General features: G+C 60.0%; 49 protein-coding genes and 3 pseudogenes (1 of these 52 cut by a window edge). 11 read left to right on the plus strand and 41 right to left on the minus strand.

Going from position 1 to position 57,671, the window contains the following annotated elements; translation table 11 throughout:
• A protein-coding gene (locus Q0X23_RS15135; RefSeq protein WP_297861041.1) for an ABC transporter ATP-binding protein crosses the window boundary here: on the minus strand, positions 1-899 show its 5' portion. Its footprint begins 16 nt before the window's first position; the window shows 899 of its 915 coding nt (coding positions 1-899); its start codon is at positions 897-899; its stop codon lies beyond the left edge, outside the window.
• A gap of 353 nt (positions 900-1,252) precedes the next feature.
• Here Q0X23_RS15135 and mqnB point away from each other — a divergent pair, with 353 nt between their 5' ends.
• Complete coding sequence (gene mqnB, locus Q0X23_RS15140; protein ID WP_297861042.1) at positions 1,253-1,909, plus strand: futalosine hydrolase; 657 nt, start codon at positions 1,253-1,255, stop codon at positions 1,907-1,909.
• The gene (locus Q0X23_RS15145) at positions 1,906-2,517 is read left to right on the plus strand and encodes a cyclase family protein (RefSeq protein ID WP_297861043.1); all 612 of its coding nucleotides are present in this window, start codon (positions 1,906-1,908) and stop codon (positions 2,515-2,517) included. The genes mqnB and Q0X23_RS15145 overlap by 4 nt, the downstream gene beginning before the upstream one ends.
• Here Q0X23_RS15145 and Q0X23_RS15150 read toward each other — a convergent pair.
• The 19 genes from Q0X23_RS15150 to Q0X23_RS15240 form a co-directional block, all read right to left on the minus strand.
• Entirely contained in the window at positions 2,514-4,340 is a 1,827-nt protein-coding gene (locus Q0X23_RS15150; protein WP_297861044.1) for a prolyl oligopeptidase family serine peptidase, read from the minus strand. The genes Q0X23_RS15145 and Q0X23_RS15150 overlap by 4 nt on opposite strands.
• 15 nt (positions 4,341-4,355) lie before the next feature.
• Entirely contained in the window at positions 4,356-5,198 is an 843-nt protein-coding gene (locus Q0X23_RS15155) for a DUF817 domain-containing protein (RefSeq protein WP_297861045.1), read from the minus strand.
• A gap of 113 nt (positions 5,199-5,311) precedes the next feature.
• Positions 5,312-5,908 (minus strand): NAD(P)-dependent oxidoreductase, encoded by a 597-nt coding sequence (locus tag Q0X23_RS15160; protein ID WP_297861046.1) that lies wholly within the window; start codon positions 5,906-5,908, stop codon positions 5,312-5,314.
• A 56-nt stretch (positions 5,909-5,964) separates the two neighbouring features.
• On the minus strand, positions 5,965-8,220 hold the full coding sequence (locus Q0X23_RS15165; protein ID WP_297861047.1) for a proton-conducting transporter membrane subunit: 2,256 nt from the start codon (positions 8,218-8,220) through the stop codon (positions 5,965-5,967).
• A gap of 85 nt (positions 8,221-8,305) precedes the next feature.
• Positions 8,306-9,727 (minus strand): NuoM family protein, encoded by a 1,422-nt coding sequence (locus Q0X23_RS15170; protein WP_297861048.1) that lies wholly within the window; start codon positions 9,725-9,727, stop codon positions 8,306-8,308.
• Positions 9,724-11,556 carry an NADH-quinone oxidoreductase subunit L gene (gene nuoL / locus Q0X23_RS15175; RefSeq protein ID WP_297861049.1) on the minus strand — a complete coding sequence of 611 codons (1,833 nt, stop codon included), beginning with the start codon at positions 11,554-11,556 and terminating at the stop codon, positions 9,724-9,726. The genes Q0X23_RS15170 and nuoL overlap by 4 nt, the downstream gene beginning before the upstream one ends.
• A gap of 3 nt (positions 11,557-11,559) precedes the next feature.
• The gene (nuoK, locus tag Q0X23_RS15180) at positions 11,560-11,850 is read right to left on the minus strand and encodes an NADH-quinone oxidoreductase subunit NuoK (RefSeq protein WP_297861050.1); all 291 of its coding nucleotides are present in this window, start codon (positions 11,848-11,850) and stop codon (positions 11,560-11,562) included.
• Positions 11,847-12,446, minus strand: coding sequence for an NADH-quinone oxidoreductase subunit J (locus Q0X23_RS15185; protein ID WP_119339543.1), 600 nt, complete (start codon positions 12,444-12,446; stop codon positions 11,847-11,849). Before Q0X23_RS15185 ends, nuoK begins: the two co-directional genes overlap by 4 nt.
• Positions 12,447-12,610: 164 nt before the next feature.
• On the minus strand, positions 12,611-13,150 hold the full coding sequence (nuoI, locus tag Q0X23_RS15190; RefSeq protein ID WP_297861051.1) for an NADH-quinone oxidoreductase subunit NuoI: 540 nt from the start codon (positions 13,148-13,150) through the stop codon (positions 12,611-12,613).
• A 16-nt stretch (positions 13,151-13,166) separates the two neighbouring features.
• Positions 13,167-14,279 carry an NADH-quinone oxidoreductase subunit NuoH gene (nuoH, locus tag Q0X23_RS15195; protein WP_297861246.1) on the minus strand — a complete coding sequence of 371 codons (1,113 nt, stop codon included), beginning with the start codon at positions 14,277-14,279 and terminating at the stop codon, positions 13,167-13,169.
• 161 nt (positions 14,280-14,440) lie between these two features.
• Entirely contained in the window at positions 14,441-16,807 is a 2,367-nt protein-coding gene (locus Q0X23_RS15200; RefSeq protein WP_297861247.1) for a molybdopterin-dependent oxidoreductase, read from the minus strand.
• Positions 16,808-16,815: 8 nt separating this feature from the next.
• The gene (gene nuoF / locus Q0X23_RS15205) at positions 16,816-18,132 is read right to left on the minus strand and encodes an NADH-quinone oxidoreductase subunit NuoF (RefSeq protein ID WP_297861052.1); all 1,317 of its coding nucleotides are present in this window, start codon (positions 18,130-18,132) and stop codon (positions 16,816-16,818) included.
• Positions 18,129-18,692 carry an NADH-quinone oxidoreductase subunit NuoE gene (gene nuoE, locus Q0X23_RS15210; protein WP_297861053.1) on the minus strand — a complete coding sequence of 188 codons (564 nt, stop codon included), beginning with the start codon at positions 18,690-18,692 and terminating at the stop codon, positions 18,129-18,131. Before nuoE ends, nuoF begins: the two co-directional genes overlap by 4 nt.
• Before the next feature lie 66 nt (positions 18,693-18,758).
• The gene (gene nuoD / locus Q0X23_RS15215) at positions 18,759-20,006 is read right to left on the minus strand and encodes an NADH dehydrogenase (quinone) subunit D (protein ID WP_374707465.1); all 1,248 of its coding nucleotides are present in this window, start codon (positions 20,004-20,006) and stop codon (positions 18,759-18,761) included.
• A complete protein-coding gene (locus tag Q0X23_RS15220; RefSeq protein WP_297861054.1) occupies positions 20,006-20,629 on the minus strand; it encodes an NADH-quinone oxidoreductase subunit C in 624 nt (207 codons plus the stop codon). The genes nuoD and Q0X23_RS15220 overlap by 1 nt, the downstream gene beginning before the upstream one ends.
• A 17-nt stretch (positions 20,630-20,646) precedes the next feature.
• Positions 20,647-21,186, minus strand: a complete 540-nt coding sequence (locus Q0X23_RS15225; RefSeq protein WP_119339548.1) for an NADH-quinone oxidoreductase subunit B family protein — start codon at positions 21,184-21,186, stop codon at positions 20,647-20,649.
• A 73-nt stretch (positions 21,187-21,259) separates the two neighbouring features.
• Positions 21,260-21,619 carry an NADH-quinone oxidoreductase subunit A gene (locus Q0X23_RS15230; RefSeq protein WP_119339549.1) on the minus strand — a complete coding sequence of 120 codons (360 nt, stop codon included), beginning with the start codon at positions 21,617-21,619 and terminating at the stop codon, positions 21,260-21,262.
• 883 nt (positions 21,620-22,502) lie between these two features.
• A complete protein-coding gene (locus Q0X23_RS15235; protein ID WP_297861055.1) occupies positions 22,503-23,642 on the minus strand; it encodes a phenylacetate--CoA ligase family protein in 1,140 nt (379 codons plus the stop codon).
• A 263-nt stretch (positions 23,643-23,905) separates the two neighbouring features.
• On the minus strand, positions 23,906-24,235 hold the full coding sequence (locus Q0X23_RS15240; RefSeq protein WP_297861056.1) for a zf-TFIIB domain-containing protein: 330 nt from the start codon (positions 24,233-24,235) through the stop codon (positions 23,906-23,908).
• Positions 24,236-24,605: 370 nt separating this feature from the next.
• Here Q0X23_RS15240 and Q0X23_RS15245 point away from each other — a divergent pair, with 370 nt between their 5' ends.
• The gene (locus Q0X23_RS15245; RefSeq protein WP_297861057.1) at positions 24,606-24,977 is read left to right on the plus strand and encodes a hypothetical protein; all 372 of its coding nucleotides are present in this window, start codon (positions 24,606-24,608) and stop codon (positions 24,975-24,977) included.
• Between the two features lie 7 nt (positions 24,978-24,984).
• On the opposite strand, the gene Q0X23_RS15250 is transcribed toward Q0X23_RS15245, so the two are convergent.
• The 15 genes and pseudogenes from Q0X23_RS15250 to Q0X23_RS15315 form a co-directional block, all read right to left on the minus strand.
• Positions 24,985-25,692, minus strand: coding sequence for a PucR family transcriptional regulator (locus tag Q0X23_RS15250; protein WP_297861058.1), 708 nt, complete (start codon positions 25,690-25,692; stop codon positions 24,985-24,987).
• Positions 25,689-26,927, minus strand: coding sequence for a Zn-dependent hydrolase (locus tag Q0X23_RS15255; RefSeq protein WP_297861059.1), 1,239 nt, complete (start codon positions 26,925-26,927; stop codon positions 25,689-25,691). The genes Q0X23_RS15250 and Q0X23_RS15255 overlap by 4 nt, the downstream gene beginning before the upstream one ends.
• Positions 26,928-27,138: 211 nt before the next feature.
• On the minus strand, positions 27,139-28,224 hold the full coding sequence (locus tag Q0X23_RS15260; RefSeq protein ID WP_297861060.1) for an ABC transporter substrate-binding protein: 1,086 nt from the start codon (positions 28,222-28,224) through the stop codon (positions 27,139-27,141).
• A 294-nt stretch (positions 28,225-28,518) separates the two neighbouring features.
• Positions 28,519-29,490, minus strand: a complete 972-nt coding sequence (locus tag Q0X23_RS15265) for an ABC transporter permease (RefSeq protein WP_297861061.1) — start codon at positions 29,488-29,490, stop codon at positions 28,519-28,521.
• On the minus strand, positions 29,490-30,416 hold the full coding sequence (locus Q0X23_RS15270; RefSeq protein ID WP_297861062.1) for an ABC transporter permease: 927 nt from the start codon (positions 30,414-30,416) through the stop codon (positions 29,490-29,492). Before Q0X23_RS15270 ends, Q0X23_RS15265 begins: the two co-directional genes overlap by 1 nt.
• Before the next feature lie 6 nt (positions 30,417-30,422).
• Positions 30,423-31,406, minus strand: coding sequence for an ABC transporter substrate-binding protein (locus Q0X23_RS15275; RefSeq protein ID WP_297861063.1), 984 nt, complete (start codon positions 31,404-31,406; stop codon positions 30,423-30,425).
• A gap of 29 nt (positions 31,407-31,435) precedes the next feature.
• Positions 31,436-32,239, minus strand: a complete 804-nt coding sequence (locus tag Q0X23_RS15280) for an ABC transporter permease (RefSeq protein WP_297861064.1) — start codon at positions 32,237-32,239, stop codon at positions 31,436-31,438.
• A gap of 3 nt (positions 32,240-32,242) precedes the next feature.
• Positions 32,243-33,520: a cytosine deaminase gene (locus Q0X23_RS15285; protein WP_297861065.1), complete on the minus strand. Its 1,278-nt coding sequence runs from the start codon at positions 33,518-33,520 to the stop codon at positions 32,243-32,245.
• Positions 33,521-33,529: 9 nt separating this feature from the next.
• Positions 33,530-34,357: an ABC transporter ATP-binding protein gene (locus Q0X23_RS15290; RefSeq protein ID WP_297861066.1), complete on the minus strand. Its 828-nt coding sequence runs from the start codon at positions 34,355-34,357 to the stop codon at positions 33,530-33,532.
• 8 nt (positions 34,358-34,365) lie between these two features.
• Positions 34,366-35,010, minus strand: a complete 645-nt coding sequence (locus Q0X23_RS15295) for a LysE family translocator (RefSeq protein ID WP_297861067.1) — start codon at positions 35,008-35,010, stop codon at positions 34,366-34,368.
• 56 nt (positions 35,011-35,066) lie between these two features.
• On the minus strand, positions 35,067-35,219 hold the full coding sequence (locus Q0X23_RS15300) for a hypothetical protein (protein ID WP_297861068.1): 153 nt from the start codon (positions 35,217-35,219) through the stop codon (positions 35,067-35,069).
• Complete coding sequence (hydA, locus tag Q0X23_RS15305) at positions 35,219-36,598, minus strand: dihydropyrimidinase (RefSeq protein WP_297861069.1); 1,380 nt, start codon at positions 36,596-36,598, stop codon at positions 35,219-35,221. Before hydA ends, Q0X23_RS15300 begins: the two co-directional genes overlap by 1 nt.
• Position 36,599: 1 nt before the next feature.
• Positions 36,600-36,971 (minus strand): annotated as a pseudogene (locus Q0X23_RS16190) (low molecular weight phosphatase family protein); the annotation flags it as partial.
• A gap of 117 nt (positions 36,972-37,088) precedes the next feature.
• Positions 37,089-38,474, minus strand: coding sequence for an NAD-dependent dihydropyrimidine dehydrogenase subunit PreA (preA, locus tag Q0X23_RS15310; RefSeq protein ID WP_297861070.1), 1,386 nt, complete (start codon positions 38,472-38,474; stop codon positions 37,089-37,091).
• A gap of 64 nt (positions 38,475-38,538) precedes the next feature.
• Positions 38,539-39,870, minus strand: coding sequence for an NAD(P)-dependent oxidoreductase (locus tag Q0X23_RS15315; protein ID WP_297861071.1), 1,332 nt, complete (start codon positions 39,868-39,870; stop codon positions 38,539-38,541).
• A gap of 316 nt (positions 39,871-40,186) precedes the next feature.
• On the opposite strand from Q0X23_RS15315, the gene Q0X23_RS15320 reads away from it, so the two are divergent.
• From Q0X23_RS15320 to lon, 3 genes are all read left to right on the plus strand, one after another.
• Complete coding sequence (locus Q0X23_RS15320; protein ID WP_297861072.1) at positions 40,187-40,309, plus strand: hypothetical protein; 123 nt, start codon at positions 40,187-40,189, stop codon at positions 40,307-40,309.
• 208 nt (positions 40,310-40,517) lie between these two features.
• On the plus strand, positions 40,518-40,733 hold the full coding sequence (locus tag Q0X23_RS15325) for a hypothetical protein (protein ID WP_297861073.1): 216 nt from the start codon (positions 40,518-40,520) through the stop codon (positions 40,731-40,733).
• A 199-nt stretch (positions 40,734-40,932) separates the two neighbouring features.
• Positions 40,933-43,317, plus strand: a complete 2,385-nt coding sequence (gene lon, locus Q0X23_RS15330; protein ID WP_297861074.1) for an endopeptidase La — start codon at positions 40,933-40,935, stop codon at positions 43,315-43,317.
• Positions 43,318-43,751: 434 nt separating this feature from the next.
• Here lon and Q0X23_RS15335 read toward each other — a convergent pair whose 3' ends face one another.
• The 3 genes and pseudogenes from Q0X23_RS15335 to Q0X23_RS15345 form a co-directional block, all read right to left on the minus strand.
• Complete coding sequence (locus Q0X23_RS15335) at positions 43,752-44,018, minus strand: hypothetical protein (protein WP_297861075.1); 267 nt, start codon at positions 44,016-44,018, stop codon at positions 43,752-43,754.
• A gap of 70 nt (positions 44,019-44,088) precedes the next feature.
• Positions 44,089-47,058, minus strand: a complete 2,970-nt coding sequence (locus tag Q0X23_RS15340; protein WP_297861076.1) for an adenosylcobalamin-dependent ribonucleoside-diphosphate reductase — start codon at positions 47,056-47,058, stop codon at positions 44,089-44,091.
• 399 nt (positions 47,059-47,457) lie between these two features.
• Positions 47,458-48,919, minus strand: a pseudogene (locus tag Q0X23_RS15345) (alpha-amylase family glycosyl hydrolase).
• A 144-nt stretch (positions 48,920-49,063) separates the two neighbouring features.
• Between Q0X23_RS15345 and gmk the strand changes: the two are divergent.
• The 4 genes and pseudogenes from gmk (at position 49,064) to Q0X23_RS15365 (ending at position 51,485) form a co-directional block, all read left to right on the plus strand.
• Positions 49,064-49,738, plus strand: a complete 675-nt coding sequence (gene gmk / locus Q0X23_RS15350) for a guanylate kinase (RefSeq protein WP_297861077.1) — start codon at positions 49,064-49,066, stop codon at positions 49,736-49,738.
• 53 nt (positions 49,739-49,791) lie between these two features.
• Positions 49,792-50,100: a DNA-directed RNA polymerase subunit omega gene (gene rpoZ / locus Q0X23_RS15355; RefSeq protein WP_297861078.1), complete on the plus strand. Its 309-nt coding sequence runs from the start codon at positions 49,792-49,794 to the stop codon at positions 50,098-50,100.
• Positions 50,101-50,299: 199 nt separating this feature from the next.
• Positions 50,300-50,759 (plus strand): annotated as a pseudogene (gene argR / locus Q0X23_RS15360) (arginine repressor).
• Between the two features lie 105 nt (positions 50,760-50,864).
• Positions 50,865-51,485, plus strand: coding sequence for a MarC family protein (locus Q0X23_RS15365; protein ID WP_119339568.1), 621 nt, complete (start codon positions 50,865-50,867; stop codon positions 51,483-51,485).
• Here Q0X23_RS15365 and Q0X23_RS15370 read toward each other — a convergent pair.
• Together Q0X23_RS15370 and Q0X23_RS15375 are read right to left on the minus strand one after the other, a co-directional pair.
• The gene (locus tag Q0X23_RS15370) at positions 51,471-52,817 is read right to left on the minus strand and encodes a diguanylate cyclase (protein WP_297861079.1); all 1,347 of its coding nucleotides are present in this window, start codon (positions 52,815-52,817) and stop codon (positions 51,471-51,473) included. The genes Q0X23_RS15365 and Q0X23_RS15370 overlap by 15 nt on opposite strands.
• A 70-nt stretch (positions 52,818-52,887) precedes the next feature.
• Positions 52,888-54,459, minus strand: coding sequence for a DNA repair protein RecN (locus Q0X23_RS15375; RefSeq protein WP_297861080.1), 1,572 nt, complete (start codon positions 54,457-54,459; stop codon positions 52,888-52,890).
• Between the two features lie 422 nt (positions 54,460-54,881).
• On the opposite strand from Q0X23_RS15375, the gene Q0X23_RS15380 reads away from it, so the two are divergent.
• The gene (locus Q0X23_RS15380) at positions 54,882-56,852 is read left to right on the plus strand and encodes an elongation factor G (RefSeq protein ID WP_297861081.1); all 1,971 of its coding nucleotides are present in this window, start codon (positions 54,882-54,884) and stop codon (positions 56,850-56,852) included.
• Between the two features lie 55 nt (positions 56,853-56,907).
• Here Q0X23_RS15380 and Q0X23_RS15385 read toward each other — a convergent pair whose 3' ends face one another.
• Complete coding sequence (locus Q0X23_RS15385) at positions 56,908-57,606, minus strand: TetR/AcrR family transcriptional regulator (protein WP_297861249.1); 699 nt, start codon at positions 57,604-57,606, stop codon at positions 56,908-56,910.
• Positions 57,607-57,671 lie beyond the last annotated feature (65 nt).

A 57,671-nucleotide genomic window follows, 5' to 3' on the forward strand; every position in this document is an offset into this window, starting at 1 on the left:
TCCTTGATGGTTAGGTATTTGAATATCTGGCCCAGATCCTCGTCAATTTTCTCAATGCTCTTGATAGGGGCAGGGCGTAGCCGATTCATCAGGTCGTATATCTCGTTGGAACTATTTAGTGCCACTTCGAGAACAGTATTTGTTGAATCTAAGGTGAAAACATAGGGAAGCTCGAGCCCCAATAATGGCTCTGAAAAGACAATTCGATATCTTTGTTGGTCAAACATACTCAGCAATTCCAATTTTGGCTTGTCAACTGCAATCCGGCCATCCACAAGAATCGCTACACGGCTACTCAAACGCTCAGCAACTTCCATTTGATGCGTGGTGAGCAAAATCCCTTTTCCACTTGCGGCCATAAGCTGTATTTGCTCTTCTAAGGTCTCAGCCGCGTCGATATCCAGACCGAGCGTCGGTTCATCTAGTAAAACAAAAGTCGGGTCATGGGCTATTGCTAGTGCGAAGGCCATTTTGGAAAGCATGCCTTTGGACAAAGTTTGGGTCGGAGCATTTCGCTTTTCCCAGAGCCCAAGCAGATCGAGCAGATACTTTGCTCGCTCAATTGCAGTTGAACGCGACATGCCCCGAACAATGCAGGTGTACTGCAGGTTTTCAAATGGCGAGAGGCGAGGATAGAGCCCCCGGTTTGTATCAATCAATGCCCCAAGTTGGGCCATGTACTCAGGCTTGCCCAGAGTGAAACCATTGATACTAACCTTACCTTTATCCGGTAAAACCAACCCACAAATTATGCGAATGGTAGTGGTCTTTCCGCTGCCATTACGCCCAAGCAAAGATAGTATCTCTCCCGGCTGCACCTCCAATGAAACATCCTGCAAAACATTCACAAAATTTGTCCGAGAGTAGTAGGTTTTTTGTATTGAATCAACTTTGATCATGGGATTGCCTATTCAGTAGTTAACGTATGGAGGCGCAGGTATTATTACCCACGCCTCGATAGCTCCATTTAGCACCAGCCCAACCTGCAAAAGACATAATCCAACAAAGCGATTAGGTATTCCCTAACCATCATATCACCTCCAGAAATTACATGACCCAACCAGCCAAATCCTAGCAAGCATTCGATACGGCGCAGATAATTTCCACGATTACCCTGATAATCAGCTCCCGCACAACCTTACCTCCTTTCTAAGGCGCCTCAATCAGAAAGTTAGCATAGAAGAAAAAAATCAATCACACTAATTTATACTTAGTATAGATTTTAGGTTCAACTTTACTGTTTAATCGTGCCATGCAATTACTCCTGAGCCCCACCCGGTTCGAAGCCGCCTTTCTGAAAGGCCGGAAGTCTAGCTTCCACGGACGCGCCGGGCTGCGCGGGGAGGGCTGGGTCTGGCTGGAATCCGGCATCGGAAAAGTTAATACCGCCGCCACCCTGGCCGCCTTTGCCCAACGAAGTAAGTTAGAGCGGGTGCTGCTGTTTGGCATTGCCGGCATGTACCCCGATGCAGGTTTGCAGATTGGGGACGCGGCCCTCGCCGAGAAGGAAATCCAGGCCGACCTGGGCCTCAAGGACGGGGGCATGAAAGGCATGGGCTTCCCTACGCTGGTACTGGCCTCGGGCCCGTATCACAACCGCTTTCCACTGGATCGGGCTTTGACGGCTGAACTGAGCCAAACCCTCAACCTGCCCACCAAAACCTTCCTGACCCGCGACCTGGTCTCGGAAAACCCCAGCGAGGCCCGGCAGCTATCGCGCAGGTGGGAGGCCGACCTCGAGAACATGGAAGGGGCCGCCTTTGCCCAGACCTGCTTGTGGATGGGCCTGAAGTGCGCCGAGCTGCGGGCGGTGTCCAACCTGGCTGGGGTGCGTGACAAGGCCCAGTGGCGCATCAAGCAGGCGGTGGAGAGCCTCGAGCACCACATCCTGCGTATCATTGAGCCATGATTGGCCTGATTGACATTACCCGTCGCATCTATCCGGGCGTTCCGGTCTGGCCCGGCGACACAGCATATCGCTACGAACTGACCGCCCAGATAGCCCAGGGGGATAGCGTAAACGTGGGTAAAATTGCCACCACCACCCACCTGGGCACCCACCTGGATGCCCCCTGGCATTACGTGGAAGCGGGCGGGCGGCTGGAAAGCGTGCCGCTCTCGGCGCTGGTTGGCCCCTGCCGGGTGGTGGATGCGCGGGGGCAACAAGCGCTTTCGGTGGCCTTTTTGCAAACGGTCGAGCTGGCCGAACGTACCCTCTTTTATACCGGGCAGCCCAACGACTGGCCCGCCTTTCCTCAGCAGTTCACCCACGTAGAACCCGAGGCGGCAACCTACCTGGCCTCGAGGGGCGTCCGGCTCTACGGCACCGACTGCCCCAGCGTAGACCCCCTCACCTCCAAAGACCTCCCCGCCCACAAAGCCTTTGCCGGGGCGGGGGTGTTCATCCTGGAAGGGCTGGCACTGGACGGTGTGGCTGTGGGAGCCTACGAGTTGATTGCCCTACCGCTAAGGCTCGAGGGCACCGATGCCGCACCGGTGCGGGCCATTTTGCGCTAGAGGCGACGCTCGAGGAAGTCTGCCAGCAGCTTGAAGGTGCGGATCTTGCCCTGGATATCGCCCCCAGGGCCATGCCCTTCGTCGGCAAACTCGTGGTACTCGAAGTCCTGACCCTCCAGTTTGCCAAGCTGCAAGAGCTTATCGCGGAAGATGCGCGCTTGAGAAATGGGGCAGCGGGGGTCGTTGACGCCGTGCACAATGAGGATGGGGGCTTTGAGCTGATGGGCGAACTCGATGGCGCTGCGGTCGCGCCACAGAGCATAATCCTGCACGGGGTCGCCCATCTGGGAGCGGAAATAATACCGGAAGTGTTCCATGTCCTCTTCGTAGAGCTTGTGCAGGTCGGTAATCCCCACCCAGGGCACCCCCACCTTGAAGACCTCCGGCTTCTTGGTGACGGCCATATAAGTCATAAAGCCCCCAAACGAGCCGCCAAAAATGCCAATACGATTGGGGTCCACAAAAGGCAAGGCTCCTAAGTAGCGAGCACCGGCTACCACATCTTCCAGGTCACCCCCACCCCAGTCCTTGAGGTTGAGGTCACGCCATTCCACCCCATAGCCGGTCGAGCCGCGAATGTTGGGCTGCAGAACCACATACCCCTGGTCTACCAGAAACTGCGCGAAGGGGTCGAAGGCCCGAAAGAACTGTGCGGTAGGGCCGCCGTGCACAATGATCACCGCCGGCAGCCGCGTACCGGGAGGAATTGTCCTGGGCTGATAGCGCAGGGCGGGCACCTTGCGCCCGTCGTAGCTCTCGTACCAGATATGCTGGTCTTCAACAAAAACCGTGGGGTTAATGGAGCCATACTCAGCTTCCAGCAGCACCTCGTAGGTATCCTGCTCGAGGTCGTACAAAATTAGCTCGGGGCGCCGGGTAGCCGAGGTGAGCAACACCAGCAGCTTGCAATCCCCCAGCACGAAATCGCTACCCGCCGCCACCGCTTCCGGCAGTTTGAGTTCCCTCGTCTGGCCCGATTCCACGTGGTAGAGCACCGGCAGAATGGCTGCGTGGCGGTTGCGGATGACCGCCAGCCAATCGCCATTTTTGGAAAAGCCAGCGGCGTACTCCTCGGTATCGCTTCGCTCCGGACTGAGCCAGCGAACCTCGCCGCCGTCCAGGTTCAAAATCCCCACCCGGCTGTTGCCTAAAGCATCGGAAGTGAAGGCCAGCCGCTTACCATCGGGGTGCCAGTCGGCCACGGCGTCTTTGGAGCCGTCCTGAATGGAGAGGATTTTGCGGATTTGAGAGCCGTCTGCGCACACGAGGTAGCTATCCTGGTTCTTCAGATTGGGCGACTCGTTGGAAACCACAGCCAGCCACTCTCCATCAGGACTCCAACCCACCGCATAGGCCGGGGCCTTGAAGTGGGTCAGTTGTTTCCATTTGTGGGTCTCGTGTTTGAGATCCAGGGTGAACACGTTCATCTGTCCGGCCCGATTCGACATCACCGCCATGCGGGTATTGTCGGGGTGTACTTGCCCGGCGTATTCCTGCGTAGTGGGGCTATCATTCATCTGAACTACCTGGCCTGTGTCCAGCGCTATCTTGAACAGGTTATTCTGCTCGTCGCCGTCCTTATCCTTGGCGAAGATAATCTCGGCATCGTCCCGCGTCCAGACAAAACCGGCCCGCAGCTGGCGCGGGGCCTGGCCGTCGGTAAGTTTTTTGACCTTACGGCTCAATAAATCCAGGGTGTAGAGCTCATAGCGCCCGGTTTTATCCCAATAGAAGGCAATTTTCTGACCGTCCCAACTGGGCGTGACTGCCGCAAAGCTGGGCAGTTGGGCAAGTTCCTCGAGGGGAATGCGGTTCTCTTTCACTGGGTCAAGTTTAGCTCAAAATTGCTCGAGGCCTGTGCGCTGGGCCTTGATGCGCTTGAGCTGGGCCACCAGTACAAAACTTACAATGAACAAAAGGGCCCAGGACGTTAGCTTGGAGACGGAAACCATCTGCCAGCCATCGGCCTGGCTGGGGTACTGCCAGGCCCCCAGGTAGGTCCCGATGTTCTCAGCAATCCAGATGAACGTAGCAACCAGCAAAAACGCCAGCTTGAGGGGCAGCCAGAACGCTTGCACGGGAGCCAGGGCGGGGTCGGGGCGCTTGAAGGGCTGGGTAGAGAGGCTGAAGTAAATGCGGGTACGCCAGTAAGCCACAAAAAGCCCCGCAATGATCAGCCATCGAATATCGTAAAAAACGGCGTTGGTATAGAAATTACCGTAGATGAGCAGCACAAACAACCAGTTAACCCAGCTAGGCGGGAAGTTCTCTATTCGCAGGTGCAGGCGTCGCCAGGCCTGGGTGATGTAGCTGGCCACCGCCGCATACATGAAGCCCGCAAAGAGGGGCACCCCCAGAAGCTTGGTGTAGGCCTCACCCGGATAAACCCAGGAACCCAGGTTGACCTTGTAGATTTCCATGGCCATAGCAATCGCATGGAAGAGGGTGATGGTTTTGAGTTCGTCCACAGTCTCGACCTTGAGGCCCCAGACCATCCAGATCTGGATCACAATGCAGCACAGCAGCAAAAAATCGTAACGGGGCAGGCCCGGAATCTCCACGAACCGGGTAAGCAGCAACAAAAGCAAGATCAGGCCAGGAAAAAAGCTACTGGCGGCCTCTTGATAAACAAAGTTGAGCAGTAAATTCCAGGCTTTTGGGAACGAAAATGTGGGCTGCACTGGCTCCAGGGTAGCAGATCAGCCCGATTCGATTGGGTCGAAACCCCAAAACGTGGCTACCAAGGGGCACGGTCGGTGGTCCATCACACAAAAGCATTCAGAGCTAGCAGCGCTCAGGAGCTGATGACCAGGGCCTTGCCAATGTAGCTTGAATCCTCCAGTGCTTTCAGGATGAAGTCAGCCACATCGGCCCTCGAGATTCGCCCCCGCCCGCTACTCCCAATCTTGTAAGCGCCGGTTTTAGCATCGTTGGTCAGGCCGGTGGGGCGGACAATGGTCCAGTCCAGGCCGCTTTCCATCAGGATCTTCTCCTGGCGCTCGTGCTCTTCCAGGGCCGCCTTGAGAAAGAGCCAGGCCGCATGGGCGATCAGGCCTTTGCGGCTGTCGCCTACCCCAAACGAACTCACCGCGACTACCCGCCTGACCCCATACTGCTGCATGGCCCGCACGATGTGGGCCGTTCCCTGGCTGCGGGTTTGGTCGCCGGCCTGGTTGCCCGCACCCAGGGCAATCACCACAGCATCCTGACCTTCAACTGCCCTGGACACGGCCTCTGGGTCGAAGATATCGCCCCGCATAGCGCTGAGATGGGCATAATTGGGGAACGAGGGGTTTCTCGCAAAAGCAGTCACGCTAAGCCCTTGTTCCTGGGCTTGTTGCGCCACCTGAAGCCCCACTCCCTTGGATGCACCAAAGACTACGATTTTCATGCCCACAAAATAACTGTAGGGGCGTATTGCGATACGCCCCTATGCCACCAAGTTGCTTACTGCACCTTTAGGGTGATGGTGGCGAGCGGTGGTTCGGACTCGAGCCTGCCGGTCTCGCGCACCTCGTAGGTAATTTCGCCGGGGCCTGGGTCGGAGAAGTAGCTCCAGCCGCAGGCCGCACTGAGCGGAATATCTTTGCGCCCTATGATTCGATCCCCACGCCGCACCAGCACGGTGTAGCTGCTGGCCGAGCCCACCCCGCCAAAGCGGAAGGGCCTCGAGACCGTACCCCCTGCTTGCAGGTTCGAGAGCGCAAAGCTCTGGCTACAGGTGGCCCCGGCCAGGGCCTCGGGCACCACCAGCGAGATTCGAGCCCCCGAGGCAGCGCCTTCGGGCCGCACCTCATACACCCGCGTTCCGCCCGGAGGCGGCGGAACATTCAGGCTCCACTGCCCGCTGGCATTGGCCGTGACCCGCCCCAGGCTGGCCCCATCTTCAAAGATTTCGACCACCTGGCCCGGCTGGGCCGTACCCTGCAGGGTAAAACCGGTAGCGGCCACTGTAGCGCCCGCCAGCGGCGAGGTAAACGCTGGCTCGACGGGTAGCGCGACGTTCACATTGGTGCTGGCTCCTGTTGTCTGTCCAGCCCGGCGCACCTCGTAGGTATGGGCGCCGGCAGCCAGGGCCGAAGGGAGGGCCGAGGTAGCCACCGGGAAGCTCCACCGCCCATCGGGGCCTACCGTTACCACCCCCAGGGGGTTGCCGTTATCCAAGAGCTCGAGGGTCTCCCCTGGCTTGCCGATGCCCTGCAAGGCATAGCTTCCAGCAATCAGGGTCGCACCGCTGGAGGGTGCAGTAATGCTCACGGCAGCCGCTGCCGGCGACAGGCCCGCGCTGAAGGCCCGCAAACCCAGTCCCGGAAGAACCGAGAGCAGACCCAACAGACCGATGGCCCCCAGCATAAGGCCCAGGGCAGGCGCCCACATGCGTGCCGCCGGTGCCATCAAGCCCTGGGTCAGGCCCATAGGCGCTGCCGCTACCGGAATCCCCGGCGCTTCCGAGCTACCAAACTGCGTCAGGGCGGCCTCGGCCTCACGATCCTCGGCTTCCTGCACGGGGGTGGGCTTGCTGAAAACCAGGAAGAAGGTCTTGAGGTAATAGTACGCCCCAATGGCCGAGGTCACCAGAGCCAGCACCACCAGCCCGTAGAAGCCCGCCCGAGCCGCTTCCTGGAAGACCAGGTACTTGGCCCAGAACCCGGCCAGCGGCGGCAACCCCAGCAGCGAAAGGATGCCCAGACCCATGGCCCCGCCCAGCAGGGGCTTGCGATACCACAGGCCGCGCAGGCGCTCAAGCGGCACGTCCTGGTTGGAAAGCATCGCAAGCACCGCAAAGATAAGGCCTGTGGCCAGCCCATAGGTCAGCAGGTAAAAAGGAACCGTAGCCTGTCCGGTAGGGCCGAAGAGCCCCAGGCCGATGTAGCCCGCATTGGCGATGGAGGAGTAGGCAAAAAGCCGCTTGGCCTCGGTTTGGGAGAGCGCCCCCAGGTTCCCAAAAATGGTGGTGAGGGCTATCAGGGCCGCCATACCCACCCCCCAGGCTTCCAGGCCTGCGGGGGTGAAGATCCGCAGCATGGCCGCAAAAGCTGCCGCCTTCACCGCCGTGGCCATGAACAGCGTGACCACCGTGGGGCTGCCCTGATAGACGTCGGGCGACCACCACTGGAAGGGCACCATGGCAGTCTTGAAGGCAAAAGCCGCCATAATCAGGAACAAGCCCGCAATGTAGAGGGGCCCGGAACCACTCGCCCCCGCCATAAAGCTGCCTGTCGCGCCAAAGTAGAGGGCGATGCCGTATAGAAAAATGGCCGCCCCCAGGGCCCCCAGCAAAAAGTACTTGAGGCCCGCCTCAAAGCCTTTCTCGTCGCGCTGCCAGGTCGCCAGCACATACAGGGGCAGCGAGAAGACCTCGAGGGCAATCACCAGCACCACCAGGTTGGGGCTGCTGGCCATGATGTGCATGCCTGTAACAGCGTAAAGCACCAGAAGCGGAAACTCGAACTTCTTACCGGGCCCCAGCAATAGCGTCCACAAGCCCCCCAGGATTGCTACCAGGGTCAGACCACGGGCCAGGGTATCGAAGCGGTAGAGGCCCCCGAAGGCCTCCTGGGTTCCTCCCCAGCCCACAACGCAAAACAAACCCGCCAGCACCAGTCCTGCCAGGGTCACGATGCGGTTGGCCTCCCGAGAGATTACAAAGGCCAAGAGCGACAGTACCGTGGCGAAGCCCGCCAGCACATACAGGGTTAGCATCGCGCACCTCCGGTAGGGGTCAGGGCCGCGGAAATGAGCGCAAAAGCCCTATTCACTCCATACTCCACGCCAGAAAGCACGGCGCTCATGAGGCACCTCCAAAAAGCGCAGCCAGGGCCTTGCCCAGAGGCTCGAGGTACACCGTGAAGAGCTTGGGATAAAGGCCCATCAAGAGCAACACCCCCACCGTCACGGCGGCAAAACCCCATTCGCGGGTGTCCAGGTCGGGCACCGCCTGAACCTGGGCGTTCTCCTGGAAGAGCTTTTGGAACGCAGTGAGCGCATAGGCCGCCGCGGCAATCACCGCCAGGAAGGCCACAAAGGTCAGCCAGGGCGAAACCTTGTAGGCCCCCAGCAGGATCATCAGTTCGCCCGGAAAGCCCGACAGCCCCGGCAGCCCAATCATGGCCATGAGCAAAAACATACCCAGCACGTAAAGGGCCGGGGCGTGTTTAGCCAGGCCGCGCACCGGATTGATGTCCAGACTACCGGTGCGCTTGTAGACCAGGCCCACAAACAAGAACATGGCCGAACCGTAGACCATCGAAGCCCCCAACAGGTACAAGGCGCCTACCGTACCTTCACTGTTGCCACTAAAGAGGCCCAAAGCGGCCACGCCCATGTGCGAAACCCCGGCATAGGCCAGTAGCGTTTTCCAGTCCGGGGCGCTAAAGGCCACCCAGGCCGAGTAGATGGCCCCAAAAGCCGCCAGGAACAAAAGCAAGCCCTGCCACTCGCGGAAGCCATCGGGCATGAGGGGAATGGCCCATTTGAAGAAGGCGAACACACCCACCTTGTACAGCGTGCCCATGGCATCAGCCAGGCCCGAGGGGTGGTTTTGCTGGTGAAAACTCGGCAGCCAGGCATGCAGGGGGAAAAGCGGGGTCTTGACCGCCAGTGCCACCAGGAAGCCCAGGAAGGCCAGCGCGGCGGTCTGCCCGGTCAGCGGGTTGGCCGCCAGGTCGGTATAGAGGAAGCTATCCGCCCCGCCCAGAAAACGCACCGCAAAGATAGCGGCCAGCATCGGCAACGAGCCCACCAGGGTAAAGAGGGCAAAGGTATAGATGGCCCGCAGGCGATCCGGCCCCCCATAGAACCACAGCATCAGCAAGGAAGGGATCAGGGTAGCTTCAAAGAAGAAGTAAAAGAAGATCAGGTCTTGCGCGGCGAAAATGCCCAGCAAGCCGGTCTGCATCATCAGGGTATACGCCAGAAAGCGCACCGGTACGTCGGCAATCCAGACCCCCAGCAAGACCACCAGGCTCACCGCTATCCACAAAAAGAGCCCCGCGCCATCCAGCCCCAGCGCATAGTAGACCCCTGCCTCGGGTAGAAATGGCGTCTGACTGGCATAGGCCACGCCCTGTCCGCTGTAGCCCGCAAATAGCACCAGCGAGATGACCAGGCTGATGGCTGCGGAGGCAATGGCAAAACTACGGCCCAGACCGGGCACAATAAGCAACAGCATACCCGTCAGGAGGGGCAACCACAGTCCCACATGAATCATCGCAACACCCCCCAGCCCACCAGCAGCACCAGCGCCAGGAGCAGCCCGGCCAGGTAAAAGCGCAAAGCGCCGGTCTCGAGCCTCGCCAGCAGAGCCCCAAGGCCGCCCATCAGGCTACCCAGGCCCGCAAAGCCAAAGAGCAGGCCCCTGTCGCCGCTAAACAGCAGTTCGGCCAGCCCCTTGGCCGGGTTCACCAACAGGGCGTTATAGGCGGCATCGGCATAGAAACCCTGCAAGGCCGCTGCCTGGAAGCGCTCGTACCAGGCGGGCATCTTTTGCTGGAAAAACCGGAAGCCCCACCACAGCGCGGCTATTGCCACCACCGCCGAGATGATAATGAGCACCCACTCCGTAACCACCGGCAGTTTCTCGTGGGGAAAGTCGCCGATGGCCCTAGTCAGGAAAGGCTCAATGAAGTTTTTGTAGTCGATCACGTAGGGCAGCCCGATAAAGCCCACCCCCAGGGCCCCCCCCATCAGGATGTGGTTGGGCCAGAGCATCACCGCCGGGCTCTCGTGGGGGTGCGCCTTGCCCCGGTAATCGCCCCAAAAGACCAGCACATACCAGCGAATCGAGTAAAGCGCAGCCAGCACCGAGGCCAGCAGCATCAGGGCCCAGAGCCAGGGGCCATACTCGAAGGAGTACGCCAGGATGGCGTCTTTTGACCAGAAACCGGCCAGCGGCACCAGACCACCGGAGGCAAAGGCAGCCACCAGGCCATGCAGGTGCGTGGCCGGCAGGTACTTGCGCATCCCGCCCATCTGCCGCACGTCCTGCTCCCCCCCCAGGGCATGAATCACCGAGCCGGAGGTCATGAACATCAGGGCCTTAAAGAAGGCATGGGTCACGATGTGGAAGATGGCCACCCAGTAAGCCCCTACCCCCACCGCCACAAACATGAAGCCGAGCTGGGAAAGGGTCGTGTAGGCCACAATGCGCTTGATATCCCACTGGCCCAACGAGCACAAGGCGCCATAGAAAGCGGTCAGCAGACCAATCGCCACAATCAGGCCCGCCAGGAAGCCGTCGCCGTGCAGCATGAAAGCGTGCCGTACCATCAGATAGACCCCCGCCGTCACCATGGTGGCGGCGTGAATCAGGGCCGAGACCGGCGTGGGGCCCGCCATGGCATCGGGCAACCAGACCATCAGGGGCACCTGGGCGCTCTTGCCGATGGCCCCGATGAGCAGGAAGAACCCGGCTAGGGTGAGGGTGGTGAAGCTATAGCCCCCGGCCTCCACCTTCTCGACAAGTTCGGAGATGGAAAGGGTGCCGAACATGCTCCACAAGAGGCCCATGGCCAGCAAAAAGCCCAGGTCGCCAATGCGGTTGACGATAAAGGCCTTACGGGCCGAGTCGGCGTTGACCCGCTCCTGGTACCAAAAACCAATCAGCAGGTAAGAGGCCAGCCCCACCCCCTCCCAGCCGATAAACACCACCGGCAGGCTATCGCCCAGCACCAGCACCAGCATGGCCGCGATAAACAGGTTGAAGTAGCTAAAGAAGCGGCTATATCCCGGGTCGCCGTGCATATAGCCTATAGCCCAGACGTGGATCAGAAAGCCGACCCCGGCCACCACCATCAGCATCACGCCCGAGAGGTTGTCCAGGTTCAGGCTAAAGGGAATACCCGGCAGCCACTCGGCCAGCGTCCATTTGGCACCACCTTGTAGCAACAAGAACAGACCCAGTAAAAAACTGCCCAGAACCAGCAGCGAGGCCAGCCAACCCGCAGCAGGCTCACCGAATCGCTTACCAAACAGCCCAAGCAGCACAAACCCCAGCAAAGGCAGTGCAATAATCAGGGGCAGAAGAAAGGTCTCTTGCACGTTTTACCCCCTCAGTTGCCGCAGCTCGTCCACGTTGGTGGTCTCGCGGCGACGGAAGATGGCCACAATAAGGCCCAACCCCACCGCAACCTCCGCAGCAGCGATGGCAATGATGAATAGCACCACCACCTGCGCATCCAGACTGCCCGAGAGCCTGGAAAAACTGATCAGCGAGAGCGCAGCCGCGTTTAACATCAGTTCGATAGAAAGAAACATCAGGATAGCGGTGCGCCGGGTCAGCGCGCCATAAGCCCCAATCGAAAACAACAAAGCGGAAGCTATGAGCCAGATCATCGCTTCACCACCGCCTTACCGTCTTTTTGCTCAGTCATTGGGGGGGTGGGCTTTTGATCCTGACGTGGGTGGGCCGGGTGGCTGGTGGCCGAAATAATTCGCTCCGGCTCAATCAGCACCACCGCCGCTACCGTGGCCACCAGCAACAAAAAGCCCACCACCAGAAGGGCATACAGCCATTTCTCAGGGTCGTAGAGCAGGGGCCCCAGGGCCTGGGGCAGGCCACCTCCCAGGGCCGGCGCATTGGCGGGCGGCTGGAAGCGGGTCAGGGCATAGACCAGGACAGCGGCCAGACCCGCCGCACCCAGCCCGGCCACCCACGGAAGCCTTGGCAGCAGATCCTGGCCCACATTGGCGCTGGCCGCCGAGAGCAGCATGATGACAAACAAAAAAAGCACCACGATGGCCCCGGCATAGACGATAATCTGGATCATAGCCACAAAACGGGCCTCCAGCGCCACATAGACGCCCGCCACCACCAGGAAATTGGCAATTAGCGCCAGGGCGGCGTGAACGGCATTCTGTAGCCGCACCACCGCCAGGCCGGTACCGACCAGCAGCAGCAGCGCAAGAATTTCCCAAAATCCGACACTCATTGTTTCCTCCAGGGAGCTTGGGGGTTTGGGCTCGAGCCTACACGGTCTCGCATAATCCGGGAGATTCTACTCAGAACAAAGCGAATTGGGGAACACCCATCTCTTCTAACCCGCAAGCCCGGCATTCCGGCACCTACTTTTCCACAAGCCCCACTTTCCGGCACCTACTTTGAATCGGGTGGCTTCACGCCCTCGAGCTCAGGCCGCACGTAGGGTACGCGGTAGCCCTTCTTGACCGGCTTGCCGGTGTAGGCCGCCTCTCGGCGCTGGGGCTTGGTCCCCTCCACCTCGACCAACATGTCCTCCTTGCCGTAGACAAAGTCGGAGTAGCGGTAATCGGCCATTTCGAAGTCGTAGCCCATGACCACCGCACCGGTCGGACAGGCCTCCTCACACAGGCCGCAGAAGATACAGCGCAGCATGTTGATCTCGTAGACCTTGGCATACCGCTCCCCCGCACTCACCGGGTTGTGGGGGTCGTTTTCGGCCGCCTCGACATAAATGGCATAAGCCGGACAGGCCGCCGCACACAGCGAGCAGCCGATACATTTCTCCAGGCCGTTGGGATGCCGGGTCAGGACATGCCGCCCGTGGAAACGGGGCTTCAGGGGCACCGGGGCATCCGGGTAGGGTATGGTGACGGGTTTGGAAAACAGCGCCTTTAGCGTGATGCCCATGCTTTGTGCGAGTGCAGCAATGCTCACAGCTTTACTCCTTTCGTTAGTCGCCTGCACCCATACGCGGCAGGCCTCTGGGTCTGGGTTGGGCTGTCAGAATCACGTAGGCCGAAAAAACCAACAGGCTGAGCAAGGAGAGCCAGCCCAGCACGGCCATGGGCCACTTGAAGGCCACCACCAGCGCGGCCAGCAAAAACCAGGCCAGCGCCAGCGGGAACAAACGCCCCCAACTAAAGACCATCAGCTGGTCGTAGCGCAGGCGGAATAGGGTACCCCGCACCCAGATAAAGAAGAACAAAAACAGCGCAATTTTGATAAACATCCACAGGTAGGGCAGGGCAAAAAGGCCGCCGATAAGCGGGATCTGCTCCATAAAGCCGGGCATCCGCCAACCCCCTAAGAAGATGGTCGGAATCAGGGCCGCTGCCGTGATGAGGTGGATGTATTCGGCCATCTGGAACAAGGCCCATTTGATCGAGCTGTACTCGGTGTTGTAGCCCCCCACCAGTTCTTGTTCGGCCTCAGGCAGGTCGAAGGGGGTTCGGGCCGCCTCTGCCATGCTGGTCAGCAGGAAGATAGCAAAAGCCGGTAGCATGTACAGAATCAGCCAGCCGTTCTGGTGCTGCCATTCGACAATCTCGCGAAGATTTAGGGAACCCACCAGCAAGACAGGGGCCAGCAGGCTAATGCCCAGGGCCAGCTCGTACGAGATGAGGGAAGCTGAGGAGCGCAGGGAGCCCAGCAAGGAATACTTTGAGTTGGAAGCCCAGCCTGCCAAAAAGATACCGTAGATGGCAATCTCCGAGACCGCAAACACGTAAAGCAAACCTACGTCCAGGTTGATCACCCAGGGGTCGTAGCCAAAGAAGGCGTCCTTGGGGCCAAAGGGAATCAGGCCAAAGGTGAGCACCGCAAAGGTGACGGAGATCATGGGGGCCAGCACAAAGACCACCTTGTCGGCCCTCGAGACCACCAGGTCTTCTTTGAAAATGGACTTGATGGCGTCGGCCAGGGGTTGCAGCAAGCCGTCCGGCCCCACGCGGTTGGGCCCCTGGCGAATCTGAATGCGGGCCAGCAGGCGCCGCTCGATCAGGGTCATGTAGGCAAAGGCCGTCAGCAAGCCGAAAATAACCAGAAAGGCCTTAATGCCCACCATCCAAAGAGGGTCGGTGAGGTCGGGGTTGGCGTTCGGTGTGGCCTCTGCGCCAAGGGCGAATCCCGCAAGCAGCGGACCATAAGCGGCGAGTTTTTGCAAGGAGGAATGCAGATTCCATTGCACCCTGTGCCCTGCCCCCTGCCCCCTGCTGCGAAGCGACTTCATGCTTCACCTCCCACCAGAATTTTGGCTTCCACCCGGCGGCCTGCCCAGGCACCCAGGGCCGGCACGTACATTACGCCATCGGGCAGCCCGGCCACGGTCCTGACCTCGAGGCGCTCGACCCCTTCGGGCAGGGCCAGCTCCACCAGATAGCCCTCGGCCAGGCCCTGGGAGCGGGCCGTGGCGGGGCTCATCTCTAACTTGATCTCTACCACCCTGGCTACTGCCCCCACGCGCTGTTCCCGGCGCCACATGGTGGGGCGCAGGTACAGGGCACCGGTGGTGGCATCGGCCTCGGTCGCGGTCCAACCTATGCTCTTGGGCAGCCAGCGCTCCAGCGCAGCCGGCAGTTTGTATTTTTCGACCAGAAGCCGGGTGGCCTGACGCACCAGCCGCACCGGGGTCTTGACCCCCAGGGCCTCGGCCAGCAGGCTTAAAGCCGCCACTGCACCGTCGGCCTCGCCGTTGTTGATGCCGGCGGGCTCGAGAGGCAGTACCCGGCCCTCGAGGTTCAGGGTGTGTCCCCGCTTTTCGTAGGCGGTCTGGTTGGGCAGCACCACGTCGGCGTACTTCTCGGCCAGGGGGTGCCGGTGGGTCAGGTGCAGGATGCGGAAGGCAGGCGCCTTGAGCTGGGCCTCGGTGGGCAGGTAGGCGTAGTAGACCGCCCTGGGCCCCGGCTCGATCCAGCCCGCACCCCCTTTGCCCGGAAACAGCCCCAGCGCTTCCAGCCCCCGGGCGTTAGCAGCCGGCGTCATGCACATCACCCGGGCGCCGCTGCGCTCGGCGAGCTGCCTGGCTTTTATGGCTGCCTCGGGCTGGTTGAGCACCCCCGCGCCCAGCACCAACACCACCCGCTGGCTGGCCGCCAGGCGCGCCTTGACCCAGGCCAGCGGTTCCCCTAAACCAGCCGGGGCTTCGGCTTCGCCCAGCAGGGCCGCCAGCAAGGCCGCCTCGGCCCCCGGCGCATGCACGGCGCTGGCCCCGGCCCACCGGGCGGTGGGGGTGGGATAGGCGCTAAAGAGGGCCAGTTTGTGGTTCAGGCGGGGCATCCGCTCCTTGATGTTGAGGTCGGCAAAGGGTGTGCCGTGGCTAAGTTTGGCGGCAGGCTTGAGGCCCCGGATGTACTCGGAGAGCCGCAGGTGCAGGGTGGGGGCCTCTTCGGTGGGCTCACCCAGCACCAGCACAAACTCGGCGTCCAGTAGCTCCTCGAAGCTCGCGGGTGCAAACACCGTGACAGGATAGGCGGTGCGGCCCTGGAAGTCGCGGTGCGCCGTGCCTAATGCTGCGGTGAGCTCGAGGGCCGCCAGGCCTTCCTCGAGGGTGCTGTTCCCCGCCAGGTAAACACCCACATCGGACTTGGCAACACCGTCCAGGCCTTGCCGGATGGCCTTCAGGGCCTCATCCCAGGTGGCCTCTACCAGCTTCCCGTCTTTGCGTACCAGGGGCGTGTGCACCCGGTTCTCGTTGACCCATTGGTGTCCGAAGCGGGCCGCATCCGAGATCCAGACCTCGTTCACCTCGCGGCGCTCGGCGGCCCGAATGCGCTCGAGGAGACCGCTGCGGGCATCCACCACGATGGCCGCTCCGCAGGCATCGTCCATCGAGGTGGTCTCGGTGGAGTCATACTCCCAGTTGCGGGCTCTAAAACGCGCGGTCTGGTCGAGCAAAGCCCCTACCGGGCAGATGTCCACGATATTGCCGGTAAAGTTGGAAGGCAGCCCCTCGTCCTCGCTGTTGATGAAGGTATGTACCCCCCGCTCGATGAAGTCGAGTACTTCATCGCCCGGAATCTCCTCGAAGTAGCGCACGCAGCGCTTGCAGTGGATGCAGCGCTCGCGGTCGAGCACAATGAAGGGCGAAAGGGTATGGTGCTTATCCACATGTCGCCGGGTCATCTCGAACCGGGTGTATAGAGGCAGTTCCATGGGGTCGGGCTGGTAGAACTTTTCCACCAGGCCGTACTCGTAGCTGCGGTCTTGTAGCTCGCAGGCCCCACCCTTGTCGCAGGTGGGGCAGTCGAGCGGGTGGTTGAAGAGCGTGAGTTCGACCATCCCCGACTGAGCGTGTTTCACCTCGTCGGAAAGGGTATCTATCACCATGCCATCGCTCACCGCGGTGATGCAGGCCGCAGCGAGCTTGGGCATCCAGAAAATCTTGGGCTGACCATTTTCCAGAATGAACTGTCCGTCCGGCCCCTTGCGCGGGCTACCGGTCTTGACCAGACACATCCGGCAGGCCCCAATGGGCGAAAGGTGCTTTTCAGCACAGAAGAGGGGCACATCGTAGCCCGCATGGAAGATGGCGTCCATGACCGAGGTGCCGCCGGGCACCTCGACGGTTCTATCGTTGACGGTTACTCTCACCATGCGATCCATCACCCCCAGCGGCTTCCAAAGCGTTCGACGGGCTTGCTGTTTTCAACCGCATCCACAAACTGGTGGCGGAAGTGTTTGAGGCTGCCCCGCACCGGCCAGCAGGCCGCATCGGCCAGCGCACAGAAACTGCGGCCCTCAATCTGATCAAGCAGGCTTTCCAGTAGCTCAACATCGCCCTTCTGACCCTGTCCCGTTCCAATCTTCTCGAAGAGGCCAACCATCCAGCCCGAGACCCCCTCGCGGCAGGGGGTACACTTACCGCAGGATTCGTGCCCGTAAAAGCGGGTCACGTTCCACATGGCATCCACCATACTCATGCTAGCCGGAATGCCGATCACCCCCCCGGTACCCAGGAGCGAGCCCTTGGCGCTGATGGACTCGTAGTCCATGGGGGTATCCAGGATTTCGTCGGTCCAGGGTAACGGCGGACAGGACGAACCCCCCGGGATGATGGCCTGGATGGGCTCGGTGGGGCCGCCAGCCCAGTCGAAAAGCAACTCGCGGAAGGTGGTGCCCAGGGGTAGCTCATACACGCCGGGGCGCTTGAAAGGGCCGCTCACCTGAAAGAGTTTGTGGCCTTTGGATTTTTCGGTGCCCATGCTGGCAAACCAGTCGGCCCCGCGCAGGGTAATGTGCACCACCGAGCAAAGCGACTCCACGTTGTTGATGGTGGTAGGCATTCCCCACAGGCCCGCCTGGGCCGGGAAAGGCGGTTTCATGCGGGGGTTGGCCCGCAGGCCCTCGAGGGAGTTCATCAGGGCGGTCTCCTCGCCGCAGATGTAGGCCCCGGCCCCCCGGTGCACATAGAGGTCAAAGCTGAAGCCGGTGCCCATAATGTTCTGGCCCAGATAGCCTGCCGCATAGGCTTCCTGAATGGCCGACATCAGCCGGTCATAGGCCCTGCGGTACTCACCCCTGATGTAGATATAGCCCTTGCTGGCCTGGATGCCCACGCCCGCAATGAGCATGCCCTCGATGAGCTGGTGGGGGTCGTCCTCCATCAGGTAGCGGTCTTTGAAGGAACCCGGCTCAGACTCATCGGCGTTGCAGACGATGTAATGCTGCTTGCCGGTGTTTTTGGGCATGAAGCTCCACTTGAGCCCGGTGGGGAAACCCGCGCCCCCGCGCCCGCGTAGCCCGGACTTCTTGACCTCCTCGATCACCCAGTCCTGGCCTTGCTGGATGGCCTTGCGAATGGCCTGGTAGCCACCGTGGGCTAGGTAGTAGTCCAGGGTCCAGGAGCCGGGCTGGCCCACATGCATATATAAGGTCTTCTCGAAGCGGGGGTCTTTCCCGCTCACGATGGGCCCGCTCATACGCCCACCTCCTCTCCGCGCACGTGTACCTCGTGCCCCACCTTACCCGGCAGCACGATTTCCTCCAGGCGCTTGCCTTCCCGTAAACCCCGCAAAAGTGCATGCAGACGAGCTTTGGTCACGCATTCGACATAGGGTTCGTCGTTGACCTGCACCACCGGTGCGGTATGACAAGAGCCCAGGCATTCCACCTTCTGGATGCTAAAAAGGCCGTCGGGGGTTACATCGCCCCGCAAGATACCAAGCTCCTGCACCAGCTCATCCCACAGTTCGTCGGCCCCGCCAATGGCGCAGCTCAGGGTGGCGCATACCTGAAGGTGGTACTTGCCGGTAGGCAAGGCCTGGTAGTAGCTGTAAAAGCTCATCACGCCCGCTACCTCGGTCGCGGTGGTACCCAGGATCTGGGCTATTTCCTCTTGGCGTTCAGGCGAAATCCAGCCTTCGTCCTGCTGAACCCGCCGAAGCATGGGCATCAGTGCGGCCCGTCGTCCCTGGGGCGTGTCGGGGTATTGCGCGAACACACCCCGAAGCCAGTCTTGTTTATCGTCGAAAAATCCCATATGCCTCCGCAAACATTCGAGTGCCTGGTTTGGGCGGCAAGACCCTCGTCACCAGACCTCCCATAATCATCGATCTACGTCACCCATCACCGGATCTAAAGAAGCGATCACCGCCACCATATCGGCCATCTGCACGCCCTTGCAGGCGTAGGGCAGACTTTGCAGGTTGACAAAGCTGGGCGAACGCACCTTGACCCGGTAAGGCATCGAACCTCCGTCTGAGACGATGTAATAGCCCAGCTCGCCCCGCGCACTCTCGGTCGGCACATAGACCTCGCCCAAAGCCGGATGGAAGCCCTCGGTCACCAGCTTGAAGTGATAGATGACAGCCTCCATCGAGGTTTCCAGCAGATGGCGGGGCGGCAAGGAAATTTGCGGGTTGGGGTCACGGATGGGGCCGGGGCCCATGGCCTCGAGCCGCTCCACAGCCTGCCGGATGATCTTGACTGACTCGCGCATCTCGAGGATGCGAATCACCATGCGGTCGAAGATATCGCCGCCGGTCAGTACCGGTACGTCAAAGTTGTAGGTTTCGTAGCCCGCGTAGGGATAGGCTTTGCGCACATCGTAGTTCACCCCAGAAGCCCTTAGGCTTCCCCCGGTGAGGGAAAGGTTGATGGCCGCCTCGGTCGGAATGACCGAGACCCCCCGGGCCCGCTCGTAGAAGATGGGGCTTTCCCTGAACAGCGCTTCATACTCGTCGATACGGGCTGGCATCTGGGCAATAAACTTCTTGACCTCCCCCAAAAACTCCGGCGGCAGGTCTTCCTTGAGGCCCCCTATGCGGATGTAGTTGTGGTGGAAACGCTGACCCGAAACCCACTCGAAAAGGTCGAGCACCGCCTCCCGCTCACGAAAAGCATAGAAAAAGGGCGTCAGTGCGCCAAAGTCCAGCAGGCCGGTACCCAGGAAAACCAGGTGCGAGGCAATACGAGAGAGTTCGTTGAGGAGAATGCGAATGGCCTGGGCTCGAGGAGGCACCTCCGCTCCTACCAGCTTTTCCACGCTCAGGGCATAGGCCAGGTCGTGGCTAAAGCTGTGCAGGTAGTCCATGCGGGGGGTGTAGGTGATGCACTGGGTGTAGGTGCGGTTCTCCATGTTCTTTTCGAAGCCGGTATGGAGATAGCCGATGTGCGGGGTCAGGCGTAGAATCTGCTCCCCCGAAAGGTCCACCACCACCCTGAGCACTCCGTGGGTAGAGGGGTGCTGGGGCCCCACGTTCAGGGTCATGACCTCGGACTTGAGTTCGGGTGCGTCGGCAATATCGTAGGCTTCCACCGAGGGGCTGTGCAGCTTTTGCGGGTCGCGCACCATCAGTTGCCTCCTTTAACCACTTTTTGAACCTCGGCCGCAACCTCCTGGACGCCCTTGCGGGTGCCTCCGCGCCAGCCAGTCATACCCCCCTTATCGCCCGACAGGCCGGCCCTAAAGGCGTCGGGGTCGATGAAACGTCCCTCCTTGAACAAGGTTGGGGTCTCGCCCAGGGGGAAGTCCTTGCGCAGGGGGTGGCCTTCTAAGTCTTCGGGGGTCAGAATCTTGCGCAAATCCGGGTGGCCCTCGAAGCGAATACCGAGCAAATCGTACACTTCGCGCTCGAGGTAGTCGGCGCCCATCCACAGGTCGGTCAGGCTGGGCAAGCTGGGGTTGGCCTCGGGCACATACACCCGAATAAACACCCGGCTGCCGTCGCCCCCCTGATAGCCGGGCAACGACACCAGTTCATACACCACGCAAAAACGCTCGGGCTTGGGGCTCGGGTATGTCAGGTAATCAATACCCACCACATTGGCCAGGTAGTTCCAGCCCTGGCTCTTAAGAGCCGCCAGCAGCGCTTTGAACTCACCCCGGGGCACCACCACCCAGGTGTTGCCATGGGCTTCCTCGATATCCCAGCCGTTGGCTCGAGCCTGGTCTAGTAGCTGTGTCAGCTTGTGCATATCCACCTCTGTGGGGTCTAGCGCTTCCAGGCCTCTATCTTGGGCAGTTTGCGGCCTTCGTCGTCGCGGGCCTTTCCCTGAATTTTTTTCTGCAGCTGCATCACCGCGTAGATCAGGGCCTCGGGCCGGGGCGGACAACCCGGCACATAGACATCCACCGGCACCACGCTGTCCACGTTTTGCACAATGGCGTAGTTGTTGAACATGCCTCCCGAAGAGGCACAGGCCCCCATCGAAATCACCCACTTGGGGTCGGGCATCTGGTCGTAGACCCGGCGCATCACCGGGGCCATCTTCTTGGAGAGCCGCCCGGCCACTATCATCACATCGGCCTGGCGAGGTGAGGCCCTGAACACCTCCGAGCCAAAGCGCGAGAGGTCGTTGCGGGCATCGGTCGAGGCCATCATTTCGATGGCGCAGCAAGCCAGCCCGAAGGTTGCGGGCCAAAGGCTGTTCGAGCGCCCCCAGGCGATAAGCTTCTCGAGGGTGGTAAACAGGATGCCCTCGTTCTCGAGCTCCTGCACATCCTTGGTAAACAGATCCGTTAGGGTTGCCATTCTCAAGACCTCCGTTGCAGGTCACAGGTCGTAGGTCTCGAGTTTTTTTGACCTGAGACTTGCGAAAGCGTAGCTAGTGCCACTTCATCACACCCTTGTACCACTCGTAAAGAAAGCCCACGAACAACAGCACCGTAAAAACCAGCAGGCCCCAGAAGCCCACCACCCCTACGGTGCCTGCGCTCACCGCATAGGGCCACAAAAAGGCTACCTCCACGTCAAAGATGATGAACAGCATGGCCACCGCGTAAAAGTGCACCGGGAAGCGCTTGACCTCCCCAGCCGGGTCGTTGCCCGACTCATAGGGCATTAGCTTGAAACGCCCTCCTTTTTTGGGGCCCAGAATGGCTCCTACCACAGTTGCCAGAATGGCAATGCCAACCGCAACAGCCAGGTACACCAGTAAAGCCTGATATTCACTTATGGGTGACATGCGCCTCCTCTTGAGCAGTTTGGCTTGTGCCGGTCTTCACGAGATTATCCAGACCTTTGCAGCCTACCGCACTTCCTATCGCCAACATCTTACACTTCTACCTTCACGACGCAAATATCGCTACAGATTAATCCTATTTTGGAATGCCTACCAACACTGTAGATGATCCTACCGAGAATGTACAGTAGAGAAAGTTCGAGCAAGATGGCTCTAATAGCCATAAATCAGTCTAGACCCGCTGAAGCGCTTTTCATTGAACTCGAGCCATCCTGGGCTAATACCGGAATGACACTTTACAAAACCAAAAACCCCAGAGTTTGTCTTTTGAATCCTGGAACACCCCCCTCTTCGGTCGGGTTGCTTTGTCACGGTTCACTAAGAATCTGGTACAAAAATCCTTGGTCCTGGATCAAGGTTGGCGCTTGAACCCTCGCAAACCTCAGTCAGAGCGCTTCAAACGCTAGGTGTTATACCAGATTCGGTTAGTTCGGCGCCGGATGGCGGCGAACTAACAAGGCCGAAGTTATCCGCGTAGCGGAGGGCGTAAGCCCCTTGGAAGTTATCCGCGTAGCGGAGGGCGTAAGCCCCTTGGAAGTTATCCGCGTAGCGGAGGGCGTAAGCCCCTTGGAAGGCAGACGCTTTCTTCGCCGACCGTTCGGAAGGGGTGTGCTCTAGGATTCAAAAAGATAGCCTCTGGGGGTCTTTGGTTTGGATGATTATCTTTTTGAATCCGGTATTATGCCCACACCTAGCCTCCCCCGCTGGGAGGAAGGCGTGGTTTTATTTTACGCATCAGCTCCGGTGCTTAACAGCAAAAAGTTTCAAAAATTTGCCAGGTGAACCGAAGACCTTCCGGCTTTGCCGACCAAAAGTTGAAAATGGTTCAATAACGCTTATCCACCAGAGGCGGCCCCTCGAGGGCAGGGTCTGCCTGGATATCGTCGAGTCGAATGCCCGTAGCCTGCTGGAGTGCCGGGGCAAGCTGCGGTGGAACAGCCTCGGCCTTGATGCGCAGAGTTATTTTATCGGTTCCGCCCTCCTTAGTTTCGACCACCAACTGGGCCCCGCCCCGAGGGTCAATGCCAAAGGCCATGAGTAGGGGGGCCATCTCGGTGGGGTAGAGCTTGACCCCCTTCACCTTGACCATCAGGTCGGTGCGACCAATCACCCCCCGGGGCAAGCACAGCCGGCCACCTTTTCGAGATACCACAGCCAGGTCGCCGGTACGGAAGCGAACCATGGGCATTAGGGTACGCGAGAGCGAGGTAACCACCATCTCGCCTTTTTCGCCCTCGGGGGTAGGTTCGAGCGTTTCGGGGTCCAGCACCTCAATAATAGCCATTTCGGGAATTTCCCACAGACCGTCCTTTTCCAGGCCCTCCCCCGCTACCACCCCCAGCTCGGAGGTGCCGTAGGCATCCACAGCAATTCCCCCTATGGCCTGCTCGAGCCTTTCGCGGTAACCCGGAACCGAGGTGAACGGCTCACCTCCCGCCATCAGCAGCTCGAAGCGGCCCCCAGCCTGGGCAATCTTCATGGCAAAGCTGGGGTTGCAGACCAGGATCTCGAAACCATACTGCTGCTGAAGTTGGACAATGCGCTCGGCCTCACCAGGGCCATGGGGCAGCACCATTGCGCCGGCCCGTTGCAGGGCCTCGTGGAATAGCCAGCCGCCCGCAAAAATGTGATAACCGAAGGCCACCAGAACCTTTTTGCCAGTCACGCCCAGGCGACGCATCTGGGCCGCCAGGGCCTCTGCCTGGTATTCCACATCTTCGGCGGACAGGTACTCAGGCATCCAGCCAATGGCTGGACTGGGGGTCAGGTGCATTAGGGCCGCACCCTGAGGAGGCTTTGGGTGGGCCTGGATATACGCCAACCATTCTTGACGGGTGGTAAGGGGCAGTCGGGATATGGCTTCGGGGGTCAGGCTCGAAGCATCCACTTCGTCCAGCTTTTGTGCATAAACTGGGTGTTTTTTGGCAGCCGCAATCACTTCACGAAGGCGTTGGACTCGATCCATACTATCGCTCCTTGTTTCAACTCTTCCGTGCAGATTATACGGGCTGCTACCCAACCAGAGGCTAGTCCGCTGTGCGTGTTAAACGCGATCAAAAGCATGGGTTGGTGCGTCAGTAGCTTATTTTGTGGTGCGTTTTGAAGCACGTTGATTACGCAAAATTGCGATGTGCAGCCCATTGCGAGGCACTGAAATGCACACTGAATTCTTGGTTGCCAGACCTTTGGGGAGCACTGTGCCAACGTACACCGAGTCTGTTTTGGGGTTTAATCGAACAGGTCGAAGAGTCTACCCAACTTGCTTTTCTTCTTTCCGTGGCGCTTATGGTACTCATCGTCGTCGGTATCGTAGGGGTTGCGCTGATGAGGTTGAGGGGTGTATCCACGGGTTTGCGGTGGGGCAGACAGCTGCCGGCGGTAGCTTTCCAACTCGGCCTCGTACTCCTGTTCGTACTGGCGTACCTGGCCCAGCAGTTTTTCCATCTCGCCCCCGTCCAACCAGACCCCACGGCAGCTGGGGCAAACATCAATGTGAACGCCGTTACGCTGGATTTCGTTCATTCCGGTTTCGCAGTTAGGACAGATCAGAAGGGGCATAACTTCCTCCAAACTTAGCGTGCCAGAAAGTCAAGCTTGTGAACAGGACCAAAACCCTATTCAATATGCGGGTTTTGCCCTACATTGGAGATAAAAACACCGTTTCCAACTCACAAACCTCATATTTACTGGCCACAGGCTTGCTCCAAATCGCCTATTATACCGGATTCAAAAAGATAATCATCGAAACCAAAGACCCCCAGAGGCTATCTTTTTGAATCCTAGAGCACTCCCTTCGGTCGGGTTAGTTCGCCGCCATCCGGCGCCGAACTAACCGAATCTGGTATTGGGTCGTTTGGCGTTACTTAAGTCTGTAGAGGCGGGTTGAATATCACTAGGCCCGTTCAAAAATCGCTTTATGCTCCAGGTAATGAGCACCTTGATTGTCCCCTTGTTACTCACTTTTGCGCTGAGTGTGGCTGCCTTCCTTGCTCACCGCAGCATGAACCAGATGCACCGCCGCTTGCTCGAGACCGAGCTAAACGGCCGCGATTACAACGAGTTGAGCGACCACGACCGCTTTTTCCTTAACGAAGTCGTCAACCTCAAGTTTCAGCAGTCTGGCGGCAGCAAGCTGGCTTCTTTTGTGTTGCTTTATGCCTATCCCACACTCTATATTGGCGAAAAGGTGCTGGGCCGTAACCACTGGAGCGCGGTGGAGGTTTTCAGTGGCTCGTCGATGTTCTATTTCCTGACCCTGGTGCTGGCTGGGTTGCTCATGCAGACCATAGGGCTGGGCTAACCGCCCTTCAGCGCTTAAGCAGCTCCAGCGCAATCCACAAGCCCAAGCGCCGTTCGGGGCTTTCGATATCGCCCAGCATGCCCCGGAGTTGTTCAAGCCGGTAGTAGATGCTCTGCCGCCGCACCCCAAGCTTGCGGGCCGTCTCAGCGATGTTGAACTGTGAGGCCAGCAGGGCCTCGAGGGTTGCCAAAAGGGTGCTCTTAGGGCGGCTGGGCAGGCGCAGAAGGGCCCCGAGGTGTCGTTCCATAAAACGTTTATCCCGTCCGGTTTCAATCAAAGCTTCCAGCAAAGATTTGAACAGCGGCTCTTCCTCGAAGGCTCCGGGATGCAGAATTCGCTCGTGAGCAGCGCGGGTCAGGTCGGCAAAGCGCACCTCGTGGCGAAAAACCAGGATGGGGAATTGCAGCATGCGGGCGGTCTGGAGCATCTCGGGGGGCAACTCCTGTAGCCACTGCACCAGCTCGAGGCAGAGCCCCCCCACCCCTGACTCGGCCAGGGTGCGCACGTAAGCTACACGGGCCTCGGGCGTGGTGCGGGCCAGCTCGAGGCCTGTCGAAAGTAAAAGCTCACCCCCCGAAAGCAACCGGGCTACATCGAGTACCTCGGCCACATGTACCCAGGTGATGTAGCCGTCAAGCCTTTCCTGCCCCGAAAGGAGCTCAGCCCCGGCAAAGGCGGGCAGCTCCAGGATCTGACGAAGTGTGGGCAGGCTCACTGCTCCAGTATCCAGCGCATGGTCTTGTCGGCCAGATGGTCGAGGGCCTGCACAGACTGCTCGATATGCTCCTCCCGGGTGTCCTCGATTTTGTTGTGACTGATGCCATGAAGACTCTGCACGAACATCATCACCGTGGGAATGCCTGCGCGGGCTACCTCGGCAGCGTCGTGGAGCGGCCCTGAGGGCATACGGTGTGAGACGCCGGCCACCTCGCGGATGGCCTCATCGCAAAACTCGATGAGCTGCGGGTGGAAGGGGATGGGCTCTATACTCCAGATGTGGCTCCACTCCACGGTGCAGTTTTCTTCTTGGGCAAAGCGCTCGCTGGCCTCGCGGGCCTCGCGGTACATCTGGGCCAGCACGCCCGCGTCGAGGTCGCGCTGGTCGAGGGTGCACTCACAGCGCCCAACCACCGCCGTCACGATACCCGGATAGGTCTTGACGCTGCCCATGGTGCAAACCGCGTCGGGGTGCTTCATGGCGATGGGGCGGATTTCCAGGGCCAGCTTGGCGGCTGCCGCCAGGGCATCCTTGCGACGGTTCATCGGGGTAGAGCCGGAATGGGCCTCCTGGCCGTAAAAGGTAATGGCGTGCCGCTCCACCCCCTTGGTGCCCAGCACCACACCCAGCGGCAAGCCCTTATCCAGGAGCACAGGGCCTTGCTCGATGTGGAGCTCTAAGTAGGCCGCTGCGTTCTTTTGCTCTTGCTGGGCCTCGGGAAAACGGTCAATCTCGACCCCGCAGCGCCTAAGGGCATCTTCCAGTCGGATGCCATCTTTGTCGGTGCGGCCCCGGTCGGCCTCGATGGTGTGGTTTCCCGCGAAGGCCGAGGAACCCAGCAGGCTGCGCCCAAAGCGGGCCCCCTCTTCGTCGGCCCAGTCCACCAACCGCACCGTGACCGGGGGTTTGCCGCCATACTCTCTGGCAATCCGGCGCAGGACCTCGAGGCCCGCCAGCACGTTCAAACACCCATCCAGCCAGCCCCCACCCGGCACCGAGTCCAGGTGGCCCCCAATCAAAAGTGCCTTTTCGCTCTGGCCCTGGAGTGTAATCCAGTTGTTGCCTGCTGCGTCGTAGTGCTGTTCGACAGGCAGATCGGCCAGCTTGTTGTTGAACCATTTGCGCGCCTCCAGCCAGGTGTCGGTCCAGGCCACCCGCCAGGCGCCGTTTTCGTCGGCGGTGAGGTCGCGCAGTTCCTTGAGTTCGGCTACGGTTCGCTTGGGGTTTAGCATGGTAACCTCCATTGGCAAAATTTTGGGAGAATAGGCCTATTGCCCAGGGCGCTTTGCAAGCTCCCAAAAGGTCTGGCAGAAAGGTTTGCTTATATTCGTGTTCAGGACAGAAGCCAGGGGATATGGCGCACACATCGGAAGCCCTGGCCGAAGAAGGGGGCGACCCCTGGGCCGCCCCCTGAGCACAACGGTCTGCACACTACAGTACAGATTATTTCCAGTCTCGAGCCCGTTTACCCGTGGCGGCTTCCCAGGGACCGTAGTCGACCGTAGCGGCGGGCGGGTCTTTGGTCAGAATGCCCTGCTCGCGGAGCAAACGCACCGAGGCCTGGTAGTCTGCGGGCACCAGGAAACCAGCCCAGCCCTTGGTGGTGGCGCCTGCATTGTAGAGCTTGGCGATTTCGGCCATCTGCCAGGTCTGGTGGCCTTTGGCATCGGCCCGGGTACCCGAGCCCTTGCAGGTGTTGCCGCACACCGGCAGCACGTACTTCTCCACTGTCTCGGCCTGGTTGGCCACCGCCCAGTTCCAGCCCTGGATAGAAGCGCGGATCAGGCGAGCGGCCACCTGGCGACCCGTAAGCCCCGAGCCCTTGAAGTTACGCTCGTTGAGTACCCGTTCGGTGGTAAAAATCAGGTCTTCCAGCAGGTTAATCCCCTCATCGGCCAGCTTGAACACATCCACCTTGGTTTCGTCGTAGCCCAGACCAGCAATCTGGTTGACCTCGTTGTAGGTCATGGCAGCAACCAGTTGCACCTTGTCCGGGAATACCAGCGAGGGGTCAAAGGGATAGCTCACCGCCGTCACATCGGGATTGGTAGCACGGGGGTCGAGGGAACTGGTCAGTCCGCATTTACGGAAAAGCGCCACCGCCGGATACTCGTTGCCGGAGGGCCAGACCCCCACGCTCTTGCCCTTCATGTCGGTGCAGAGGTTCTTGATGTTGCTGGATTTGAGCGCTACCAGGGTAAAGCCGGAACGCTGGAAAATCTGGGCCAGGTGCACCACCGGGATGCCCCGCTCACGGGCAGTCAGCAGGTCGGCAATCCAGGTTGTGCCAAAGTCGGCAGCCCCGGATTGCACCACCTGGATGGGGGATTGGTCCCCTGCAGGCAACAGGGTCACGTCCAATCCCTGGGCCCGGAAAAAGCCCCGTTCCTTGGCTACAAAGAAACCGGCAAACTGGGCCTGAGGAAACCACTTGAGCTGCAAATTAACCTTGATCAGATTCTGTTGTGCGCTCGCCAGCGATGCCAACACGAAGACTGCCAGTACCCACAAGACCGACCATTTCTTCATCCTTGCCTCCTTTTGTGCCAGAGCAACTTCAAACGGTAGCCTACTGCAACCCACGACCCTCTTGTCAAGCTTTTTCTGCTCACCTCCCCTGATTGCTGATAGCCAATAGCGGCAAGCTTTTTGCCAGTGGTTTTAGGCTTTTGGCGATCAGCTCTAGAACGACACGTGCCACCCGGTTAACCTCCGCTCGAGACCGAAGGTGCGAGCCTGGCACAGTCCTCGTTAGCGAAACGACACGTGCCACCCGGTTAACCTCCGCTCGAGACCGAAGGTGCGAGCCTGGCACAGTCCTCGTTAGCGAAACGACACGTGCCACCCGGTTAACCTCCGCTCGAGCCAAGCCACCAGGTTGTACCAGGCGATGCCGATCAGCGAAGCTACGATGATTGCCGACCAAACGATATCAAAACCAAACCGGCCCGCCTCGATCTGGATCCGAAAACCCAGGCCCTGTCCATTGGCCCCAAAAAACTCACCCACAATGGCCCCAATCATGGCCAGGGTCGTCCCCAGCTTGAGGGCATTGAAGATAAAGGGTAGCGCATTGGGCAGCCGTAGCCAGCGATACTGCTGCACTTCACTGGCCGCATACGAACGCATCAAATCTAGCGACAGGGGGCTGACCTCGGTAAGGCCGCGGAAGGTATTTACCACCACCGGAAAAAACACCGTAATGGCCACAATCACCGCTTTGGATTGCCAGTCGATGCCCACCATTTTGACCAGTACCGGGGCCAGCGCCACAATGGGAATACTGCTAAAAACTGTGGCGTAGGGTAGCAGGCCACGTTCCAGAAACACATATCGGCTCACCAGTAAAGCCGTAATCACACCCAGGCCACAACCAATCAGGTACCCGACGAGCGCCTCTAACACCACCGTCTGGAAGGCATCTTGCAGGAGCACATCCCGCACTGCAAAAAAAGTAAAGAGCACCCGGCTGGGGGTCGGGATAAGCCCGGGTGGAACCTGGTAGGCCCGCAGCAAGGCTTCCGCCGTTACCACCACCACAAGCAAGGTCAGGGCGGCCGGGGTAAAACCTATGACCGGGTTGGTGGCGTTCACAAACTGGTTGGCAACCCTGGCGATGCCCAGCGCCGCAAGCAAGAATCCGCCCCAAATCAGGAGTTTTTGAGCATCCGAAGCCGGCTCGCTCTGGTTCCACCAGATCGCAATAAACCAAAGAAGCAGGCCAAATCCAAACGCCAGCAGTATCCAGTCAAGTGGCACCCTGGACAAAACAGGTTTACTCGGCTGCACCACCATTAACTAACTCCTTCTTGCTTGGATACCCTTGCTTGCTTGAGCACAGGCATAGCCGCTACTTTAGCTCGTTGCCAGGGGGTTACCAGTCGTTCCGTCCAGTTCACCAGGGCCACCAGCAAAATGCCCAGCACCGCAGAGGACAACATGATCACCCACATCGCCACCACATCCGAAGCGCGGGAGTTTTCGGCCAGCATCTTGCCGATACCCTGGAAGCTAATGGTGGAGATCTCCGCCACAATGGCCCCGATCAAAGCTGCCGTCATGGCTACCTTGAAAGCCGTGAAGAGATAGGGGATTGAAGCCGGGAAGCGCAGCATCAGATAGGTCTGCCAGTTGTTGGCGTTGTAGGTTTTCATCAGGTCGAGGCTGAGGGGATCGGGGCTCTTGAGGCCCTTGGCCACCCCGATGGCGATGGGGAAAAAAGCTATGTAAGCAGCGATGATGGCTTTTGGAATCCAGCCCTGCACGCCATACTGTCCCAGAAGCACCACCAGCATGGGGGCAATGGCAATCACCGGAACAGTCTGGGAGGCCACAATCCAGGGCAGCAGCGAACGCTCAAAAGCCCTCGAGGCCACAATCCCGATGGCGAAAAAGAAGCCCACCACGGCCGCCAGCAGCAGACCCACAATGGTCTCGAGGGCCGTCACGGCAGCATTGAGGGGAATGGCATTGGGGGAGTTGAGGGGAAACATCAGGTTGCGAAAACCATTCCAGAGCTGCTGCGGCGAGGGTAGCACCGGGCTTCTGAGCTGGGTAGCGCACTCAAAAGCCGTCTTACAGGGGAGCGCCGCCCCCGTATCCAGCGCCCGCTGGGCCGCCGGAATGTTGGCTATGAGCATCAGCGGGTAGTACAGCGCCGCGATAAACAGGGCCACTGCGAGCATGGGGACAAGGTTGGGCGAGCGTAGGCGGGCGAGCATAGGGCCTTATTTCACCCCGCTAGGGATGGCGTTGACGAAACCAGTGAGCGAGGCGCTCTCGAGCAGGCCGGCAGCCTGGAGCTGCTGGGCCATCTTCTGCAACTTGGCGGTATTGACGTAGCCGAGCCCGTTCTTCTGGGTGTCGGGTGTGACCATGATCTTCCTGATCTGCTCGAGGCCCGCGAGCTCGAAGGGGATGTCGAGGTTGGGGTTGTACTTCGCCAGGATCTTCCCGGCCTCCTGCGGGTTGTCCAGCGCGTAGCGGAAGCCCTTGTAGCGAGCCTGTACGAACTTCCTGACCTCGCCAGGGTACTTCTTCAGCACGTCCTCGGTGGTGAAGAGCACATTCTCCGGCCAGTCCACGCCGAAGTCCTTGTAGCTGTAGAGGTAGTACTTTTCCTTGGCCTGCTTCTCGGCCACCATGACCTCGTTGTAGATCATGGCCGAGGCGAAGGGGTACTGTTTGGCCAGCCAGCCGCCCAGCGTGGCGGGGTCGCCCTGCTGATTGACGACCTGCAACTGCTTCTCCCAGCCCTTGCCCACCACGGCCTTGATGGGCTTGTCGTAGCCGATCCAGGTCGCGAAGGTGCCCTTGATGTCGGCGGGCTTGGCGATGGGCTGCCAGGATAGGATGCGCATGGCCGATTCCTGGAAGTCGGCGGCCACGATCACCAACGGCAGCTTCTGCTTCTGGCGGGCCTCGAGCAAGTTGTAGGGATAGTCGATGCCCAGCACCAGCTTGCCCGCCTTGGCCTCGGCCATCACCCGGTCGATGGGCGAGAGCCCGGGGCCGCCCGGCACCACCGTCACGTCCAGGCCTGCCTCCTTGTAGAAGCCCTTGTCCACGGCCACGGGGTCGCCGATGGACTCGGCGTGGATGAACCACGACTCGATGATGGTGGCCTTGGTCAGGTTGCCCTGGGCTGTGCCCAAAAGCCCCCACGCCAGCAGCCCTGATGCCAAAACTGCCAATGCCGCTTTCCTCTTCATACCAACCTCCTCTAAGCCTTTGAGATGCTTCAAGCTTTCCGGGTCATCTCGAGGTGCCAGCCCACGAAGCGCCGCTCGAGCGCCGTGAGCACCCCCAACAAGAGCCAGCCCACCACCGTGCAGAACACCGCCGCCAAAAAGACCCGCGCGGTGTTGCCCACGTAGCGCGAGTCGAGGATCATGAACCCCAAGCCCTGAAAGGCCCCGAACAGCTCGCCCACTATGGCCCCGTTCACCGCCGCCATGGCCGCGCCCTTGAGGCTGGTGAAGATGATGGGCAGCGCGAAGGGCAGCTTCAGGTAGCGCACCCGCTGCACGAAGCTCGCGCTGTAGGAGGTGAGCAGCTCCTCCTTGGTCGCGTCGGTGGAGACCATCCCCTTGTGCACGAAGTAGACCAGCGCGAAGAAGGCGTACAGCGCCGCGATCGCCACCTTCGAGCCGATGCCGCCCACCCCTAGCCACACCACCACCAGGCTGGCCAGCGCCACGAAGGGGATGGAGTTGAGCGTGGAGACGGCGCGGAAGATGAAGTCCTCGAGCCACTCCGGCAGCACGATCAAGAGCAGCGCCGCCAGGTGCGCGACCAGGGCGCCCAGCAGGAAGCCCAGCACGATCTCCTGCGTGGTGATCCAGGCGTGCGCGAGCACCAGCGCCGGGGTCTTGAGGAACTCTTCGAGGATGCGCGAGGGCCCGGGCAGGAGGAAGGGCGAGTTGTACAGCCGCGCCCCTACTTCCCACAGGCTCAGGGCCACCACAGCGAACACCAGCCAGCGCACGCTCTCGTTCTTCCACAGCGGGGGAGCGTTGCGGGGGGGATGTACAGCCCTGGCCATGCCTCACCTCAGGAACCGGATCGCCTCGCCCTGCACGTAGGAGACCTCGGGCCGGGTCTCGGCCACCACCTTGCCGCGCTTGAGCACGTAGCGGCGCATGGGCAGGGTGCGGATGGCGTCGTCCTCGGTGGGAACCGGCCAGACCACCAGGTCGGCGGGGTTGCCTACCGCTACGGCGTGCCCCTCCAGGCCCTCCCCGCCCCGCACCAGCCGGCCCTGCCAGATGGCAGCGGGACGAGAGGTGAGCATGGGGAAAAGCTGCTCGCGGTCCTCGCGCCCCGACATTAGCCCCAAGTGCAGCAGTACGAAGGCGGTGTGCAGGGGGTCGCCCTTGCCCATGGGGTACCAGGGATCCATCACCGAGTCGTGCCCGGCGGCCACGTTAACCCCGGCGGCCAGCAGCTCCTTGACCCGCGTGAGGCCGCGCCGGATGGGGTAGTGGTCGAAGCGCCCCTGCAGCACGGCGTTGTCAGGCGGGTTACCGATAATGTGCAGCCCGGCCCGACGCACGTTACCGATTAACTTGTCGGCGTAGGCGTTGTTGTAGGAGTGCATGGCGGTGGTGTGTGAGGCCGCCACCCGGCCCGACAGCCTCAGGCGCAGCGTCTCGGCGGCCATGGTCTCGAGGAAACGCGATTGGTCGTCATCGGTCTCGTCGCAGTGGATGTCGACAGGCAAGCCGGTCTCGTGGGCCAGAGAGAGCGCGAATTTCACGCTCTGCACGCCGTACTCGCGGGTGATCTCGTAGTGGGGAATCCCCCCGATCACGTCGGCACCGGTCTCCACCGCTTTTCTGACTAGCTCATCACCCCCCTCGAAGGAGAACATCCCCAACTGCGGGAAGGCCACGATCTGGAGGTCGATGAGCCCGGCCACCTCGGCCTTGATCTCGAGCAGGGCCTTGAGCGCGGTGAGGCTGGGGTCGCACACGTCGACGTGAGTGCGGATGTGGGTGACGCCGTGGGCCACGAACCACGGCAGCGCCTTGAGCACCCGCGCGCGCACGTCCTCGCGGCTGAGCCGCTTGACCCGCTCAGCCCAGATGGCGATGCCCTCCCACAGCGAGCCCGAGCGGTTGGGCCGGGGGTCGCCCTCGGTGAGGATGGCGTCGAGGTGGATGTGGATCTCGTAGAAGCTGGGGCTCACCAGGTTGCCCTCCGCCGAGATTTCCTCGCCCCCGAGCAACCTTGGTTCGATGGCAGCGATACACCCGCCCTCGAGGCCGATGTCCACCAGCCCTTCGCGTCCGGTGAGGCGTGCGTCCTTGATAACCAGATCCATATATTTTCCCTACTCCTGCACCTCGTATCCGTGCCCCTTGCGCAGGGCCTCGCGCACCTGTGTGGCGATCTCGAAGAAGCGGGTGGTCTCGCGGGTCTCGAAGCTGCGCGGCTGGGGGAGGTCCACGGGGATGACGGTCTCGATCTTGCCGGGGCGCGGGGTCATGACCACGATGCGCGTGGAGAGGAACACCGCCTCGGGGATGGAGTGGGTGACGAAGATGACGGTCTTGCCGGTCTCGCGCCACAGCCGTAAGAGCTCGAGGTTGAGGTTCTCCCGCGTGATCTCGTCGAGCGCGCCAAAGGGCTCGTCCATGAACAGGAGTTGTGGATCGAAGGCCAAGGCCCGGGCGATGGAGACGCGCTGCTGCATCCCCCCCGAGAGTTGCCAGGGGTAGTGCCTGGTAAACTTTTTCAGTCCCACCAGCGCCAGCATCCGCTCGGCTCTGGCTTTGCGCTCCCCAGCCGGAAAGTTCATCACCTCAAGGGGCAGCATGACGTTAGAAAGCACCGTGCGCCACTCCATCAGGGTGGGTGCCTGAAAAACATAGCCGTAGGCCCGGCTCTTGCGCGCCTCCTCCGGGTTTTTCCCACCGATTAGGATAGTTCCCGAGGTGGGCTTGATGAGGTCGGCCAGCAGGCGCAGCAGGGTGGTCTTGCCACAGCCCGAGGGTCCAATCAGGCTGATGAACTCACCCTGGGCGATCTCGAGGTTAGCGTCTTTAAGAGCGACCGTGCCGGTCTGAAAGATCATCGAGACCTGTTGTACCGACACAATAGGACTGACCTCAGGGTTGGTGCCGGACAGATGGATGTTCGGGGTGTTGGATGGCATCATGGTCATCTCTATTGGTGTTTGTGGCCCGTCAGCGCGGCGGTTACGCCGAGTCCGATGTAGATACCTCCGGTTACCAGCCGCTGCCCCAGGGCAAAGCGAGGCTCTATGCTTTTGCGGCGAAGCCAGCCCCCCAGCGTGCTGGACAAGAGCGCATAGCCCCCATCGCTGAAGGTGGCCAGGGTAATAAAAACCAGGCCCAGTAGCAAGAATTGCAGCGAGACCGCCCCCCTGGCTGGATCCACAAACTGTGGCAAAAAGGCAAAGAAGAAAAGGGCAGTTTTAGGGTTGAGGGCGTTCACCACGAAGCCCTGCAGAAAAATGCGCCGCAGGGGCTGGCGATCCAGAGCACCGAGTTCGATAGGCTCCCTGGAAAGCCAGGTCCGCAGGCCCAGGTAAGCCAGATAGGCCGCGCCTGCATACTTAACCACGTTATAAGCCAGTGCGCTGGAAAGCAAAATGGCCGAAAGACCCAGCGTGGCCATCAGCACGTGCACCATGCCGCCGCACTGGATACCCAGCACGCTGGCCACCCCCGCCGCGCGGCCCTGCGAGGCGCTGCGGGTGACGATGTATAGCACCGCAGGCCCAGGAATCAGAAGCAGCGCCAGGCTGGCCAGGGCAAACACCAGCAGTTGATCGGGGGGTATCAGCATTCAGACCTCTTCTCAGATGGGGATTCTACTGTACCACGCATAAATATACAATCTACTCACCACCGCTTAGGACCACGTCGTGCGATCACGATTATCAGACCGCCGACCACCACAAACAGCGCCCAGGCGGAGCTACCCCCCAGCACCAGAAGCACCCCAATCGAAAGGCATATTCCCCCCAGGAAGTTGAGCACCTGCTTCGGTTTCATCAAAAGTACATGGGCTCGCGTCGCAGGAGCTTGCCCCTTCCCTTCTCCCCTACAAACTGCCCCTCGCGCACCGCGACCTTGCCCCGCACCGTGACCACACTGGGCCTGCCGTCTATCTCGAAGCCTTCAAAGCCGTTGTAATCGTTGTTCACGCTCTGGGTGGCAACCGAAATTTTGCCCCGGTATTGGGGGTCATAAACGACCAGGTCGGCGTCGGACCCAACTGCAATGGTGCCCTTTCGCGGGAACAAACCAAAGAGCTTAGCCGCCCTGGTGCTGGCCGCGTCCACAAAGCGGTGGATATCGAGGTGGCCCCGGCTCACCCCATAGGTGTAGAGCAGGTTCACCCGGTCTTCGATGGCCGGGATGCCATTGGGAATCGAAGTAAAAGCATCCTTGCCGAGCAGCTTCTGTGAAGTGTCGAAGGGGCAGTGGTCGGTGCCTACAGTATCGATAAAACCCTGAGCCAGCGCGTCCCACAGGGCTTTTTGGTTGCGCTTTTCGCGCAGGGGGGGCGACATGATGTACTTCATGGCCTCTACCCCACCCCGCTCGGCGTAGGTCTTGTCGAGCAGGAAATGCGGGATCACCGACTCGATGTAAATGGGTACGCCCCGCGATTTGGCCGCCATCGCTGCATCCAGCGCCCCTTTGCAGGAGAGGTGCACCACATATCCGGTAGCCCCGGTGTTCTCGAGGAAGGTCGCGAAGCGGTTAGTACCCTCGGCCTCGACCGACTCAGGGCGGCTGGGCTCGTGCCACTCGGGGCCGGTCTTGCCTTCGGACAGGAGTTTTTGTTGCAACTGGCCCACCAGCTCGGCATTTTCGCAGTGGGCGGTCACGATTACGCCCAGCTCTTTGGCCAGCCGCAAGATCTGGTACATCTCCCCGTCTTCCACACCAAAGAAGTTCTTATAGCTCAGGAAAATCTTGAAGCTGCTGATGCCGTCAGCCACAATCTCGCGGAGCTGGGCCTCGGTCTTGGGGTCAAACTTCGTGACCGCCATGTGGAAGGTGTAGTCACAATAGCTGTTCCCCTCGGCCTTGCTCTTCCAGAGGTGATAGCCTTCCAGGGCATCGTCGTTGCGGCTTGGGCAGCACATCTCAATGTAGGTGGTGGTGCCCCCCATCAGGGCCGCCCTGGAGCCCGTTTCGTGGGTGTCCTTGGCGAAAGTGGCCATAAAGGGCAGATAGATGTGAACGTGCGGGTCTATGAAGCCCGGAAACACATACTTGCCCGAGGCGTCAATCACCTCCGAACCGGGCGGGGCTTCCAGGTTCTGCCCAATACGCGTGATGGTCTCGCTTTCAGCGTAAATATCGGCTTTGTAGCGGCTGTCTGCGGTGATGATTTCGCCGTTTTTGATGAGCAGTCCCATATCAACCCCCTTTTGTGAGTCGGTACTCTAATCCCGGTAGTTCGTTTTCCATTGGGCGTGCACAACTCTCGTTTTCGCTCTGATCACTTCCATATGGATCAGCGATTTCCCATACAACGAGCTTATCTTGCGAGATACTATTTTTTAAGCATTTAGCTACGTGCTTATCCAAAGCCACTAAGTAGTCAAAAGATGTCAGATCCACTGAGTCGAGGCCTCGAGGTTGGTGGCCACTGGCATCAATCCCAAACAAGTCCGCCAGAGTGCAAACGGCGTTGTGGGTGCCTGCCCAATAGCCAGGCTTCAACCCAGCCGACTCAAAGTGGGCATCCTTTATATTTTGCCTGGCAATGTATTCAGCCATCATGCTACGGCAGGTATTACCTTAACAAGCAAACAGAACCGTGGGCTCTTGTGTAAGCCGTCCACCTGCTCCCAGATATAGAAAGCGCTGTAAAGGGAGAAGGGGATCCGCATCTGTAGGTATCTCTCAGTGAATCTCAATCCCCACCTCTTCCCGGTACCGCTTCATGGCTTCCCAGTCCTCGGTCACCTCGGGGCGCTTCTCGCTGAGTTCACGCCAGGTGACGCTTGGACGGCCCGAGGGCACCTCTACCATCTCGATACAACCCTCCACCGGACAGACGTTGTGGCACAGGCGGCAACCCACGCAGTCTTCTTCGCGTACCACCGGCTGGGGGCGGGTGCTCACCGCTTCGTGCTTGCCGTTGCTCCACACGTCGTAGCGGTAAGGTGGCACCACCTGGCCACTCGCGTCTACCAGATCAATGCACTGATGGGCGGTGTCGTTGCAGGCCACGTAGCAAAGATTGCACTGGATGCACTTGTCAGGATTGATGCGGGCCACGGCGCGGAAGGAGAGGTCGAAGTCGTTGAAGTCGGAGATGTGGTGCAGGCTCTTGCCCACCACGTCATTTATGGTCTTGAAGCCCTTGGCGTCCATCCAGGCATTCAGGCCGTCCGTAAGGTCTTCGATGATGCGGAAGCCATAGTGCATCACGGCGGTGCAGACCTGCAGGCTGGTCGCACCCAGCAACAAAAACTCGGCGGCGTCCCTCCAGGTCGAGATGCCCCCCATACCCGAGATGGGCACCCCCGCCTTTCGCACCACCTCGTCCACCCCCAAAGAGGAAAGCATGTTCAGGGCAATGGGCTTGACCGCCGGGCCGGCATAGCCGCCGTGGCCACCTTTGCCGCCAATATTAGGGGTGATTTGGAAGGTATCCAGATCCACCCCTACGATGGAGTTGATGGTATTGATGAGCGAAAGCCCGTTGGCCCCCGCCGCCAAAGCAGCCCGCGCCGGCGGCACCACCGAGGCCACATTGGGGGTCAGTTTCACAATGACCGGAATTTTGGCCACCTCGGTGACCCAGGAGGTAATCATCTGACAATACGAAGGTACCTGACCGACCGCACTGCCCATCCCCCGCTCGCTCATGCCGTGGGGGCAGCCGTAATTAAGCTCGATGCCGTCAGCTCCGGTATCTTCGATGCGCATCACGATATCGCGCCAGACTTCAGGCTTGGACTCAACCATGGCGGAGACAATGACCGCACGGTCGGGCCAGTTGCGCTTCACATCCCGGATCTCCTTCAAGTTGACCTCGAGCGGCCGGTCGGAAATCAGCTCCACGTTGTTGATGGCCAGCATCTTCTGGCTCCCGTAGTGCCAGGCTCCATAGCGGTTCGAGACGTTCAGTACCGGCGCCCCGATGGTCTTCCAGACAGCTCCGCCCCAGCCGTGCTCAAAGGCCCGGTGGATCTGTGCACCCGAGTTGGTGGGGGGCGCTGAGGCCAGCCAGAAGGGGTTGGGGGACTTGATACCGGCAAAGTTGATGCTAAGGTCGGCCATTAACTGCTCCTTTCATTGGGGTTGAAAGCGAAAACTCACCTTACAAAAAGGCCTCTTTGTCCAATCAATCATCGGCGGCTGCGCCCATCCCGGCCATCAGGTTGCGGTGAATCGCAAACGCCGCCAGTTTGCCGTCCTGCACTGCCATCACGGTAGAGGCCGAGCCCTTGGCCCGGATGCAGTCGCCACCGGCGTAAACGCCGGGCAGGCTGGTCTCGTAATCCTGGTTGACCTTGATGAAGCCCTTGTCGGTCTCGAGGCCCAGCAGCCCAGCCACCACTGGTTTCTCCTGTCCAATGGCCTTCACCACCTGATCGCAGGGCAACACGAACTCCGACCCAGGCACGGGCTCGGGGGCGGGCCGGCCCGAGGCGTCGGGGGCCCCCAGGGCCATCCGCACGCACTTCAAGCCCACCACCTGGCCGTTTTCCACCAGCACCTCCACGGGCTGGGTCAGGAAGCGGAACTCCACCCCTTCGTTTTTCACAAAGCTGTACTCGAAGTCGTAGGCCGTCATCTCACGCTCGGTACGGCGGTAGACCATCGTGACCCGCTCGGCCCCCAGGCGCTTGGCAATGGTGGCGCAGTCCACGGCGGTATTACCCGCCCCAATCACCACCACCTGATGCCCTACCTTGAGGCTTTCGGGATTCATCTTGGAGGTCTCGATATACTGCAGGCCGTCCAGGATGTACTCCTCTCCGGGAATTCCCATCCTGGGCACGGCCCCCAGGCCCACGCTCAGGAACACCGCATCAAAGCCCCGCTTTACCTCATCCCAGGAAAGGTTTCGGCCCAGCTCCATCTGAGTCTTGATCTCCACGCCCAGCCGCCGCACCATATCGGCCTCGGCCTGGGCCACCTCTACCGGCTCACGCAGTACGATGATGCCGTAGGTTGAGAGCCCGTTGGGAAGTTCGCGCTTCTCAAAAACCGTGACGCTGTGTCCCAGCTTGGCCAGCTCGCCGGCGCAGGTCAGGCCCGCGGGCCCCGCCCCGATCACCGCGACCTTCTTGCCTGTGGGGGGGCCTGGCTTGAACACGTCAATCCCGCGCTCATACACGAAATCGGTTGCGTAGCGCTGCAAGCGCCCAATGGCGATGGGTTTGTGCTCGGCCCCGAGCACACAGGCCCCCTCACACAACTCCTGCACGGGGCAGACCCGCGCGCAGGTGGCCCCCATCAGGTTGGACTCCAGAATTGTGCGGGCCGAACCCACCACGTTCCCGGTCGCAATTTTTTTGATGAACTTGGGAATGTCAATGTGGGTGGGACAGGCATGGGTGCAGGGCGCGTCGTAGCAGTAGAGGCAGCGGTTGGCTTCAACCAGCGCCTCGTGGTCGGTCAGGGGCGGGTAGTATTCAGATAGCACTTCCTCTGGCTTGATGATCTGCACGCTTCCTCCTTTATTTGGACTGGTGTCTTCTCTCCACACAAAAGAACAAAAACCCTCTCGGTGATTGATCACTAAGACGGTTCGTGCCCTCACGGGAGCCGATTTAACCCAGCAGATTTGTTCTAACAGGAATATACGAGCCAGGTTAGAACGTTGTCAAGCACACTTTCTCCTGCTTAGGTGGCCCGGCTAAATGCAATACCGTGAATGTATTTCTAAATAAGCCTTGCTCGAGGTTTACAGATAGTGTAAATAGTTAAACAAACCCACCCCATTATGTCTTGACTTAACTATACATATGTTATATACATACTCCATGGCACTGAAACGAACCACGCCCAATAAAAAAGATGTCAGCGACTTGCTGATGGATATTGTTACCGGCGCAATTGCGGCCCTGTTGCTGGTGGTTTTTGCCCTGATGGTGCCCACCATCTAATACGAGATTCGGTTATTTCGCGCCATCCGGCGCCGAACTAACCCGACCGAAGGGAGTGCTCTAGGATTCAAAAAGATAGCCTCTGGTGGTCTTTGGTTTGGATGATTATCTTTTTGAATCCGGTATAAGCCCGCCAGCAAATGCCGCCTCGAAGGCAGATTGACTGTTTGGCCCCGCATCAAAGTTCATCATGCCGTAGAATTTTGATGTGTATGAGACCTTGGAAGGCTCTGTTTTGCAAGCCCGAATCGCCAGCATTCATGGAGCGGTTTTCTACGATGTGGTGTTGCAAACGGGCGACACCGTCCGTCGGTTGCGTTTTCAGGATACATTTTTGAACCCTGCCCCTGAGGCTGGCGAGTATTTACAAATTGAACTCATTTTGGGGAACGTGAGCAACGTGCAACGAATCCCGGCTCCATGACGGTCTGTCGGGATGGTCAAGCGTGGTTTACTTTCGAGAACCAGATAAATAAACCTTGAGTAAGATACACTCAAGTAGCCTAAGTGTAAGATTTGACCCTATCCATGTCCCACCACCCTATAAAATCAAGTATATATATCGCTCCCATCCCGCCGAGAGAGCGACGAACCCCAGGCGGAACTCAGGAGATAGATACCTTATGCGCTTAGAACTGCCGGTCATTCCACTGCGAAATACCGTGATTTTGCCGCATACCACCACCCCGGTGGATGTGGGCCGCGCCAAAAGCAAGCGTGCGGTCGAAGAAGCCATGGGTGCCGACCGGCTCATCTTCCTGGTCGCACAGCGTGACCCGGAAGTGGACGATCCTACCCCGGATGACCTGTATGAATGGGGGGTGCAGGCCGTGGTGAAGCAAGCCATGCGCCTGCCCGATGGTACTTTGCAGGTCATGGTCGAGGCCCGCGCCAGAGCCAAAGTCGCAGAATACATCGCGGGGCCATTCCTGCGGGCCCGGGGCGAAGTGTACTCCGAGGTTTTCCCCGCCGACGAGACCGTGACCCGTGTGCTGGTAGAAGAACTCAAGGACGCTTTCGATAAATATGTGACCAACCACAAGTCGCTAAGGCTCGATCGCTATCAGCTCGAGGCCGTGAAGGGCACCACCGACCCGGCCATGCTGGCCGATACCGTCACCTACCACTCGACCTGGACGGTGGCCGAGAAGCAGGAGATTCTCGAGCTAACCGATATAGAAGCCCGGCTCAAGAAAGTGCTGGAATTCCTCAGTCGGGATCTGGAGCGCTTTGAGCTGGACAAGAAGGTCGCCCAACGGGTCAAGGAGCAGATGGACACCAACCAGCGCGAGTACTACCTGCGCGAGCAGATGAAAGCCATCCAAAAAGAACTGGGTGGTGGCGAAGACGGGCTGAGTGACCTGGACGCGCTGCGTAAAAAGATTGAAGAAGTGGGAATGCCCGAGGCGGTCAAGACCAAAGCCCTCAAAGAGCTTGACCGTCTGGAGCGCATGCAGCAGGGTAGCCCCGAGGCCACCGTGGCCCGCACCTACCTGGACTGGCTGACCGACGTACCCTGGACCAAAGCCGACCCCGAGGTGCTGGACATTGCCCACACCCGCCAGATTCTCGACGAGGATCACTTCGGCCTTAAGGATGTCAAGGAGCGCATCCTGGAATACCTGGCAGTGCGGCAGATGACGGCCCACCTGGACGTGCGCAACAAGGCCCCCATCCTGGTACTGGTAGGGCCGCCGGGGGTGGGCAAGACCTCGCTGGGGCGCAGCATCGCCCGGAGCATGAACCGCAAGTTCCACCGCATCTCGCTGGGTGGGGTGCGCGACGAAGCCGAAATCCGGGGGCACCGCCGCACCTACATTGGGGCCATGCCGGGCAAACTTATCCACGCCATGAAGCAGGTGGGGGTGGTGAACCCAGTGATTCTGCTGGACGAGATTGACAAGATGAGCTCAGACTGGCGCGGCGACCCCGCCAGTGCCATGCTGGAAGTGCTCGACCCCGAGCAAAACAACACCTTTACCGACCACTACCTGGACGTGCCCTACGACCTTTCCAAGGTCTTCTTTATCACCACCGCTAACACCCTACAAACCATCCCTCGGCCCCTACTGGATCGGATGGAGATTATCGAGATTCCGGGCTACACCAACCTCGAGAAAGCCTCCATCGCCCGCCAGTACCTCTGGCCCAAACAGGTCAAGGAAGCCGGTATGGAAGGCAAGATTGAAGTGACCGATGCCGCTATCATGCGGGTTATTAACGAATACACCCGCGAGGCGGGGGTGCGGGGCCTCGAGCGCGAGATGGGCAAGATTGCCCGCAAGGGCGCCAAGTTCTGGCTCGAGGGCAGCTGGGAAGGCGTGCGCACGGTGGACGCGCCCGACGTACCCACTTACCTGGGCATCCCCCGTTTCCGCATCGACAAAGCCGAGACCGAGCCCCAGGTCGGCACCGCCCAGGGCCTAGCCTGGACGCCGGTGGGCGGCACCCTGCTCACCATTGAGGTGGCTGCGGTTCCGGGCACCGGCAAACTCTCGCTGACCGGCCAACTGGGCGAGGTCATGAAAGAGTCGGCCCAGGCGGCCCTCACCTACCTGCGGGCGCACACCCAGACTTACGGCCTGCCCGAGGACTTTCACAACAAGGTAGATCTGCACGTTCACGTTCCCGATGGCGCCACCCCCAAGGACGGTCCCAGCGCGGGTATCACCATGACCACCGCCATCGCCAGCGCCCTCAGCCGCCGCCCGGCCCGCATGGACATCGCCATGACCGGCGAGGTCAGCCTGCGCGGCAAGGTGATGCCCATTGGTGGGGTGAAGGAAAAACTGCTGGCAGCCCACCAGGCCGGCATCCACAAGATCGTGCTACCCAAGGACAATGAACCCCAGCTCGAGGATCTGCCCAAGGAAGTGCTGGAAGGGCTGGACATCAAGCTGGTAGATGACGTAAGTCAGGTACTGGATTATCTGCTGCTGCCCGAGCCCGCCATGCCCCCTGTGGTGCAACCCAGCGACAACCGCCAGCAGCCCGGCGCCGGCGCGTAGCCCCCCGGCCTCGAACAAATCAACCCCCAGGCCCCCACTACGGGGGGCTTTCCCATTCAAGCTGCTTATCGCACCCTTCATAGACGTTGCCGCCCGCGAAAACGAGAATGCGTCTGCGCCCAGAAGCATGTTTTCGAGTTTCCGGGTGGCAACTGTTCTGTCTGGGACAAAGGACTTCTAACCCTGGGAGGCTCGATCTTTGTGAAGAGCGCTCTATACCGGATTCAAAAAGACAACCTCTGGGGTGTTGGGTTTTGTAAAGTGTCTATTTGAATCCTGGAGCACACCCCTCCCTATCGGTTGGTGAAGAAAACGTCTCCGTTTCCAAGGGGCGGTATCGCCCTCCGCTATGCGGATAACTTCGATCGGGTTGATTCGCTACCGTTCGGCAACAAATCAGCCCAACCTGGCATAAAGATTTCTACCAGTCCCAATCAGGGCTCCAAAGCCTTCCAGAAACGCTCTTGCAGTTTTAAGTCGGTCGCCAAAGCATTCCCCTGTTTGAGCCGCACCCGGGGCCGCCCTTGTAGGCCCCGCTCGCCCAACGCATGTGCTACCTCTTCCAAGGCCTTTCCCAAGTCGCGTGTGGGCCGGTGAAAAACCTCGCGCCGCAACTTTCCCAACGCGTCAAAATGCTCCACCTGCACTACCGCTCGGCCTTGCTCGAGCCACACCAAAACTTGATCCAGTCTGGGTTGCACAGTTCAAAATACTGGCACAGCTTGACCCTTATAAAACTGCTGCCCTGTTTACATTCGTCCAGGAATAACTCTATCCACACTTGCTATAACCACAGCTATAGCACTTGACACACCCTTCCTCGCGTACCAGGTTCTCGTCGCCACACTCGGGACATTTGCCCAAGCCGGTCTTGCCCTGGAGGGGCTGTGTATTCTGGATGGGTGCGGTCATGGCCCGCTGCATGGCCTGGGGCACCATATTGTCATCCAGGGGCATCTGGGCGGCTTTGCGCTCGCCTTCGGCAATCTGGATTTTGCTGGTGGTTTCTAGTGCTACGGCTATCAGGTCGGCCTTGCTGGTCACAAAGCGGCCCTGGTAGCTGCCGTACAGGCCGCCATTAATGCCGCGCAGGGTCTTGACCAGCTCGGCCACCGGTACCCCGTATTGCAGGGCCTTGGAGATAATACGCCCCAGGGCTTCGCTGTCGGCGTTGGCCTCGTCGCCCGCCTTACCCGAAGTCAGAATAACCTCCACCGGGTGCTCCCCTTGCATATTGACGGTCACCAGAAAACCCCGCCGGGTGCCGTCGGCGGCAGTGAGTTTGACCATGTCGGTGTAGCCCACCAAGCGACCGGTACGCTCGAAGATGGGGCGGGTTGTCCGCTCTGCTTCGTGGCGGCCCAAGTCGCTGCTAGCCGGCACCTCCAGCAACGCAGGCTGCACCGCTACCGTCTCCTTGTCCTGCTCTGCTTTCTTATCTTCCTTGCTCACCGAGAGCACCTGGTATTCGCGGCTGCCATCGCGGTAAACCGTGATGCCCTTGCAACCGGTCATGTACGCCTCGGTGTAGGCTGCCTCCACATCCTCCACGGTGGCCTGATTGGGCAGGTTGATGGTCTTGGAGAGCGAGTTGGCCGCGTAGCCCTCAGCGTCGAAGGCGGTCTGTACTACCCCTTGCATTCGCACATGATCCAGCGGCGGCACGTCGTGGGCCCCTTCAAACACATTACCAATAGCGCTGGGGATACCTTCCAGGCCCTTCACGCTGCCGTGGTGGGCCTGAATGGCCTCGATGATGGCATCCCAATCCCAGGCACCGTTCTTCTCGAAGCGCCCCTCAGCGGGGAACTGCTCCATCATCTCCACAAACAAGGGGTGCAACAAAGCCTTGTACTCCCCGCCGATGCGCCGCCACATGAAGGGCGAGAACATCGGCTCTATGCCGCTGGAAACCCCCATCAACATGCTGGTGGTACCGGTAGGGGCCACCGTCAGCACCGCCACGTTGCGGCGGGGGCGGATGCCCAGCGCCTCGAAGGCCGCGCGGTGTTGCTCATAAGCCGGAAACACGCCCCGCTCCCGCCCCAGTTGCTCCGACTCGGCAATGGCTTCCTCGCGCATAACGTTCATCACTTGAGCTACCACCCGGCGGCCCGCTTCTGAGGAGTAGGGCAGCCCCATCTTGATGAGCATGTCGGCCAGGCCCATTACCCCCAGGCCCAGCCGGCGCAAGGTCTGGCTGGCGATACGGTTGTCCTCCAGGGCAAACACGTTTACGTCCAGCACGTTGTCCAGGAAGCGGATGGCGGTGTGAACGTCTTTACGGAACTCAGCGAAATTGAATTCGCCGTTCTCCACATAAGCCGCAAGGTTAATGGCACCCAGGTCACAGGGCTCGCCCACCGTGAGGGGGATTTCCCCACATGGATTGGTGGAGCGAATCTGATAGCGGGGCCCCAGATTCTTGAGGGCCGAAAGCTCGTTGATGCGATCCACGAAGATCAGGCCGGGTTCGCCGGTAGCCCAGGCGTGCCAGGCAATTTCGTGCCAGAGCCACTTGGCCGGCACTTTGCCGTCGTAGACCGGAATGGGGCGGGCGCCGTCCTGGGCGCGTTCGGGCAGATCGGGCCACACCCCGTTATAGGAGCCTTGCACCGGGTGTGGATAGTATTTGCCCGGCACCTCGGAGGGTTCAACCGCCCACAGGCCATCGGCCTGCAATGCCTGCCAGAAGGCTTCGGTGACCAGGATCGAGATATTGAAGGTGGAGATATCGCCTTCACTGGCCTCGCGGTCGAGGTCTTTGGCGGTCAGGAAGTCCAGCAGGTCGGGGTGGTCAATGGCGATGGTGGCCATGCCGGCGCCCCGGCGGGTGCCGCCCTGGCGTACTACCCGCAGCACCGGCGCGTACACGTAGCGCAAGGTGGTGACCGGGCCCGCTTTCTCGGCCCCCAGGTTGGCCCATTCTAGAAAGTTATCGAAAATTTCCACCAAAAAGCTCACCGGCCCGCTGCTGGTACCCCCGCTTCCTTTGATGGGCGCACCTTCGGGGCGCAGACTGCTGAAGTCTACATGGGGTTCCTGACCTTTCACAGCCAGGCTCAGGGCGGCCTTGGCAGCCTCGATGATGCCTCGCATATCGTCGGGCACCATCAGTGCGTCGCCGGGCTTCTCCCGCACGGTCATGACTCCGTTGCGGCGGGCCAGCGCGGCCAATTCGGGCTTCAGGAGGCCGTAGACCACTCGCGTCCAGTTACGCACGGTGATGTTTTCTTTATCGCCATCGGGGTTGATGGGGGGGCGCATCATGCCCTTGATGAAGTCTTCGACATCGGCATGCTCTGCAGAAATATAGGCAAAACCGCGCACCGTTCCGCGTGGGCCAGCATTCTTGCGCGAGACATAGGGATCGAGGTTGACCCCGTTACCCCCACCCACCTTGGTCACCAATGCCAGCTTGGTCGCTACTTCCAGCACCCCATCAAAGCTGCTGGGGTCGTGATCGGTAGCGCCCTGCACAAAGCAGTTGAGTACGTTGCCGTGCTGGGTACCCGCTCCGGCCAGCACCCGCCCGCCCGGGCAGAAGCGTTTGGAGGCCATCAGCTGATAGAACTGTTCGCCCCAGTACGCTTTGTCCTGATCGGACTTTTCGGGCGAGGCCACCCAGGTAGCCACCCGGCGAAACATTCCAAATACGTCTCCATCGCCAGGTTGCATGTACTGGCGCTTGGCTATGGCTTGGGCGTGATCGTCAAAAAGTGCGGGCGTGAAGCTATTCATGGTGTCCTCCAATTTGAGCGAGATATCCCCGGCCACCCGAGTGGCACAAGATATGGGGGGTTTCGCGCTAGATACTACTACTTGTTGTATATTTTTGACAAGTGGTTTTGGAAAAGCCTGGAATTTGGATACAAACAGAATACTGTAGGTGTTATGAGAAAATCAAGCCCTCGAGTTCAAACATATAGGGGCAAAACTTGCAAATGACCACTATAAGTAGTAGATAGGTAAGGGCTGGTTCTGCCTTAAACAGAAACAGCTCCGGTATTTGGAACGTTGTAATGGAGGGCGAGATGACCTTTATCTAAATAGGGGGTTGGTGGCTCAACATCAAGGCCAGCCTCGGAAATATTAAGGGCCCTGATCTCTCCCCACGCTTTGCCCTCTGCCCTGTGGGTTTTAAGCCTGCTCGAGCGCCTGCCAAACGGCCAGCGTAAACGGCTCCAGAATGCCGTCCTCGAGATAACCTCCTGCACACCGGCCTGCCTTGCCCGACAGCAGGTCTATGGCCTGCTCCCCCCTGGGCCAGAGGCCGTGCAGCGGTACGCTGATCCGCCAGGGCTCGGGCGAGGCGTTGATGGTCACCACCACGCTGCTTTGTCCATGGGTACGGGCAAAGGCCAGGTGCGAATCCTGGGCATAGAGATACTGGTATCGGCCCCGGCGCAACACCGGCAGCGACTGCCGCAGGGCCGCCATCTGCTGAATAGTCTGCATCAGGGGCCTGTGCCAGCGGGCCTCATCCCAGATCATGCCCCGACGGTTGTCGGGGTCGTGGCCCCCGGCCATACCGATCTCGTCGCCATAGTAGACCGTTGGCGCTCCTGGCAGGGTAAAAAGCATGGCGAAGGCCAGTTGTACCCGCTCGAGCTGCCCCCGCAGGAGGCTATAGATACGCGGGGTATCGTGCGAGGTCATGATGTTCATCTGGGCGCTCACGATGTCCCAGTCGTAGCGGCGGAAGAGCTCCTCGAGGCGGTTGTGGCAGGCCATGGCCCCCAGGCTTTCCAGCCGTCCCAGACCACTCTTGGCCGCCAGGTCTTTGTCCAGCACCTCGGCCCCCACAAAGCCCAGAATGGCCCGTCCCAGCGGGTAGTTCATCACCGCATCAAACTGGTCGCCCTTTAGCCACCGTGTGGCGTCGTCCCAGATTTCGCCCACGATGTAGGCCTCGGGGTTATGCGCCTTGACCCGGCGGCGGAACTCGCGCCAGAACTCGTCGTCGTCGATCTCGTTGGGTACGTCCAAGCGCCAGCCGTCTATACCGTACTGAAACCAGTATTCCGCCACCGAGAGCAGATACGCGCGGCACTCGGGGTTGGCAGTGTTGAATTTGGGCAGCTCGGGGTTGTTCCACCAGGCCGCGTAGTTGGCGTGTTTGGCGTAGGCATTAAGGGGAAATTTGTAGATATGGAACCAGTCGCGGTAGGGCGAGGCGGCCTCGTTTTCCATAACGTGCTGAAAGGCAAAATGGGCCCGCCCGCAGTGGTTGAAGACCCCATCCAGTATCACCCGCATGTCGCGCTGGTGGGCCTCCTCGACCAGCTTGCTGCAGGGCAGCGTTACCGCCCAGCATGGGGTCTACCTGAAAGTAGTCGCTGGTGTGGTAGCGGTGGTTGGCGGTCGAGCTGAAGATGGGGCAGAAATAGAGCGCGTTGAAGCCTTGCTCCTTGATATAGTCCAGCTTCTCGATCACGCCCCAAAGGTTGCCCCCTTTAAAGCCGCGCAAGGTGGGGGGAGCATCCCAGGCTTCAAAGCCACTGTGTACCGGCGCAGGGCTGGCTGGAGGCCCGGCCCCCATGCGAAAACGATCTGGAAATATCTGATAAAAAACCGCATCCTTGACCCATTCTGGTGTCATTCAAACTCCCACGCGAAAACGCCTGCTCGTTGCCAGCGGTTAGTCTAAACCTTGCAAGCAAAATCTCAAGTGTAAGCGAACAGCATTTCGTTACGTGAAGGGCGGGTGGCGCTGGGTCATCGGTTCTGATACCATGCCCCAGTTATGCCGCGTGGGAATCTGTTTGTCATGACCGGGGCTTCGGGGGTGGGCAAAGGCACCATCCGGGGCAGGCTCCTGGAGTATCACCGCATGTACTACTCGATCTCGATGACCACCCGGCCCCCCAGGGTGGGGGAGCGCAATGGGGTGGACTACTACTTTGTCAGCAAAGCCGAGTTTGAAAGCAAGATTGCGCAAAACGGTTTCCTGGAGTGGGCCCAGTACGTGGAAGACTACTACGGCACGCCCAGGGAGCCGGTGGAGGAAGCCCTGAGCAAAGGCCAGGACGTCATCCTCGAGATTGAGGTACAGGGCGCTTTGCAGGTCAAGCAGGCCATGCCGGAAGCGATTCTGGTCTTCATCATTCCCCCCTCGCTGTCGGAGTTGCGCCGGAGGCTCCTGGTGCGTGGAACCGACAGCCTGGCCAAGATTCACAAGCGGCTCAAGCGGGCCGAGGAAGAGATTCGCATGGCCGACCAGTTCAAGTATGTGCTGGTCAACGACCAGCTCGACAAAGCCGTCTCCGACTTTGCCGCCATTATTCAGGCCGAGCGGCTGCTTCAACCGCGCATGAGCGAAGCCCTGGCCCGCGCCCTCTCGATAGACCCGGTTCTGGAACGTGAACTCGATGAACTCGAGCGCAAACGGCTCGAGGCGGGCGAGCAGGGGGGCCAGTAAACATTTTCTCACTTTCTGATGTACAATCGGAGCTTAGTTGCGGAGGTAGACCTATGGCAGAACCCGGCATCGATACCCTTCTGGCCCTGACCGACTCCAAGTACCGCCTGACCGTAGTGACGGCAAAGCGCGCCCAACAGCTACTGCGCTACGGCTTCAAGAATACGGTGCTGAGCAGCGACGAACTGCCCCGCATGCGCACTTTGGAAGGTGAGAAGCCTGACCCCAACGCAGTTACCTGGGCAATGCAAGAGCTCAAGACCGGCCGCCTGCAAATCGGTGAAAACCTGATTGCCGAGGATCGTCTGACCAAGTACCTCGATCAGATGTACCCCCGCGAAGTGATCGAAACTTCTGATTGATCGGTGCTGGGAAGCGGGCAGCAGGCGGGCCGACCAGGGTCGGCCCGCATCTTCATGCATGGGCCAGGTGCGGCCGGGCGTGCGAATTCGCAACTTCGCATCGCACATCTAGCCCGTGATGTTGCAGTATGCGCTCTGCATAAACCCAAACTATATACGCCCTGTATAATCACAAATCGGGACTCGAGGTGAAATCGCTATGGCCAGCAAAGAACAGCGGCATCGGGCTATCCAGGAAATCATTAGCCGGGAAAGCATATCTACCCAAGCCGAGTTGGTGGATCGGCTGCGTAAGACTGAACTATGACGTAACCCAGGCCACGGTGAGCCGCGACATCAACGAAATGCGCCTGGTACGGGTTCCGCTGGGGCGGGGAAAGCACAAATATGCCCTGGCCCATCTCGACCTGGCCGAAGATGTGATGGAAGAACTCCGGCGCATTTTTCGTACCTTTGTGCGGGATGTAGACCGGGGCGAGAACATTCTGATGCTCAAAGTGTCCGAAGGGCATGCCTCTGGCATCGCCTTGTTGATTGACCGACTGCGCCGGGATGATATTGTAGGCACGATAGCTGGGGAGGATTCGATTCTGGTGGTGGGTCGCACGGTTCAAGATGCAGAGGCCTTGCAGGAGGAATTTGACCGGTTGCTAACCTGAGCGCCAGGGCAGCAGGAAGTAGTCGAGCAGCCACAAAGCACCCGCGAAGGGCCTTTTTCCCTCTCCCCTGCTGTTCTTCCCGCTATCAGTGAGGACTGAATCCCAATGGTTGAATTCGCCCTCCAGGCCTTCCTGACCTTGTTCGTACTGGTTGATCCCATCGGCCTGATTCCGCTATTCCTGGCCCTGGTGGGTACCCGCAGCTACCAGGAGCAAAAGCGCATCGCGCTCAGGTCAACCCTGGTGGCGGGCCTCCTGATCCTGGCCTTTGCCTTGCTGGGGGGGGTGATTTTGCGCTACCTGGGCATCAGCCTCGAGGCGCTAAAGGTGGCGGGGGGTTTGCTTTTGTTCAAGATTGCGCTGGACATGATCAATGCCCAGCTCGAGCGCGAAACCGACGAAGAGCACGCCGAGTCGCAAGTCCGGGCCGATGTCTCTGTTTTTCCACTGGCTATCCCGCTCATTGCCGGGCCGGGCACCCTGGCCAACGTGCTGATTCTGGCTGGGTCGGCGCCCCCAGGAATTGGGGGGTTCGTACTGGTACTGGCCATGGCCGCCCTGGTTTTATTCCTCACTTACTGGTCGCTTCGCGCGGCCCTGAAGTTCTCGAGTTCGCTGGGTCGCACCGGCATCAATGTGATTACCCGGGTGCTGGGCATTTTGCTGGCCGCTCTGGCGGTACAGTATGTGGCCGATGGGGTACGGGTCTTGCTAAAGCTCGAGTGAGTTGCGAACCCGGCGCTTGTCTTTGTACATGGCCTGATCGGCCTGCCCCAGGGCGGCCTGCAAATCCTGGAGGGGAGTGATGGCCACTGCTCCTGCGCTCACCTCGAAGTGGATGGCTGAGCGCACCCGCCGAACCATCTCGGGCACTTCGGAAAGCGGCAGCGCCAGGTGCAGGCTCACAAACTCGTCGCCCCCAATGCGAAAAGTCTGGTCTTCTTGACGGAAGACACTGCGAAGCGTGTTGGCCAAAATTTTGAGGGCTTGATCGCCAGCAGCATGACCGTAATGGTCGTTGAGCCGCTTGAGTCCATCCATGTCCCAGTAAATGAGGGTCAGAGGTAAGTCCAGGCGTTCGGCCTGGGCCTTCATTTTGGGAAAACTCTCTTTCAGGGCGTGTCGGTTGCCCAACCCCGTAAGGGCATCGCTCAAGGCCAGCTCGGATAGATTGCGGCGCGTGAGCAGGCCATAAATCACCGTGGCGGCCTGTAAGGCAAAGGTCTGAGCGATGGCTAGGCTTTCGGGGGGAAAGGCCTCGGTAGAGGTGAGTGAATCGAGGTTGAGGGTACCCATTACCTGGCCCTGAAGCACAATGGGTACGGTCACGGTGGCTTTTAGCTCCTCCAGCTTGCCCACCTGGTTGAACATATCCAGCTCGTGGGAGATATGCTTTCGGGTTCGCTCCTGGATATGCGGAGACACCAACAAGCGGGGCTTGCCCAGCAACCATTCTTGCTCACCCAGCCCATACCAGGCCAGTTCGTGATCGTAACCTAAAGAATGTTCGATTAGGCTATCCTCAAAGCCAATCTGCGCCACAAATCTAAACTCTCCGTTTTCCAGCAGGGTCAGGCTTCCGGCCTCGGCCCCAGGAACCACTTCGACGGCTGTTTGCAGTACCCGCATGAGGAGTTCCTCGAGTTTTTCTTCCTGGGTAAGCAGGCTGGAAAGCACCTCGAGGGAAGAGTGGTAGGCCAGGGCCTGGTTGTACTCACGGGTCACCTCGCTCAGGATGCACAGTTGACCATTTTTGAAAGGGGCCAGGCTGACCTGGAACCAACGCCACCGCTTGACCGCTATTCCCAACAAACCCTTCTGGGGGCTGCCCTGCCACCAACCCGCATTCATAGGCTCGTGCATGCGCGACTCACGTACCATGGGTTGAAACCAGTTTTCCAGCCGCTTGCCCTGCGGATTGGGGTCGGGGATGAGGGCCGCAGCTACGGGGTTGCACCAGCCAATCTGCCCTTCTTTGTCCAACCACACCACGGCCTCTGGAAGTTGGTTTAGCCAGTTCAAGGTTTCTGGCTCGAGGACAGGGGCCGAGGTGTTCATATGTGGCGGGCAGGAAATATTCAATCAAGTGTATGCTTACCCCTCATTTAGCGCAACCATGATTAACGGGTTACGTGACCGAGCCCATCAGTAGTTCACGGGCATGCTCGAGGGCCGCTTCGGAATAGCTGCCCGAGAGCATACGGGCCAGCTCCCGCACCCGCTCTTCGTCCTGCACCCGCTGCACCTGCACCGACTGGCTATTCTTGACCACCCGGTAGTGGGTATGGGCCCTGGCGGCGATTTGTGGAAGGTGGGTCACCACCAGCACCTGGCGCTGCTGGGACAGGCGTGCCAAACGGTCGGCCACCTGCCAGGCCGCTTCACCGCCTACCCCGGTGTCCACCTCGTCAAAAACCACGGTATCGGCTTCTGAGCCGGTCAGGAGGGCCAGCGCCAGCATCACCCGTGAAAGCTCCCCGCCCGAAGCAGCTTTCTCCAGGGGGGCCTCGCCCAGACCTGGGTTGGCCGAAAACAGCAGCTGCACCTCTTCCAGTCCATCGGGGCCGGGTTTTTCCAGGGGCGAGAGCCCCACCCGAAAACGCGCCGCCGGCATCCCCAGGGCACGAATCTCCTCACTCGCTTTTCTGGAAAGCCAGTCGGCAGCCTGGGCACGAGCCCTGGAAAGCTGCTCACCTGCCGCTATCAGCGCGTTCCAGGCGCTTTCTTTTTGGGCGTGGAGTTCGGCCAGGCGATCCTCGGCGCCCTCGAGTTCGGCCAGCTCGCGCCGCGCGGCCTCGGCAAAGGCCAGGATGGCCGGAATGCCCTCGCCGTACTTGCGCCCCAACTTCTCGATGAGGGCCAGCCGGGCTTCCACTTCCTCGAGGCGCTGGGGGTCGACCTCGAGGCTTTCCAGATAGTCCTCGAGTTCACGGCTCACCGCCCGCAGGCCATGCAGGGCGCTCTCGAGATCCTGACCCAGGTGCTCCAGTTCCGCATCAAAGCGCCCGGCAGCCTTTACTTCCCGTGAGGCCAGTGTGACCAGGCCCAGGGCGTCGCCATCCCCGCTGAGCAGAGCGATGGCCGCCGAAACCCGCTCGCGCAGGGTCTCGAGGTGGCGCAGGCGCTCGGCTTCCTGCAAAAGCTGCTCGTCCTCCCCCACCACCAGTTTGGCCTGGTCAATTTCACCGGTTTGAAATCGCAGAATATCCAGTTTGCGTTCACGCTCACGGGCTGCCGCCTCGAGGCGTTCGGTCTCGCTCAGAATGGCCTGAAAATGCGCGTAGGCCCGCTGGTACTGCTCCAGCAGACCCGGCTCTACCTGCGAATCTAGCAACCTGCGTTGAGCCTTGCGGCTAGAAAGCGCCAGGGCTGCGTGCTGGGCATGGATGGTCAGGTGCTGGGCCGCCTCGTCGCTGAGTTCCTTCAGGCTCACCACCTCACCCTCAATACGCGGGGTACTGCGCCCCTGGGAAACCTTGCGCGAAAGGCTTTTGCCACTGAAGAAGGCCGTTACGAGGAGGGTATCGGCCCCAGGGCGCATCAGGCCCTCGGCTTTTTCGCCCAGGAGCAGCGACAAAGCATCCACCAAAACGCTCTTGCCCGCGCCGGTTTCCCCTGTAAGCACCGTCAGGCCGGGGCCAAACTCGAGCGCCACCCGCTCCAACACTGCTAAGTTTTGTACCTCGAGGCGTTCCAACATACCCAAAACTCAGGGTATCACATCCGTTTTGTTGGGAACAGAATGCCCAAGTAAACGTTCTTTCCCTCTTACCTTACCGCCGACAGTTTTTTGCAAAAAGTCTAATGCCAAAAGCTGAAATTAGTACAGCTTCGTAGAGATGGCTATACCTGGGGATTTGTCCTTCCATGGCAACCCCACCCTGCCCTCCCCTGCTAGGGAACGGCAGGCAGTGTATGGGGGCCTACACGACGCCGCAATTAATAACTAACTCAACCTTCGACACTTGGCCTATCCGAAACCGAACGAGCTTCGAAAGGCCCTTTTGGCGAACCCACTAAAGACGCCTGAACCTGGCTATTCGCCCTAACCCCAATCCGTCAAGGCAAAAGTATTTTTGTCTCCGCCAAAGCCTTATACTGTTGCCACTAAGGAGGTTAATCATGATTCGCACTGTCGCCCTCGTGGGGCACAGCGGCAGCGGTAAAACCACCCTCGGCGAGGCACTCCTCTACTTCACCGGGGGCAAGGATCGCATGGGCAAGGTAGAGGAGGGCAACACCACCTCAGACTACACCCCGGAAGAAAAGGCCCACCGGGTCTCGGTTCGTACGGCCGTGTTGCCGCTGACCTACCAGGGACATCGGATTTACCTGCTCGACGCACCGGGCTACGCCGATTTTGTCGGGGAAATTCGCGGGGCTATGGAGGCCGCTGATGCAGCGGTGGTTGCGGTTTCTGCCGAAGCCGGCGTGCAGATTGGCACCGAGCGGGCCTGGACGGTGGCCGAGCGATTGGAACTACCGCGCATGGTGGTGGTGACCAAGCTGGAGAAAGGGGGAAATTTTTTTGCCCTGCTCGAGGATCTGCGCTCCACATTGGGGCACATCATCCCGGCCCACCTGCCGCTCTACGAAAATGGGCAGTGGGTCGGCCTGATTGACGTTCTGCATGACCGGGCCTTCCGCTACGAGAAAGGTCGTCCGGTAGTGGCGAGCATCCCCGAGGATCAGAAGGCTCATGTCGAGAAGTACCGTAGCGAAGCCCGCGAGGCTATCATCGAGACCGACGAAAGCCTGCTGGAGAAGTACCTGGAAGGCGGCGAAGTAGAAGAGGTGGCGCTCTCGAGGGCTTTCCACGAAGCGGTACGTAAAGGCCAGGTCTTCCCGGTGGCCATTGGTTCCTCCGGGGCTCTGATCGGGCTCGATATGCTGCTCGACTTGTTCTTGGAGGCCCTGCCCTCCCCCGAGGAGCGCTGGGGCGAGGGCGGCCCAGCAGCCAAGGTGTTCAAGGTACAGGTAGACCCCTTCATGGGGCAGGTGGCTTTTGCCCGGTTGTACCGGGGCAAGGTAAAAGTCGGCGACACCCTGCAATCGGACAATGGCTCGGTGCGCCTGGCCCACATTTACACCGCCAGAGGCAAGGATCTGGTGGAGCTCGAGGAAGCCGAAGCCGGTACCATTCTGGCCCTCCCCAAGGCCGACAACCTGCACAAGGGGATGGAACTATGGCAGGGGGAACGCCCCGAGTTTCCTACAGCACGCCTGCCTGACCCGGTAGCAATGCTGGCCATTGCACCCGAAACCCGTAGCGACGAGGCCAAGCTCGGAGACGCGCTGCGCAAGCTGCTGGAAGAAGACCCCAGCCTGAAGTTCGAACGCAACCCCGAGACCGGTGAGCAAATCCTGTGGGGCATGGGCGACCTGCATCTGGAAACCGCCAGGGAACGCCTGGCCGACTATGGGGTGAAAATCACCAGCCGCCCCCCTAAAATCCCCTACCGCGAAACCATACGCAAGAAGGCCGAAGGCCAGGGCAAGCACAAGAAGCAGACCGGCGGGCACGGGCAGTACGGCGATGTATGGCTGCGGTTAGAACCCCACGAAGACTACGAGTTTGTTTGGGAAATTACCGGCGGCGTAATTCCCACCAAGTACATGGAGTCGGTGGAAATGGGCATCCAGGAGGCCGCCAAAACCGGGCCTCTGGCCGGTTACCCGGTGATTGGCTTCAGGGCTGCGGTTTACCACGGCTCCTACCACGATGTGGACAGCTCTGACATGGCCTTTCAGTTGGCCGCCCAACTGGCATTCAAAAACGTGGTGGCGCAGGCCAGCCCCACCCTCCTGGAGCCCATCTACACCCTCAAAATTTTTGTCCCGCAAGACCGGGTAGGCGATATTTTGTCCGACATGCAGTCGCGGCGCGGGCGCATCCTGGGCATGGATCAGGACGGCGCGCTGGCGGTGGTGAGCGCAGAGGCTCCCCTGGCCGAAATCCTCGAGTACAGCCGCACCCTCTCCGGGCTGACCCAGGGAACCGGGGCCTATAGCCTCGAGTTCTCCCATTACGCCGAGGTGCCGCCCAACCTGGCCCAGAAAATTATTGCCGAACGGCAGAAGGCCGAAGCCTAGACTTGCCCGCCATCGGCCCTATTCCTGCCCAAAGCCCCTGGGCCTCCGGTTCTGGCTACCCCTGGTCTGGCGCAGGCGTGGGCCAGTACCCCTTTTCGCTCATCCAGTCGTAGGTTCGGGCGGCCATGCTAATGGTCTCGGCGGCGAGCAGGTAGGCCACCAGTTCCTTGTTCAAAGAAGGCTCCCAGCGCAGGCTTTGCACTGCGCTGAGCAGCATGTTAACCATCAGGTCGGCCAAAAAAGCAGCCTCGGGGCGGCCTCCATCGGGGATAGCCAGCGGCTTCAACAAGGTCATGAGGTGCTGGGTGAGTTCGTCGCGGATACTTTGCTGTATGGCAGCCAGGGTGCGCCCCAGCGGCGTGGGCTCTCGAAAGTAGCGCAACAAAAGCTCCACAAACTGCCACTGGGCCTCGAGCTGATCTAAAATCCTGTGGTACTGGGCCAGCACCAGATTGAAGTCGTTCACCCCTTCTTCGCGCAATAGGGAAAGCCCCTCACGAATGGAGTCCTGGATGCGCCGCCCGATGTGTTCGGCGGCTGCAACGACGCAGTCCTCGAGGCTGGCAAAGTGCGCATAGAAGCCCGACTGCACGATGCCCGCATCGTGGGCGACTCGAGCCGTGGAAATAGCCTCCAGACCTTCACGGCTCAGGATCTCGACCGTGGCCTGGATAAGCCGCTCGCGGGTGGCCTGGCCGTCTCGGCGCTTTCGTAGGGGCTTGGCGTTGGAGCTCATGGTTTCCTGACCGAACATTAACACACCATTTAGTTTCCATGTCTGTAAGTTGTGCAAGTAAAATGATTGAACTATCATTCTTA

It is taken from the genome of Meiothermus sp. (genome assembly GCF_026004115.1).
Lineage (GTDB): Bacteria > Deinococcota > Deinococci > Deinococcales > Thermaceae > Meiothermus.

Excerpts from the sequence above, each read along its gene's own strand:
- Q0X23_RS15320 (WP_297861072.1), top strand. The coding sequence starts at position 40,187 with ATGGCACTGAAACGAACCACGCCCAATAAAAAAGATGTCAGCGACTTG.
- Q0X23_RS15235 (WP_297861055.1), bottom strand. The coding sequence starts at position 23,642 with ATGGATCGAGTCCAACGCCTTCGTGAAGTGATTGCGGCTGCCAAAAAA.
- Q0X23_RS15225 (WP_119339548.1), bottom strand. The coding sequence starts at position 21,186 with ATGGCAACCCTAACGGATCTGTTTACCAAGGATGTGCAGGAGCTCGAG.
- Q0X23_RS15170 (WP_297861048.1), bottom strand. The coding sequence starts at position 9,727 with ATGATTCATGTGGGACTGTGGTTGCCCCTCCTGACGGGTATGCTGTTG.
- lon (WP_297861074.1), top strand. The coding sequence starts at position 40,933 with ATGCGCTTAGAACTGCCGGTCATTCCACTGCGAAATACCGTGATTTTG.
- nuoK (WP_297861050.1), bottom strand. The coding sequence starts at position 11,850 with ATGATCTGGCTCATAGCTTCCGCTTTGTTGTTTTCGATTGGGGCTTAT.
- Q0X23_RS15365 (WP_119339568.1), top strand. The coding sequence starts at position 50,865 with ATGGTTGAATTCGCCCTCCAGGCCTTCCTGACCTTGTTCGTACTGGTT.
- Q0X23_RS15165 (WP_297861047.1), bottom strand. The coding sequence starts at position 8,220 with ATGCTAACCCTGTATGTGCTGGCGGGCTTCGCCACGGTACTGTCGCTC.
- gmk (WP_297861077.1), top strand. The coding sequence starts at position 49,064 with ATGCCGCGTGGGAATCTGTTTGTCATGACCGGGGCTTCGGGGGTGGGC.
- Q0X23_RS15145 (WP_297861043.1), top strand. The coding sequence starts at position 1,906 with ATGATTGGCCTGATTGACATTACCCGTCGCATCTATCCGGGCGTTCCG.
- Q0X23_RS15245 (WP_297861057.1), top strand. The coding sequence starts at position 24,606 with ATGAGCACCTTGATTGTCCCCTTGTTACTCACTTTTGCGCTGAGTGTG.
- Q0X23_RS15275 (WP_297861063.1), bottom strand. The coding sequence starts at position 31,406 with ATGAAGAGGAAAGCGGCATTGGCAGTTTTGGCATCAGGGCTGCTGGCG.
- Q0X23_RS15375 (WP_297861080.1), bottom strand. The coding sequence starts at position 54,459 with ATGTTGGAACGCCTCGAGGTACAAAACTTAGCAGTGTTGGAGCGGGTG.
- Q0X23_RS15385 (WP_297861249.1), bottom strand. The coding sequence starts at position 57,606 with ATGTTCGGTCAGGAAACCATGAGCTCCAACGCCAAGCCCCTACGAAAG.
- Q0X23_RS15185 (WP_119339543.1), bottom strand. The coding sequence starts at position 12,446 with ATGAGTGTCGGATTTTGGGAAATTCTTGCGCTGCTGCTGCTGGTCGGT.
- Q0X23_RS15300 (WP_297861068.1), bottom strand. The coding sequence starts at position 35,219 with ATGAAACCGAAGCAGGTGCTCAACTTCCTGGGGGGAATATGCCTTTCG.
- nuoD (WP_374707465.1), bottom strand. The coding sequence starts at position 20,006 with ATGGTGCGCGACCCGCAAAAGCTGCACAGCCCCTCGGTGGAAGCCTAC.
- hydA (WP_297861069.1), bottom strand. The coding sequence starts at position 36,598 with ATGGGACTGCTCATCAAAAACGGCGAAATCATCACCGCAGACAGCCGC.
- nuoE (WP_297861053.1), bottom strand. The coding sequence starts at position 18,692 with ATGGGATTTTTCGACGATAAACAAGACTGGCTTCGGGGTGTGTTCGCG.
- Q0X23_RS15280 (WP_297861064.1), bottom strand. The coding sequence starts at position 32,239 with ATGGCCAGGGCTGTACATCCCCCCCGCAACGCTCCCCCGCTGTGGAAG.
- Q0X23_RS15380 (WP_297861081.1), top strand. The coding sequence starts at position 54,882 with ATGATTCGCACTGTCGCCCTCGTGGGGCACAGCGGCAGCGGTAAAACC.
- Q0X23_RS15240 (WP_297861056.1), bottom strand. The coding sequence starts at position 24,235 with ATGCCCCTTCTGATCTGTCCTAACTGCGAAACCGGAATGAACGAAATC.
- mqnB (WP_297861042.1), top strand. The coding sequence starts at position 1,253 with ATGCAATTACTCCTGAGCCCCACCCGGTTCGAAGCCGCCTTTCTGAAA.
- Q0X23_RS15285 (WP_297861065.1), bottom strand. The coding sequence starts at position 33,520 with ATGGATCTGGTTATCAAGGACGCACGCCTCACCGGACGCGAAGGGCTG.
- Q0X23_RS15290 (WP_297861066.1), bottom strand. The coding sequence starts at position 34,357 with ATGATGCCATCCAACACCCCGAACATCCATCTGTCCGGCACCAACCCT.
- Q0X23_RS15230 (WP_119339549.1), bottom strand. The coding sequence starts at position 21,619 with ATGTCACCCATAAGTGAATATCAGGCTTTACTGGTGTACCTGGCTGTT.
- nuoH (WP_297861246.1), bottom strand. The coding sequence starts at position 14,279 with ATGGTGGGCATTAAGGCCTTTCTGGTTATTTTCGGCTTGCTGACGGCC.
- nuoF (WP_297861052.1), bottom strand. The coding sequence starts at position 18,132 with ATGAGCGGGCCCATCGTGAGCGGGAAAGACCCCCGCTTCGAGAAGACC.
- Q0X23_RS15370 (WP_297861079.1), bottom strand. The coding sequence starts at position 52,817 with ATGAACACCTCGGCCCCTGTCCTCGAGCCAGAAACCTTGAACTGGCTA.
- rpoZ (WP_297861078.1), top strand. The coding sequence starts at position 49,792 with ATGGCAGAACCCGGCATCGATACCCTTCTGGCCCTGACCGACTCCAAG.
- Q0X23_RS15295 (WP_297861067.1), bottom strand. The coding sequence starts at position 35,010 with ATGCTGATACCCCCCGATCAACTGCTGGTGTTTGCCCTGGCCAGCCTG.
- Q0X23_RS15270 (WP_297861062.1), bottom strand. The coding sequence starts at position 30,416 with ATGCTCGCCCGCCTACGCTCGCCCAACCTTGTCCCCATGCTCGCAGTG.
- Q0X23_RS15265 (WP_297861061.1), bottom strand. The coding sequence starts at position 29,490 with ATGGTGGTGCAGCCGAGTAAACCTGTTTTGTCCAGGGTGCCACTTGAC.
- preA (WP_297861070.1), bottom strand. The coding sequence starts at position 38,474 with ATGGCCGACCTTAGCATCAACTTTGCCGGTATCAAGTCCCCCAACCCC.
- Q0X23_RS15160 (WP_297861046.1), bottom strand. The coding sequence starts at position 5,908 with ATGAAAATCGTAGTCTTTGGTGCATCCAAGGGAGTGGGGCTTCAGGTG.
- Q0X23_RS15340 (WP_297861076.1), bottom strand. The coding sequence starts at position 47,058 with ATGAATAGCTTCACGCCCGCACTTTTTGACGATCACGCCCAAGCCATA.
- Q0X23_RS15260 (WP_297861060.1), bottom strand. The coding sequence starts at position 28,224 with ATGAAGAAATGGTCGGTCTTGTGGGTACTGGCAGTCTTCGTGTTGGCA.
- Q0X23_RS15255 (WP_297861059.1), bottom strand. The coding sequence starts at position 26,927 with ATGCTAAACCCCAAGCGAACCGTAGCCGAACTCAAGGAACTGCGCGAC.
- Q0X23_RS15220 (WP_297861054.1), bottom strand. The coding sequence starts at position 20,629 with ATGCACAAGCTGACACAGCTACTAGACCAGGCTCGAGCCAACGGCTGG.
- Q0X23_RS15200 (WP_297861247.1), bottom strand. The coding sequence starts at position 16,807 with ATGGTGAGAGTAACCGTCAACGATAGAACCGTCGAGGTGCCCGGCGGC.